The 56,166-nt window shown below is 72.5% G+C and carries 58 protein-coding genes and 1 tRNA gene (2 of these 59 cut by a window edge); 35 read left to right on the top strand and 24 right to left on the bottom strand.

What is annotated here, in order from left to right:
* Positions 1–1,107: the 3' portion of a phosphoglycerate dehydrogenase gene (serA, locus tag FHX39_RS12225; RefSeq protein ID WP_183338797.1), read on the top strand. It extends 96 nt beyond the left edge of the window; 1,107 of the gene's 1,203 nt are visible here — the last part of the coding sequence; its start codon lies off the left edge, out of view; the stop codon is at positions 1,105–1,107.
* Positions 1,108–1,129: 22 nt separating this feature from the next.
* On the opposite strand, the gene FHX39_RS12220 is transcribed toward serA, so the two are convergent.
* Entirely contained in the window at positions 1,130–1,747 is a 618-nt protein-coding gene (locus tag FHX39_RS12220) for a TetR/AcrR family transcriptional regulator (RefSeq protein ID WP_183338795.1), read from the bottom strand.
* Between the two features lie 65 nt (positions 1,748–1,812).
* On the opposite strand from FHX39_RS12220, the gene FHX39_RS12215 reads away from it, so the two are divergent.
* The gene (locus FHX39_RS12215; protein WP_183338793.1) at positions 1,813–3,219 is read left to right on the top strand and encodes a DHA2 family efflux MFS transporter permease subunit; all 1,407 of its coding nucleotides are present in this window, start codon (positions 1,813–1,815) and stop codon (positions 3,217–3,219) included.
* On the opposite strand, the gene FHX39_RS12210 is transcribed toward FHX39_RS12215, so the two are convergent.
* Together FHX39_RS12210 and FHX39_RS12205 are read right to left on the bottom strand one after the other, a co-directional pair.
* Positions 3,119–3,616, bottom strand: a complete 498-nt coding sequence (locus FHX39_RS12210) for an NUDIX hydrolase (RefSeq protein WP_332836801.1) — start codon at positions 3,614–3,616, stop codon at positions 3,119–3,121. The two genes, FHX39_RS12215 and FHX39_RS12210, sit on opposite strands and share 101 nt — an antisense overlap.
* A gap of 32 nt (positions 3,617–3,648) precedes the next feature.
* Positions 3,649–4,473 carry an SRPBCC domain-containing protein gene (locus FHX39_RS12205; RefSeq protein WP_183338789.1) on the bottom strand — a complete coding sequence of 275 codons (825 nt, stop codon included), beginning with the start codon at positions 4,471–4,473 and terminating at the stop codon, positions 3,649–3,651.
* An 89-nt stretch (positions 4,474–4,562) separates the two neighbouring features.
* Here FHX39_RS12205 and FHX39_RS12200 point away from each other — a divergent pair, with 89 nt between their 5' ends.
* From FHX39_RS12200 to FHX39_RS12185, 4 genes are all read left to right on the top strand, one after another.
* Complete coding sequence (locus FHX39_RS12200; RefSeq protein WP_183338787.1) at positions 4,563–5,849, top strand: sigma-54-dependent transcriptional regulator family protein; 1,287 nt, start codon at positions 4,563–4,565, stop codon at positions 5,847–5,849.
* Between the two features lie 105 nt (positions 5,850–5,954).
* On the top strand, positions 5,955–7,478 hold the full coding sequence (adh, locus tag FHX39_RS12195) for an aldehyde dehydrogenase (protein ID WP_183338785.1): 1,524 nt from the start codon (positions 5,955–5,957) through the stop codon (positions 7,476–7,478).
* Entirely contained in the window at positions 7,478–7,903 is a 426-nt protein-coding gene (locus tag FHX39_RS12190) for a DUF779 domain-containing protein (protein ID WP_183338783.1), read from the top strand. The genes adh and FHX39_RS12190 overlap by 1 nt, the downstream gene beginning before the upstream one ends.
* A 196-nt stretch (positions 7,904–8,099) precedes the next feature.
* Positions 8,100–8,672: a sigma-70 family RNA polymerase sigma factor gene (locus FHX39_RS12185; RefSeq protein WP_183338781.1), complete on the top strand. Its 573-nt coding sequence runs from the start codon at positions 8,100–8,102 to the stop codon at positions 8,670–8,672.
* A 16-nt stretch (positions 8,673–8,688) separates the two neighbouring features.
* On the opposite strand, the gene FHX39_RS12180 is transcribed toward FHX39_RS12185, so the two are convergent.
* The 6 genes from FHX39_RS12180 to FHX39_RS12155 all read right to left on the bottom strand — a co-directional run bounded on the left by FHX39_RS12180 (position 8,689) and on the right by FHX39_RS12155 (position 14,894).
* A complete protein-coding gene (locus tag FHX39_RS12180; RefSeq protein WP_183338779.1) occupies positions 8,689–9,852 on the bottom strand; it encodes an XdhC family protein in 1,164 nt (387 codons plus the stop codon).
* Positions 9,853–9,892: 40 nt separating this feature from the next.
* Positions 9,893–10,441 (bottom strand): nucleotidyltransferase family protein, encoded by a 549-nt coding sequence (locus FHX39_RS12175; protein WP_232530621.1) that lies wholly within the window; start codon positions 10,439–10,441, stop codon positions 9,893–9,895.
* 25 nt (positions 10,442–10,466) lie between these two features.
* Positions 10,467–11,291, bottom strand: a complete 825-nt coding sequence (locus FHX39_RS12170) for an inositol monophosphatase family protein (RefSeq protein ID WP_183338777.1) — start codon at positions 11,289–11,291, stop codon at positions 10,467–10,469.
* 10 nt (positions 11,292–11,301) lie between these two features.
* Entirely contained in the window at positions 11,302–12,315 is a 1,014-nt protein-coding gene (gene rsgA / locus FHX39_RS12165; RefSeq protein ID WP_332836800.1) for a ribosome small subunit-dependent GTPase A, read from the bottom strand.
* Positions 12,316–12,322: 7 nt separating this feature from the next.
* A complete protein-coding gene (gene aroA, locus FHX39_RS12160) occupies positions 12,323–13,765 on the bottom strand; it encodes a 3-phosphoshikimate 1-carboxyvinyltransferase (RefSeq protein ID WP_183338775.1) in 1,443 nt (480 codons plus the stop codon).
* 103 nt (positions 13,766–13,868) lie between these two features.
* A complete protein-coding gene (locus FHX39_RS12155; RefSeq protein ID WP_183338773.1) occupies positions 13,869–14,894 on the bottom strand; it encodes a DoxX family protein in 1,026 nt (341 codons plus the stop codon).
* A gap of 43 nt (positions 14,895–14,937) precedes the next feature.
* Between FHX39_RS12155 and FHX39_RS12150 the strand changes: the two genes are divergently transcribed.
* The 4 genes from FHX39_RS12150 (at position 14,938) to rsrA (ending at position 17,524) form a co-directional block, all read left to right on the top strand.
* Positions 14,938–15,759, top strand: a complete 822-nt coding sequence (locus FHX39_RS12150; RefSeq protein WP_183338771.1) for an SOS response-associated peptidase — start codon at positions 14,938–14,940, stop codon at positions 15,757–15,759.
* Positions 15,756–16,469 carry an alpha/beta hydrolase family protein gene (locus FHX39_RS12145; protein ID WP_198423371.1) on the top strand — a complete coding sequence of 238 codons (714 nt, stop codon included), beginning with the start codon at positions 15,756–15,758 and terminating at the stop codon, positions 16,467–16,469. Before FHX39_RS12150 ends, FHX39_RS12145 begins: the two co-directional genes overlap by 4 nt.
* A 78-nt stretch (positions 16,470–16,547) precedes the next feature.
* The gene (locus FHX39_RS12140; protein ID WP_183338769.1) at positions 16,548–17,240 is read left to right on the top strand and encodes a sigma-70 family RNA polymerase sigma factor; all 693 of its coding nucleotides are present in this window, start codon (positions 16,548–16,550) and stop codon (positions 17,238–17,240) included.
* Positions 17,237–17,524 carry a mycothiol system anti-sigma-R factor gene (gene rsrA / locus FHX39_RS12135; protein WP_183338767.1) on the top strand — a complete coding sequence of 96 codons (288 nt, stop codon included), beginning with the start codon at positions 17,237–17,239 and terminating at the stop codon, positions 17,522–17,524. The genes FHX39_RS12140 and rsrA overlap by 4 nt, the downstream gene beginning before the upstream one ends.
* Positions 17,525–17,626: 102 nt before the next feature.
* Here rsrA and FHX39_RS22430 read toward each other — a convergent pair whose 3' ends face one another.
* From FHX39_RS22430 to FHX39_RS12125, 3 genes are all read right to left on the bottom strand, one after another.
* Complete coding sequence (locus FHX39_RS22430; RefSeq protein WP_369797015.1) at positions 17,627–17,701, bottom strand: 50S ribosomal protein bL37; 75 nt, start codon at positions 17,699–17,701, stop codon at positions 17,627–17,629.
* Positions 17,702–17,829: 128 nt separating this feature from the next.
* Positions 17,830–19,464: a monocarboxylate uptake permease MctP gene (gene mctP / locus FHX39_RS12130; RefSeq protein ID WP_183338765.1), complete on the bottom strand. Its 1,635-nt coding sequence runs from the start codon at positions 19,462–19,464 to the stop codon at positions 17,830–17,832.
* Positions 19,461–19,763 (bottom strand): DUF3311 domain-containing protein, encoded by a 303-nt coding sequence (locus tag FHX39_RS12125; RefSeq protein ID WP_183338763.1) that lies wholly within the window; start codon positions 19,761–19,763, stop codon positions 19,461–19,463. Before FHX39_RS12125 ends, mctP begins: the two co-directional genes overlap by 4 nt.
* Positions 19,764–19,981: 218 nt before the next feature.
* Between FHX39_RS12125 and FHX39_RS12120 the strand changes: the two genes are divergently transcribed.
* Together FHX39_RS12120 and FHX39_RS12115 are read left to right on the top strand one after the other, a co-directional pair.
* Positions 19,982–21,436 carry a sensor histidine kinase gene (locus FHX39_RS12120; RefSeq protein WP_183338761.1) on the top strand — a complete coding sequence of 485 codons (1,455 nt, stop codon included), beginning with the start codon at positions 19,982–19,984 and terminating at the stop codon, positions 21,434–21,436.
* 118 nt (positions 21,437–21,554) lie between these two features.
* Entirely contained in the window at positions 21,555–23,129 is a 1,575-nt protein-coding gene (locus FHX39_RS12115) for an alpha-amylase (RefSeq protein WP_183338759.1), read from the top strand.
* Between the two features lie 133 nt (positions 23,130–23,262).
* On the opposite strand, the gene FHX39_RS12110 is transcribed toward FHX39_RS12115, so the two are convergent.
* Positions 23,263–23,514 carry a WhiB family transcriptional regulator gene (locus tag FHX39_RS12110; RefSeq protein WP_091074038.1) on the bottom strand — a complete coding sequence of 84 codons (252 nt, stop codon included), beginning with the start codon at positions 23,512–23,514 and terminating at the stop codon, positions 23,263–23,265.
* A 238-nt stretch (positions 23,515–23,752) separates the two neighbouring features.
* Between FHX39_RS12110 and FHX39_RS12105 the strand changes: the two genes are divergently transcribed.
* The gene (locus FHX39_RS12105; RefSeq protein WP_183338757.1) at positions 23,753–24,154 is read left to right on the top strand and encodes a hypothetical protein; all 402 of its coding nucleotides are present in this window, start codon (positions 23,753–23,755) and stop codon (positions 24,152–24,154) included.
* Here the strand turns inward: FHX39_RS12105 and FHX39_RS12100 are convergent, their stop codons facing one another.
* Positions 24,155–24,694 carry a GNAT family N-acetyltransferase gene (locus FHX39_RS12100; RefSeq protein ID WP_332836799.1) on the bottom strand — a complete coding sequence of 180 codons (540 nt, stop codon included), beginning with the start codon at positions 24,692–24,694 and terminating at the stop codon, positions 24,155–24,157.
* Positions 24,691–25,884 carry a galactokinase gene (gene galK, locus FHX39_RS12095; RefSeq protein ID WP_332836798.1) on the bottom strand — a complete coding sequence of 398 codons (1,194 nt, stop codon included), beginning with the start codon at positions 25,882–25,884 and terminating at the stop codon, positions 24,691–24,693. Before galK ends, FHX39_RS12100 begins: the two co-directional genes overlap by 4 nt.
* 41 nt (positions 25,885–25,925) lie before the next feature.
* Here galK and FHX39_RS12090 point away from each other — a divergent pair, with 41 nt between their 5' ends.
* Together FHX39_RS12090 and FHX39_RS12085 are read left to right on the top strand one after the other, a co-directional pair.
* Positions 25,926–26,981 (top strand): aldo/keto reductase, encoded by a 1,056-nt coding sequence (locus FHX39_RS12090; RefSeq protein ID WP_183338753.1) that lies wholly within the window; start codon positions 25,926–25,928, stop codon positions 26,979–26,981.
* A gap of 31 nt (positions 26,982–27,012) precedes the next feature.
* Positions 27,013–27,489: a GNAT family N-acetyltransferase gene (locus FHX39_RS12085; RefSeq protein WP_183338751.1), complete on the top strand. Its 477-nt coding sequence runs from the start codon at positions 27,013–27,015 to the stop codon at positions 27,487–27,489.
* Positions 27,490–27,634: 145 nt separating this feature from the next.
* On the opposite strand, the gene FHX39_RS12080 is transcribed toward FHX39_RS12085, so the two are convergent.
* The 3 genes from FHX39_RS12080 to FHX39_RS12070 all read right to left on the bottom strand — a co-directional run bounded on the left by FHX39_RS12080 (position 27,635) and on the right by FHX39_RS12070 (position 33,253).
* The gene (locus FHX39_RS12080; RefSeq protein ID WP_183338749.1) at positions 27,635–27,811 is read right to left on the bottom strand and encodes a DUF6104 family protein; all 177 of its coding nucleotides are present in this window, start codon (positions 27,809–27,811) and stop codon (positions 27,635–27,637) included.
* A 23-nt stretch (positions 27,812–27,834) separates the two neighbouring features.
* The gene (locus FHX39_RS12075) at positions 27,835–31,770 is read right to left on the bottom strand and encodes a multifunctional oxoglutarate decarboxylase/oxoglutarate dehydrogenase thiamine pyrophosphate-binding subunit/dihydrolipoyllysine-residue succinyltransferase subunit (protein ID WP_332836947.1); all 3,936 of its coding nucleotides are present in this window, start codon (positions 31,768–31,770) and stop codon (positions 27,835–27,837) included.
* Positions 31,771–31,978: 208 nt separating this feature from the next.
* On the bottom strand, positions 31,979–33,253 hold the full coding sequence (locus FHX39_RS12070; protein WP_183338747.1) for a glycosyltransferase 87 family protein: 1,275 nt from the start codon (positions 33,251–33,253) through the stop codon (positions 31,979–31,981).
* A 79-nt stretch (positions 33,254–33,332) separates the two neighbouring features.
* Between FHX39_RS12070 and FHX39_RS12065 the strand changes: the two genes are divergently transcribed.
* Positions 33,333–34,328 carry an alpha/beta fold hydrolase gene (locus FHX39_RS12065; protein WP_183338745.1) on the top strand — a complete coding sequence of 332 codons (996 nt, stop codon included), beginning with the start codon at positions 33,333–33,335 and terminating at the stop codon, positions 34,326–34,328.
* Entirely contained in the window at positions 34,325–35,140 is an 816-nt protein-coding gene (locus tag FHX39_RS12060; protein ID WP_183338743.1) for an alpha/beta fold hydrolase, read from the top strand. Before FHX39_RS12065 ends, FHX39_RS12060 begins: the two co-directional genes overlap by 4 nt.
* A gap of 12 nt (positions 35,141–35,152) precedes the next feature.
* Here FHX39_RS12060 and FHX39_RS12055 read toward each other — a convergent pair whose 3' ends face one another.
* Complete coding sequence (locus FHX39_RS12055; protein ID WP_183338741.1) at positions 35,153–35,998, bottom strand: SMP-30/gluconolactonase/LRE family protein; 846 nt, start codon at positions 35,996–35,998, stop codon at positions 35,153–35,155.
* A 153-nt stretch (positions 35,999–36,151) separates the two neighbouring features.
* Here FHX39_RS12055 and FHX39_RS12050 point away from each other — a divergent pair, with 153 nt between their 5' ends.
* Positions 36,152–36,409, top strand: coding sequence for a hypothetical protein (locus FHX39_RS12050; RefSeq protein ID WP_183338739.1), 258 nt, complete (start codon positions 36,152–36,154; stop codon positions 36,407–36,409).
* 64 nt (positions 36,410–36,473) lie between these two features.
* On the opposite strand, the gene FHX39_RS12045 is transcribed toward FHX39_RS12050, so the two are convergent.
* Entirely contained in the window at positions 36,474–37,778 is a 1,305-nt protein-coding gene (locus tag FHX39_RS12045) for a neutral/alkaline non-lysosomal ceramidase N-terminal domain-containing protein (protein WP_183338737.1), read from the bottom strand.
* 230 nt (positions 37,779–38,008) lie between these two features.
* Between FHX39_RS12045 and FHX39_RS12040 the strand changes: the two genes are divergently transcribed.
* The 12 genes from FHX39_RS12040 to FHX39_RS11985 all read left to right on the top strand — a co-directional run bounded on the left by FHX39_RS12040 (position 38,009) and on the right by FHX39_RS11985 (position 48,431).
* Positions 38,009–39,148 (top strand): tyrosine-type recombinase/integrase, encoded by a 1,140-nt coding sequence (locus FHX39_RS12040; protein WP_183338735.1) that lies wholly within the window; start codon positions 38,009–38,011, stop codon positions 39,146–39,148.
* 314 nt (positions 39,149–39,462) lie between these two features.
* Positions 39,463–39,678, top strand: a complete 216-nt coding sequence (locus FHX39_RS12035; RefSeq protein WP_198423370.1) for a helix-turn-helix domain-containing protein — start codon at positions 39,463–39,465, stop codon at positions 39,676–39,678.
* On the top strand, positions 39,675–39,899 hold the full coding sequence (locus FHX39_RS12030) for a hypothetical protein (protein WP_183338733.1): 225 nt from the start codon (positions 39,675–39,677) through the stop codon (positions 39,897–39,899). The genes FHX39_RS12035 and FHX39_RS12030 overlap by 4 nt, the downstream gene beginning before the upstream one ends.
* Positions 39,896–40,108: a hypothetical protein gene (locus FHX39_RS12025; protein WP_183338731.1), complete on the top strand. Its 213-nt coding sequence runs from the start codon at positions 39,896–39,898 to the stop codon at positions 40,106–40,108. Before FHX39_RS12030 ends, FHX39_RS12025 begins: the two co-directional genes overlap by 4 nt.
* The gene (locus FHX39_RS12020; protein ID WP_183338729.1) at positions 40,105–42,369 is read left to right on the top strand and encodes a hypothetical protein; all 2,265 of its coding nucleotides are present in this window, start codon (positions 40,105–40,107) and stop codon (positions 42,367–42,369) included. The genes FHX39_RS12025 and FHX39_RS12020 overlap by 4 nt, the downstream gene beginning before the upstream one ends.
* 843 nt (positions 42,370–43,212) lie before the next feature.
* Positions 43,213–43,566, top strand: coding sequence for a helix-turn-helix domain-containing protein (locus FHX39_RS12015; RefSeq protein WP_183338727.1), 354 nt, complete (start codon positions 43,213–43,215; stop codon positions 43,564–43,566).
* 44 nt (positions 43,567–43,610) lie between these two features.
* Positions 43,611–44,345 carry a hypothetical protein gene (locus FHX39_RS12010; protein WP_183338725.1) on the top strand — a complete coding sequence of 245 codons (735 nt, stop codon included), beginning with the start codon at positions 43,611–43,613 and terminating at the stop codon, positions 44,343–44,345.
* 1 nt (position 44,346) lies between these two features.
* The gene (locus FHX39_RS12005; protein ID WP_183338723.1) at positions 44,347–44,631 is read left to right on the top strand and encodes a hypothetical protein; all 285 of its coding nucleotides are present in this window, start codon (positions 44,347–44,349) and stop codon (positions 44,629–44,631) included.
* Positions 44,624–45,700 carry a hypothetical protein gene (locus FHX39_RS12000; RefSeq protein WP_183338721.1) on the top strand — a complete coding sequence of 359 codons (1,077 nt, stop codon included), beginning with the start codon at positions 44,624–44,626 and terminating at the stop codon, positions 45,698–45,700. The genes FHX39_RS12005 and FHX39_RS12000 overlap by 8 nt, the downstream gene beginning before the upstream one ends.
* Positions 45,700–46,002, top strand: coding sequence for a hypothetical protein (locus FHX39_RS11995; RefSeq protein ID WP_183338719.1), 303 nt, complete (start codon positions 45,700–45,702; stop codon positions 46,000–46,002). Before FHX39_RS12000 ends, FHX39_RS11995 begins: the two co-directional genes overlap by 1 nt.
* 507 nt (positions 46,003–46,509) lie before the next feature.
* A complete protein-coding gene (locus FHX39_RS11990; protein WP_183338717.1) occupies positions 46,510–47,418 on the top strand; it encodes an endonuclease/exonuclease/phosphatase family protein in 909 nt (302 codons plus the stop codon).
* A gap of 98 nt (positions 47,419–47,516) precedes the next feature.
* Positions 47,517–48,431 (top strand): hypothetical protein, encoded by a 915-nt coding sequence (locus FHX39_RS11985; RefSeq protein WP_198423369.1) that lies wholly within the window; start codon positions 47,517–47,519, stop codon positions 48,429–48,431.
* A 265-nt stretch (positions 48,432–48,696) separates the two neighbouring features.
* Here the strand turns inward: FHX39_RS11985 and FHX39_RS11980 are convergent, their stop codons facing one another.
* The 4 genes from FHX39_RS11980 to FHX39_RS11965 form a co-directional block, all read right to left on the bottom strand.
* Positions 48,697–49,191: a hypothetical protein gene (locus FHX39_RS11980; RefSeq protein WP_183338713.1), complete on the bottom strand. Its 495-nt coding sequence runs from the start codon at positions 49,189–49,191 to the stop codon at positions 48,697–48,699.
* 74 nt (positions 49,192–49,265) lie between these two features.
* Complete coding sequence (locus FHX39_RS11975; protein WP_183338711.1) at positions 49,266–49,526, bottom strand: hypothetical protein; 261 nt, start codon at positions 49,524–49,526, stop codon at positions 49,266–49,268.
* Positions 49,527–49,576: 50 nt separating this feature from the next.
* On the bottom strand, positions 49,577–50,251 hold the full coding sequence (locus FHX39_RS11970) for a hypothetical protein (RefSeq protein ID WP_183338709.1): 675 nt from the start codon (positions 50,249–50,251) through the stop codon (positions 49,577–49,579).
* A 142-nt stretch (positions 50,252–50,393) separates the two neighbouring features.
* Positions 50,394–50,468, bottom strand: a tRNA-Arg gene (locus FHX39_RS11965).
* Between the two features lie 179 nt (positions 50,469–50,647).
* Between FHX39_RS11965 and lysA the strand changes: the two genes are divergently transcribed.
* The 5 genes from lysA to rho all read left to right on the top strand — a co-directional run.
* Positions 50,648–52,048 carry a diaminopimelate decarboxylase gene (gene lysA, locus FHX39_RS11960; RefSeq protein ID WP_183338707.1) on the top strand — a complete coding sequence of 467 codons (1,401 nt, stop codon included), beginning with the start codon at positions 50,648–50,650 and terminating at the stop codon, positions 52,046–52,048.
* Between the two features lie 224 nt (positions 52,049–52,272).
* Positions 52,273–53,634, top strand: coding sequence for a homoserine dehydrogenase (locus FHX39_RS11955; RefSeq protein ID WP_183341329.1), 1,362 nt, complete (start codon positions 52,273–52,275; stop codon positions 53,632–53,634).
* Positions 53,631–54,749, top strand: a complete 1,119-nt coding sequence (gene thrC, locus FHX39_RS11950; protein ID WP_183338705.1) for a threonine synthase — start codon at positions 53,631–53,633, stop codon at positions 54,747–54,749. The genes FHX39_RS11955 and thrC overlap by 4 nt, the downstream gene beginning before the upstream one ends.
* A 27-nt stretch (positions 54,750–54,776) precedes the next feature.
* Complete coding sequence (thrB, locus tag FHX39_RS11945; RefSeq protein WP_183338703.1) at positions 54,777–55,664, top strand: homoserine kinase; 888 nt, start codon at positions 54,777–54,779, stop codon at positions 55,662–55,664.
* Between the two features lie 286 nt (positions 55,665–55,950).
* Positions 55,951–56,166, top strand: partial view of a transcription termination factor Rho gene (rho, locus tag FHX39_RS11940; RefSeq protein ID WP_232530617.1) — the 5' portion only. It continues 2,028 nt past the right edge of the window; only the first 216 of its 2,244 coding nucleotides appear in the window; its start codon is at positions 55,951–55,953; its stop codon lies off the right edge, out of view.

The following is a 56,166-nucleotide window of genomic DNA, read 5'->3' as shown; positions in this document are numbered from 1 at the left end:
GAGGACGAGCTCGCGTCCCGCATGTCCGGCGTCCAGCTGCTCGGCATCCGTTCGAAGACCCAGGTCACGGACCGCGTGCTCGAGGCCGCGCCCGACCTGCTCGCGGTCGGCGCGTTCTGCATCGGCACCAACCAGATCGACCTCGCCGTCGCCGCCGAGCGCGGGGTCGCCGTCTTCAACGCCCCGTTCTCCAACACCCGCAGCGTCGTCGAGCTGGTCCTCGCCGAGATCATCTCGCTGGCCCGCCACCTCACGGACAAGAACGCGGCCATGCACGCCGGCGTCTGGGACAAGTCGGCCAAGGGCGCGCACGAGGTGCGCGGCCGCACGCTCGGCATCGTCGGCTACGGCAACATCGGCAGCCAGCTCTCCGTCGTCGCCGAGGCGCTGGGCATGAAGGTCTACTTCTACGACGTCGCCGACAAGCTCGCGCTCGGCAACGCCCAGCGCTGCGACAGCATGGACGAGCTGCTCGCGGTGGCCGAGACGGTGAGCCTGCACGTCGACGGCCGGGCGGGCAACGCCGGCCTGTTCGGCGCGGAGCAGTTCGCCAAGATGCGCCCGCGGAGCCTGTTCCTCAACCTGTGCCGCGGCATCGTCGTCGACCACGAGGCCCTGCGCGAGGCCCTGCTGTCGGGCCACGTCGCCGGCGCGGCCCTCGACGTGTTCGAGACCGAGCCCAAGACGACCGGCGACCCGTTCGTCTCGACGCTGCAGAACATCCCGAACGTCATCCTCACCCCGCACGTCGGCGGGTCGACCGAGGAGGCGCAGTCCGACATCGGCCGCTTCGTCGCGCTCAAGCTGGGCGACTATGCCACCGGCGGGGCGACGACCATGTCGGTGAACCTGCCCCAGGTGATCGCCGCGGTCGAGCCCGGCCGCAGCCGCATCCTGCACGTCCACCGGAACGTCCCCGGCGTGCTCGCCCGCGTCAACACCGTGCTGGGCGACGCGGGGGTCAACATCGAGGGCCAGACCCTCTCGACCCGCGGCGAGCTCGGCTACGTCATCACCGACACGGTGGGACCCGTCCGCGCCGACCTGGCCGAGCGGCTGCGCGAGCTGCCCGAGACCGTACGGCTGCGCGTCCTGTCCTGCGACTGACGCGGACGACGAGCGCGGGGGACTAGTCCTCGCGCCTGATCAGCGGCAGCCAGAGGTCGTCGACGATCTCGAGGATGCGTCGGTCGGGCACCCGCGCCAGCGTCATCACGAGGTCGTGCCGGAACAGGTCGAACGGCAACGTGACCAGCCCGGGCGGCCGGACGCGGTCCGGGATCTCCCTGCGCCCCACCGCACGCTCGAGCAGGACCGTGCCGCCCGCCGCCCGTCCGCCGAGCAGGCGTTCCCGGAGGTCCGCCGGCGAGAGCCCGGTGTCCGACGCGATGTTGGCCAGGTAGAGCCCGATGGCGGTGATGAAATCGCCGCGTACCTCGTTGAAGTTCCGCAAGGTGGCGACGACGTCCTCCCGCAGGGAGCCCGTGTCGGGCAGCGGCCGCCGCTCGAACAGCCCGGCGTGCCGCATGGCCGCCACCACGAGGTCGGCCTTGGCCGGCCAGCGGCGGTAGAGCACCGGCTTGCTGGTCCCGGCGCGGGCGGCCACGGCGTCGTACGTCAGCCCCGCGTAGCCGTGGGCCTGCAGCTCCTCCCACGCGGCGTCGAGCAGCGCGCTCTCGAGCTCCTGGCCCCGGCGTCGACGGGGCGGACCGCCGTCAGCGGGCTCGGACTCCTCGAGAAGATCCACTTGCGTATCTTAGCGGACCGGCCTACCGTCGAGAACAAGAAACCTTCTCGTATCTAAGGCTGCTCATGGACCGCTCGCTCCGGAACCTCTCGCTCGCGCTCGTCGTCGGCGCGATGGCCCCGCTCTTCGACTCGACCATCGTGAGCGTGGCGCTGCACAGCCTCGCTGGTGACCTCCACGCCTCCGTCGCCACGATCCAGTGGGTCACCACGGCCTACCTGCTCGCCCTGGGTGTCACCGTGCCGGTGGTCGGCTGGCTCCAGCGTCGGGTCGGCGGCAAGCGGCTGTGGATGGCGGCCCTGGTCGTCTTCCTGGTCGGGTCGGTGCTCTGCAGCCTGGCCTGGAGCGCACCGAGCCTCATCGCGTTCCGGGTGGTGCAGGGGATCGGCGCGGGCGCCATGCTGCCGCTGCTCACAACCCTGCTCATGCAGGCCGCGGGCGGCAAGGACCTGGGCCGGCTGATGGCGGTCGTGTCCCTCCCGACGGCGCTCGGCCCCATCCTGGGGCCGGTCGTCGGCGGGCTGATCCTCGGCGCCGCCAGCTGGCACTGGCTGTTCTGGGTGAACGTCCCGTTCGCCGTCGTGGGGCTCGTGCTCGCGTGGTTCCTGATCCCGGCCGACGGGCCGACCGAGCCTGCCCGGCTGGACGTTGTCGGGCTCCTGCTGCTCTCGCCCGCGGTCGTCGGGCTGCTCTACGGGTTGAGCAGCGTGCACCGGGACGGCGGATTCGCCCGGACGGAGGTCTGGGGCCCGCTGGCCGGCGGGGTCCTGCTGCTGGTCGCGTTCGCCGTCTGGGCGCTGCGCCGCCGCGGTGCGGCGCTGGTCGACGTGCACCTCCTGCGGCACCGCCCGCTCGCCGCGTCGGCGTCGCTGCTGTTCCTCACGGGCGCCTCCCTCTACGGCGCGATGCTGCTGCTGCCGCTCTCGTTCCAGGAGCTCCGCGGGGCGGACGCGCTCGGCGCTGGGTTGCTGCTGGTGCCGCAGGGGATCGGTGCGCTGCTGAGCCGCACGCTGGCCGGTCGGCTCAACGACCGGCTCGGCCCGCGCGTGGTCGCGCTGGTCGGCTTCGCCGTCCTCGGGCTCGCCACGGTGCCGTTCGCGTTCGCGGGTCCGGACACCCCGACGTGGTGGCTGCTCGGGGTGCTGCTGGTGCGCGGGGTGGGGCTCGGCGCGGTGACCATCCCGCTGATGGCGGTGGGGTTCGTCGGGCTCGGGCGCGCGGAGATCCCGCACGCGAGCATCATCACGCGCATCGCGATGCAGGTCGGCGGGGCCGTCGGGGTCGCCGTGCTCGCGGTGGTCCTCCAGGGCGCGGTGGCCGCCGTCGGGCCGGTCGCGGGCTTTCAGCAGGCCTTCGGGTGGGCGACCGGCTTCACGGCGCTGTCGGTGCTGCTGGCCCTGGTGCTGCCGGGTCGTCCGCGGCCGGTGGCCGAGGAGCCGGCGGGGGAGCGGCTGGAGCCCGTCGGCGCCTGAGCTCGGCGCGCGCGAGCATCGGCGGCAGCCACGGCGGGCAGCGCGGGTCGGCCGCCGCCTCCCCGGGCGTCCACCAGCCCAGCGCGGTGAGCTCGGCGGGGTCGGCGACCACCGGTTCCTGGTCCTCCGGCGCCGCCACCAGGAACGACACCGTCACCTGGCCCACCCCGGCGTCGGTGGTGAAGACCTCCGACTCCAGGTAGGTCAGGGCGGCGTCGGCGAGGTCGAGCCCGACCTCCTCGGCCGCCTCCCGGCGCGCGGTCGCCTCGAGCACGCCGGGGCCGCTGTCGCCCTGGTGCTCGAGGTGGCCGCCGACCAGACCGAGCTGACCGGGGGCGTCGTCCACGTCCGCCCCTCGCACGGTCAGGAGCCAGCGGTCGTCGCGCTGCACCAGCACCGTGGCCGTGACCGTCCAGGTCGGCCGCTCGCTCAGCGCCGGGCCCGACGCAGGGCGGAGGCGCCGAGGAAGAGCGCCAGGGCGCCGAGGCCGGCGTACGGCAGGACGCGGCTGGTGGCGAGCTGGCTGAGGGTGCGGGCCACGCTGACGTGCGGCTCGGCGGTGTTGCTGTAGGGCTGGTAGACGTAAGGCCGCGGTGTGCTCGCGCTCGGCGTGCTCGTCCTCGGGGGCCGGGGCGACGGGCCGGGGGAGGGCGACGGCTGCGGCCGGGGGTGCCCGCCGGGCTCGGGCTCGTCGATCGACCCGAGGTCGTCGCCGAGCTCGACCGGGTGGTCGACCACGGCGGCCGCGGTCTGCTCGTCGTCGTGCGCCGACACGGTGCCGGCGGCCGGGGCCCAGGGCAGCCCCTCGGCGACGCGGGCGGCGACGCGGGTGCCGGTCAGGTCGAGCACGCGGTCGACCGCGTCGGCGACCACCCCGTCGCCGAGCCGGCCGGGTCGTCCGCTCCAGGTCATCGACGTCGCGACAGTCACGTCGGTCTCCGCGCGACCGTCGCCGACGCCCGCCAGCGTGATCGTGTGCGTGGCCTCGACGCCGGCGTCGCCCCGGCGGTCGGTCCCGGTCGTCGTCACCACGACGCGGTGGGCGCCCTCGGAGCGCGAGGTGTAGCGGCCGCTGCCCGTCAGCGCGAGCAGGGACGAGCCGAGCTTGATCTTCATCGACCCGGTGAACCCGTCGTCCGCGGCCGTGTCGAGCGTCGTGCCCGGCAGCACGGCCGCGACCCGGGCGGGGTCGTTCACGGTCGCCCAGGCCTCGTCCAGCGGGGCCGGCACGCGTACGCGGTGGGTCAGGTCCATGGCGACATCATCGCGGCTGGCGACCTCGTGCGCGAGGGCACCCGGTCGCCGGTCCAGCACTATCCTTCGACCATGACGAGCGGGTGGTCGTGAGGGGCGTCGACGCCCCGGCCGTACCTCCGGGTTCCGACGCGGCCTCGCTCTCCCGCGCCCTCGCCGGCTTCCACGACGACTTCCTGGCGACCGGTCGCATCGCGCCCACCGTGCGGCCCGTGGTCGCCGACTCCTGGCGCCGCAGCCTCGTTGGCGGGCTCGACCCGGAGACCGGCGGCGTGCCCGCCCCGCTCGGTCGGGACGCGCTCGAGGAGCTCCGCCGCCGCTCGCCGCTGGCCCGGACGATGCCCGTCGTGCGCCGCCTGCTGGTCGAGGCGGCGACCGACGCCGGGCTCGTCGTCGCCGTCACCGACGCCGAGGGCCACATCCTCTGGCTCGAGGGCGACGCCGGGCTGCGGGGCCGGGCCGAGTCGATGCACTTCGTCGCGGGAGCGGACTGGAGCGAGGCGAGGGCAGGGACGAACGCCCCCGGCACCGCGCTGCGGACCGGTCGAGGCGTGCAGATCCTCGGCCCCGAGCACCTGGTCCGGTCGGTCACGCCGTGGAGCTGCACGGCCGTGCCCATCCGGGATCCCGACACCCGCGTCGTCCTCGGCGCCCTCGACATCACGGGCGGTCCAGAGGTCGCCGGGCCGCAGACGCTCGCCCTGGTCCGCGCCACCGTCGCCGCCGCCGAGGCCGAGCTCCGCATCGACCGGCTGCGCGGCCGCCGGTCCGACGGCGGGGCTCGGCGGCCCACGGCGCCGGCCCGGTTCTCCGTGCTCGGCCGTCCGCAGGGCCTGCTCGAGCGGGCCGGACGTAGCACCGTGCTCAGCCTGCGGCACAGCGAGATGCTCCTCCTGCTGTCGGAGCACCGCGGCGGTCTCAGCGGCGGCGAGCTCGAGGCCGCGCTCTCGACGCACGGACTGTCCGCCGTCACCGTCCGGGCCGAGGTCTCCCGGCTCCGCTCGACGCTCGGCGAGGACATGCTCGGCTCGCGCCCGTACGCCCTGCGCGCGCCGCTGCTGTCCGACGTGCGCCGGGTCCGCCGGGCGCTCGAGGCGGGGCGCCTGGCCGAGGCGGTGGGGGCGTACGCGGGTCCGGTGCTGCCGACCTCGGACGCGCCCGGCGTGGTCGAGCTCCGCGAGGACCTCCGCCTGCGGCTGCGCGAGCGGCTGATCGGCTCCGGCGACGCGGACGCGCTGCTCGCGTACGCGCAGGGTGCCGAGGGACGCGACGACCACGAGGTGTGGACGGCCGCGGCCGGGGCGCTGCCCCTGGGTTCGGCGCGGCGGACGTTCGTCGAGCAGCACCTGGTCGAGCTCGACCGCCAGCTGGGGTGAGGGGCCCGCAACGTTGCGGCAACGTCGCTCGTTCTACGGTGCAGACGAGGGCGTAGTCCGCCGCGCGTACGGCACGGCCGCCCGACGACGAAGGAGTCGCATCGCATGACTGTGTACGCCAACCCGGGGACCGACGGCAGCGTCGTCACCTACAAGTCCCGCTACGAGAACTGGATCGGCGGCGAGTGGGTCGCCCCCGTCAAGGGCCGCTACTTCGAGAACCCGTCGCCCGTGAACGGCAAGACGTTCTGCGAGGTCGCCCGCTCCAGCGCCGAGGACATCGAGCTCGCCCTCGACGCCGCGCACGCCGCCGCCCCGGCCTGGGGCAAGACGTCGGTCGCCGAGCGCGCCGTCATCCTCAACAAGATCGCCGACCGCATCGAGCAGAACCTCGAGATGCTCGCCGTGGGGGAGACGTGGGAGAACGGCAAGCCGGTGCGCGAGACCCTCGCCGCCGACATGCCCCTCGTGGTCGACCACTTCCGCTACTTCGCGGGCGCCATCCGGGCCCAGGAGGGCCACAGCAGCCAGATCGACGACGACACGGTGGCCTACCACTTCCAGGAGCCGCTGGGCGTGGTCGGGCAGATCATCCCCTGGAACTTCCCGATCCTGATGGCCACCTGGAAGCTCGCCCCCGCTCTCGCCGCGGGCAACGCGATCGTCCTGAAGCCGGCCGAGCAGACGCCGGCGTCGATCCTGCTCCTCATGGAGCTGATCGCCGACCTGCTCCCGCCCGGCGTGCTCAACGTCGTCAACGGCTTCGGCGTGGAGGCGGGCAAGCCGCTCGCCAGCTCGTCGCGGATCCGCAAGATCGCCTTCACCGGCGAGACCACGACCGGCCGGCTGATCATGCAGTACGCCAGCCAGAACCTCATCCCGGTCACCCTCGAGCTCGGCGGCAAGAGCCCGAACATCTTCTTCGAGGACGTCGCCCGCAGCGAGGACGCGTTCTACGACAAGGCGCTCGAGGGCTTCAGCATGTTCGCGCTCAACCAGGGCGAGGTCTGCACCTGCCCGAGCCGGGCGCTGATCCAGAACTCGATCATCGACGGCTTCCTGCCGGCCGCGACCGACCGGGTCAAGGCGATGGTGCAGGGCAACCCGCTCGACACCGACACGATGGTCGGCGCGCAGGCCAGCAACGACCAGCTCGAGAAGATCCTGTCCTACCTCGAGATCGGGGTCGCCGAGGGCGCCCGGGTCGTCGTCGGCGGCGAGCGGGTCGACCTCGGCGGGGACCTGTCGGGCGGCTACTACGTCGCGCCGACGATCTTCCAGGGCAACAACAAGATGCGCGTGTTCCAGGAGGAGATCTTCGGCCCGGTCGTCTCGGTGACCGGCTTCGAGGACTACGACGAGGCCATCTCGATCGCCAACGACACCCTGTACGGGCTGGGTGCCGGCGTGTGGTCGCGCGACATCAACACCGCCTACCGGGCCGGTCGTGACATCCAGGCCGGTCGCGTCTGGACGAACTGCTACCACCAGTACCCGGCGCACGCGGCGTTCGGTGGCTACAAGTCGTCCGGCATCGGGCGCGAGAACCACCTGATGATGCTGGACCACTACCAGCAGACGAAGAACCTGCTGGTGTCGTACAACCCGAACAAGCTGGGCTTCTTCTGATGGGTGACCCGGAGCAGCAGCCGTCCCGGGTGGCGGTGTCCGACAAGGCGGCGGAGATGATCCGGACGCTGCGCGAGGAGCACGGCCCGCTGATGTTCCACCAGTCGGGTGGCTGCTGCGACGGGTCGTCGCCGATGTGCTTCGCGCAGGGCGACTTCATCACCGGCGACGCCGACGTGCTGCTCGGGCAGCTCGACGCCGGGACGCCGGAGCCGGTCGACGTGTGGATGAGCCGCGAGCAGTTCGCGTACTGGAAGCACACGCACCTCACCATCGACCTGGTCCCGGGTCGCGGGGCGGGCTTCTCGCTCGAGAGCCCGAACGGCGTGCGCTTCCTGATCCGCTCGCGCCTGCTGACCGACGACGAGGACGCCGCCCTCGGTGGCACGGCGGCCGCCGAGGTGGGCGCACAGCTGCGCGCCTGACCCCGACGGAGCGGCCGATCACCCCCAGGGGTGGTCGGCCGCCCCCGTGGGCGACCTGCGGGTGAACTCGTCCTTTCGATCGGGCACCAATTTGACCGAAGGACTACTTCCCGGCAGCGCGACGGCGTCGGATGCGGCACAGTGTGAGGGTCGGCTCGGGGGCCGGAACGACACGACGACGTGCGATCGGCGCCCCGTGACCCTTGACGTCCTCCCCTCCCAGCAGTCGGTGCACGCCGTCCTCCTGGAGGGGGTGCAGCGCGGCGAGGAGGCCGCGTTCCGCGACCTCTACGACCTGACCCGCGCGCGCGTCCACCAGGTCGTGCTGGCCACGACCAGATCCCCCGAGCACGCCGCCGAGGTCGTGCAGGAGGTCTACCTCTACGTCTGGCTGCACGCGACGACGTTCGACGCCGACCGGGGCTCCGTGCTCGGCTGGATCCTGATGCTCGCGCGACGTCGCGCCGTCGACCGGGTGCGGCACGTCGTCCGGACCAACCGCCGTGAGCAGCGTGACGCCGCGTCGACCGCGCTGACCGTGCCCGACGTGGCCGACCTCGGTCTCGCCCGCCACGAGGCCGCCCGCCTCCGCGGGGCGCTGCAGCACCTCTCCGAGCTCCAGCGCGACGCTGTCGTGCTGACGTTCCTCGGCGGCTACACCCACGAGCAGGCGGCCGTGCTCCTCGGCGTCCCGCTCGGCACGCTCAAGACCCGCGTCCGCGCCGGGGTGATGCGGCTGCGGCACCGCCTGGAGGCGCCCGCCGCCTGAGCGGTCACCAGCGAAGTCAGCCGGCGCTGGTCGCGCCGGCCTGCTCCGGCTCCCCGTGGATCGGGCCGTCGACCAGGTGGAGCGGCCGCGCCTCGCGACCGTGCCGGGCCGCGATGATCTCGGCCGCGACCGACACCGCGGTCTCCTCCGGCGTCCGGGCGCCGAGGTCCAGGCCGATGGGGGAGGAGAGCCGGGCGAGCTCGGGCTCGCCCACGCCGGCGGACCGTAGCGCGGCCCGGGTGTGCTCGCTCGTCCGGCGCGAGCCCATGGCCCCGACGTAGCCCAGCCGCGGGAGCCGCAGGGCGACCTCGAGGACCGGGACGTCGAACTTGGGGTCGTGGCTGAGGACGCAGACGACCGTCCGCTCGTCCAGCAGGTCCTGCTCGGCCTGCGCGCGCAGGTAGCGGTGCGGCCAGTCGACGACGACCTCGTCGGCCCCCGGGAAGCGGCTCGCGGTGGCGAAGACCGGGCGGGCGTCGCACACCGTCACGCAATACCCCAGGAACGTCCCCGTCGCGGCCACCGCGGCCGCGTGGTCGGTCGCGCCGAAGACGAGCATCCGGGCGCGGGGGGCGTACGCGGCGACGAACACCTCGAGGCCCTGCCCGCGACGCTGACCGTCCGGGCCGTACGTGAGCAGGCCCGTCCGCCCGGCCCCCAGCAGGCCGCGGGCGTCGTCGACCACGGCGTCGTCGCGCCGCGGGCTGCCGAGCGTTCCGCGGGACCCCCCGTCGGGACGGACGACCAGGCGGCGACCGACCAGGGCCGGGTCGGGGTGCCGGACGACGGTCGCGACGGCCACGGGGCGCCCGGCCGCCACGTCGTCGGCCAGCAGCTCCAGATCGAGGTCCTGGTCGTCGGGCGCCACCCGCTCCACGAAGACGTCGATCGTGCCGCCGCAGGTGAGGCCGACCTCGGCCGCCTCCGCGTCGCCGACCCCGTAGCGCCGGTGGGTCGCCCGGCCGTCGGCGAGAACCTGCTCGGCCACCGCGTAGACGTCGCCCTCGACGCACCCGCCCGACAGCGACCCGACCACGCTGCCGTCCGGCCCGACCAGCATCGACGCGCCGGGCTGGCGCGGGGCGGAGGACCAGGTGCCGACCACGGTGGCCAGCGCGCACGCCTGCCCGGCGCGCCACCAGCCGAGCAGCGCGGGCAGGACGTCGCGGGAGGCGGTCACCGCGCACCTCGGGCCATGGGGAGTTCCTACCAGTCCCGTGTCACGGCGTCGTTGCGGACGTGGGGCCGTCGTCGTCCCGGCCGGTCGCCAGGTCGCCGCACTCGACGGCCCGCACGCCGTGGCGGTCGAGGTACGCCCGGCCTCCCCGGTCGCCGCCCAGCGAGGCCAGGAGCGGTTCGACGTGGTCCGCGCCCACGAGCACCGGGTGCCCGGGGCGGCCCCCGTACGCCGCCCGCGCGAGCGCGTCGCGCCCGCGACCGCCCTGCTCCAGGAGGCGTCGCACCACCGCGGCGCCGACGTCGGGCAGGTCGACGAGGTGGACCACGACCGCATCGGCTGACGTCGCGCGCAGACCCGTCCGCAGGGAGGCGCTCATGCCGTCCGCCCAGTCCGGGCAGGGGACCACCGTCGTCCCCGGGTCGAGCAGGGCGGCGACCTCGTCCCCGGCGGCGCCGACGACGACCAGCACGCGGTCGCACCCGCCGTCGGTCAGGACGTCGGCGGCCCGGCGGACCCACGCCACCCCGGCACCGTCCCGGCGCAGCCCCTTCGGACCACCCGCGCGACGTCCGGCGCCCGCGGCGAGCAAGACCCCGTCGACCCGCGCCGTCAGCTCACTCGTCGTCGTCGGACGGCCGCAGCTGGGCCAGGACGGCCTCGTGCAGCAGCCCGTTCGTCGCGTACGCACCGGCGCCGAGCGGCCCGGGCTTGCCGTCGAGGTCGGTGAACGCCCCGCCGGCCTCGGTGACGACGATCGAGCAGGCCGCCATGTCGTAGACCTCCAGGTCGGGCTCGCACGCGATGTCGACGGCGCCCTCGGCGAGCAGGACGTAGGACCAGAAGTCCCCGTACGCCCGGGTGCGCCAGCAGCTGCGGAGCAGGTCGACGAACTCCTGGCCCTGCCCGGCGTCGACCCACTCGCCGATCTCGGCGTAGCTGAGCGAGGCGTCCTCGATCGCGGCGACCTGCGACACGTGGCACTCGACGGGCGACATCAGCGACTTGCCCGCGTACGCGCCGCCGCCGAGGCTGGCCCACCAGCGGCGCCCGAGGGCGGGCGCGCTGACCACGCCGACGGCCACCTCGTCGTTGATCATCAGCGAGATCAGCGTGGCCCAGACGGGGACGCCGCGCACGAAGTTCTTGGTGCCGTCGATCGGGTCGATGACCCAGCGCCGGGGGCCCCAGCCGGTGTCGGACATCTCCTCGCCGTGCACCGCGTCGCGCGGCCGGGCCCGCCCGAGCGTGCGCCGCACCGACTCCTCCACGGCGGTGTCGGCGTCCGTCACCGGCGTCAGGTCGGGCTTGGCGCTGACCTGGAGGTCGAGGGCCTTGAAGCGGCTCATGGTGATCGAGTCGGCGTCGTCGGCCAGCAGGTGCGCGAGCCGCAGGTCGTCGGTCAGGCCACGGAGGAGCGGGTCGTCGACGCGGGCAGGCATGAGGCGGACACTATCGGCCGGAGTCGAGCATCCGGCGGAACGACTCCAGCCGCGCGCGGGACAGCTCGCCCCGCTCCACCGCCAGGTCGAGCGCGCAGTCCTGCGCCCCCGTCTCGTGGCTGCAGCTCCGCGGGCACCCCTCGGTGATCACGTCGAGGTCGCTGAACGCGGCGACGATGTTCTCCCGCGTCACGTGGCTCAGCCCGAACGACCGGACGCCGGGGGTGTCGATGACCCAGCCGGGCTCGAGGTCGACGCCGTCGATCTGGTGGGCGGGGAGCTCCAGCACGATCGCCGAGGTCGACGTCTGGCGGCCGCGCCCGGTCACGTCGTTGACGACGCCGATCGTGCGGCCGGCCCCGGGGATGAGCGCGTTGACCAGCGTCGACTTGCCGACGCCCGAGTGGCCGATGAAGACCGTCCGGTGGCCGGCCAGCCACGCCCGGAGGTCGTCGAGGTCGTCGCCGGGCTTCGTGGCCAGGACCTCGATGTCGAGCGGGGCGTACGCGGCCGCGAGCGCGTCCGGCGAGGCCAGGTCGGCCTTGGTCAGCAGGAGCAGCGGCTCGATCCGCGCGTCGAAGGCGGCGACCATGATCCGGTCGATCATCCCGACGCGGGGCGGCGGGTCGGCCAGCGCGGTCACGATGACGAGCTGGTCGGCGTTGGCCACGATCGCCCGCTCGTACGGGTCGTCGTCGTCCGCCGTCCGGCGCAGCACGGTGTCGCGGTCGAGCACCTCGACGACGCGGGCCAGCGTCCCCTCCTCGCCGGTCACGTCGCCGTGCAGGCGGACGCGGTCGCCGACGATGACGCCCATCCGGCCCAGCGAGCGGGCCTTGGCGGCGTTGATCTGGCGGCCCTCGTCGGGTCCGGTCAGCACCACCCGGTAGCGGCCGCGGTCGATGGTCATGACCATCCCGACCGGGTCCTTCGAGTAGTCCGGGCGGTCCTTGGTGCGCGGACGGGTCCGACGGGGCCGGTCGAAGCCGGCGTGGTCGTCGAAGCCGACGCCCCGCTGGCTCACGAGGTGCTCACGGACGGCTGCGGCTCTCGTCGGAGGAGACCGGGATCAGCCCGTCGAAGATGCTGGGCCGCTCGTCCACCTCGGGGTCGACGTCGGCCTCGACGGCGAGCTCGGTGTCGCTGGCCGCCACGGAGTCGGCGAGCATCTGCTCCCACAGCGCGACGAAGGTCGGCATCGTCTTCGACGTGCACTCCACGTCGTCGAGCACGACGTCGGGCACGACGAGGCCGAGCAGCGCGCCGGCCTGCGCCATCCGGTGGTCGGCGTAGGTCTGGAACGTCCCGCCCGCCATCAGGCGCGGGTGGATCGTCAGCCCGTCGTGGGTCTCGTGGACCCGGCCGCCCATGGCGTCGAGCTCCGTGCGGAGCGCCGCGAGCCGGTCGGTCTCGTGCCCGCGCACGTGCGCGACGCCGTGGATGTGGCTGGTGTCGCGGGCCAGGGCGGCCAGGGCGGCGACGACGGGCGTCAGCTCGCTCGCCGCGGCGAGGTCGAGGTCGGAGCCGAGGAGCTGGTCGGTCCCGGTCACGGTGAGGCCGGCCTCGGTGAGCGTGACCTCGGCCCCGAAGACGGAGAGGATGTCGCGCAGCTGGTCGCCTGGCTGCAGGGTGTCGGTGGGCCAGTGAGGCACGGTGACCGTCCCGCCCGTGACCGCGGCGGCGGCCAGGAACGGCGCCGCGTTGGAGAGGTCGGGCTCGACGACGACGTCGCGCGGCGCGATCGGGCCGGGGGACACCGCCCAGCGGTCGGCCTGGCTGTCGTCGACCTCGACGCCCCGCTCGCGGAGCATCGCGACGGTCATGGCGATGTGGGGGAGCGAGGGCACCGGCGGTCCCTCGTGCCGGAGCTCGAGCCCGCCGGCCAGGCGGGCGCCGACCAGCAGCAGGGCGCTGACGAACTGCGAGGACGTGGAGGCGTCGACGGTCACGGTGCCCCCGGCGGCGTCCGGGCGACCGACCACGGTGAAGGGGAGGCCGTCGCCGCTCCCGCCCGCGTCGACCTGCGCACCCAGGTCGCGGAGCGCGTCGAGCAGCGGGCGCATGGGGCGGCCGTACGCCTGCTCATCGCCGTCGAAGGCGACCGGACCGTCGGCCAGCACGGCCAGCGGCGGGACGAACCGCATCACCGTGCCGGCGAGGCCGCAGTCCACGGTGCCGCCGCCGCTGAAGCCGGCCGGCGGGGTGACGCGCCAGGTGCCCGAGCCGTCGGTCGACTCGTCGATCGTCACGCCGAGGAAGCGCAGCGCGTCGCGCATCAGCTGCGTGTCGCGGGCGTCGAGGCCGTTGGTGATCGTGGAGGGCCCGCTGGCCAGGGCGGCGAGCACGAGCGCCCGGTTGGTCTCGGACTTCGAGCCGGGCACGGACACGGTCGCCGTGACCGGGACCGGGGCCTGCGGGGCGGGCCAGGGCTGCGGGGCGGGGTCGGGGGTCGGCGTCGCGTCGAGGTCAGGCACCCGGTGAGTCTAGAAGGACCGACCGGGGGTGGAACGCGACGGACCGCCCGTCCCCTGAGGGGCGGGCGGTCCGGGGTGGTGCGGGGGAGGTGCGTCCCTCGGGTCAGTTCTCGCCGAGGTTGATGTGCTTGCCGACCTCGTCGGCCTTCTTCGCGAGCTTCTTCGAGGTCTGACGACCCTGCTTGCGCGCGTCCTTCTTGGCCTGCTTCGCCGCGGCCTGGGCCGCCTCGCGGGCGTCCTCGGCGCGGGCCGCGGCGATCTTCTTCGCCTCGCCGGCCTGCTTGACGGCGATCTTCTTGGCCTCGGCACCCTGCTTGACCGCGGCCTTCTTGGCCTCCGCCGCCTGGGCGACGGCGACCTTCTGGGCCTCCCGCGCCTGCTCGGCGAGGTGCTTCCCGGTGATCTTGGCCTGCTTGGCCGCGGCCTCCTGGGCGACCTTGAACTGCTTGCGCGCCTTCTTGCGGGTGCCGCGGGTGGCGACCTCCGCAGCGCCCAGCAGGGCCACACCACCGGCGACGGCCGCACCGGCGAGGTCGGACGTCTTGCCGGCCACGTCGCTCGCGACGTCGCTGACGGCGTCGCCGATCTCGCCGGCCTGCTTGGCGAGCTTGTCGCCCGTCCCGCTGTGCGTGAGCTTCTTCGTCGCCCGGCTGGTGCTCTTGGCGATCGCGTGGCCGCCGGCCTGCGCGCGCCAGGCGATGCCGGGCTTGCCCTCGGTGTCGCGGGACGCGAGGAGCACGCCGCCGAGGAGGCTGACGTTCTTGGCGAAGTGGCTGCGCGACGCGGCCGCCTCCTCGCCGCTCTGGCTCCAGAAGGGGTACTTGGCCAGCGTGCTCGGGATCAGCGACCCGGCCAGCAGGAGCGCGCCGACCCGACGGCCACGACCCGTGGCGAGCGCGAGCCCGCCGGCGATCTGCAGCGCGCCGTTCAGGCGGACGAGCGTCTTGGGGTCCTCCGGCACGAAGCCGGCGACCTCGTCGGGGGCGTACTTCTTCACGAAGGGCACGAGCTTGTCGGCGATCGGCTCGGCGAGGGGGGCCAGCGGCGCCGGGTTGCGGACCGCCTTCACCCCGGACGAGATGAAGTAGGAGGCCAACATCGTGCGGTAGGCCGCGCGTAACAACGTCATGGGTCTCATTCTTACCGATCCGGGGCCGAGTAGCGTCCCCCGGGTGTGCGGACGATACGCGGTCTCGGCCCGACCCGAGCGCCTGGCCGACCAGTTCGACGTGCTCGACATCTTCGACGGGCTGCCGGAGCCCGACTACAACGTGGCCCCCACCGTGAGCGTCCCCGCGATCCTCGAGCGCACGGTCAAAGCCGCCGACGGCAAGGACACGGCGACGTCGGGCGACGTCCGGCGCCGGCTCGCCCCACTCACCTGGGGCCTGGTGCCGTCGTGGGCCAAGGACCGCTCCATCGGCTCGCGCCTCATCAACGCCCGCGTCGAGTCGGTGGCGGAGAAGCCCGCGTTCCGCAAGGCGTTCGCCGCCCGGCGCTGCCTGCTGCCGGCCGACGGCTACTACGAGTGGTACACCCCCGACGGCGGCGAGTCCGACACCCCGCGGGGGAAGGTCAAGAAGCAGCCGTTCTTCCTGCACCGGCGCGACGGCGGCCTGCTCGTCATGGCCGGGCTGTACGAGATCTGGCGCGACCCGGCGCTCGACCGCGAGGACGACGCGGCCTGGCTGCGCACCTGCACGGTGATCACGACGGAGGCGACGGACGCCGCCGGCCACATCCACGACCGGATGCCGATGGTCGTCCGGCCCGAGGTCGTCGACGCGTGGCTCGACCCGACGCTCACCGACCCGGCCCGGGTGCTCGCGCTGCTGGACACCGACGCGTCCGAGCTGGAGGCGTACGCGGTCTCCACCGAGGTGAACAGCGTCAAGAACAACGGCCCCGAGCTGCTGCGCCCGTTGCCGGAGTCGCCGCCGTCATCGTCTGGACCCGAGCCGACGGCCCCGCCGGAGCAGGAACCGCTGGTGTGAGCCCCGGCCCGACGGTGGCGCTGGTCGAGGTCGCGACGACCCAGGGGCCGGGCCGCTTCCACGTCAGCGAGTCCTCCGCGCCGGTCGCCCTGCTCGTCCTCGGCCACGGGGCCGGCGGAGGGGTGGACGCGGCCGACCTGACCGCGCTGGCCCACGCGCTGCCCGACCGCGGCGTCACCGTCCTGCGCTTCGAGCAGCCCTGGCGGGTGGCGGGGCGCAAGGTCGCCTCCCGGCCGCCGCTGCTCGACGAGGCCTGGCTCGCCGGTCTGGGGGCCGTCCTCGACGCGGTGGGCGCGGGTCTGCCGCTCGTCCTCGGCGGACGTAGCGCCGGGGCGCGGGTGGCCTGCCGCACCGCCACCGCGCTCGGGGCCGTCGGGGTGGTCTGCCTCAGCTTTCCGCTGCACCCGCCCGGACGCCCGGAACGGTCCCGGCTGGCGGAGCTGCTGACGCCGACGGTGCCGCGACTCGTGCTGCAGGGCACGCGCGACACCTTCGGCGGCGCCGCGGAGCTGACGACGGACCTGGTCGGCCAGGACGGCGCGGCGGGCGTCCGGGTCGTGGCCCTCGACGGTGCCGACCACGGCGGCCGGGTGCCCGCGAAGGCGTCGCCGACGGCCGTCGAGCTGCGCGAGCGGGTGGTGGCGGCGACCTCGGCGTTCGTCGACGAGCTCGTCCGGGGCGGGGGAATACCCGACCCGGGGACGCGTTGAAGCACCATGCCGATGTTCGTGACCCCGTTGCCACGGGACGCAGCGCGGACGAACGGGTCGCCGGTACTCTCGTACGTGATGAGCATCCCCGCGACGCACCCGTCTGCCCCCGCCTCCAGCGACCTCGAGAGCCAGGCCGACCAGCTGCTGCTGGCCAGCGCTGAGCCGGCCCCCGTCGACCTCGCCACCGAGACGCCGGCCGAGCGCGACGCGCGCTTCGAGGCGGACGCCCTGCAGTACCTCGACCAGCTCTACGCCGCCGCCCTGCGCATGACGCGCAACCCGAGCGACGCCGAGGACGTGGTCCAGGAGACGTACGCGAAGGCGTACTCCTCCTTCCACCAGTTCACGCCGGGGACGAACCTCAAGGCGTGGCTCTACCGGATCCTCACGAACACCTACATCAACACGTACCGCAAGAAGCAGCGCCAGCCGCAGCTCTCCGACGGCGAGAACGTCGAGGACTGGCAGATCGCACGGGCCGCGTCGCACACCTCGAGCGGGCTCAAGTCGGCGGAGACGGTCGCGCTGGAGAACCTCCCGGACTCCGACGTCAAGGACGCCCTGCAGCAGCTGAGCCCGGACTTCCGGCTGGCCGTGTTCCTGGCCGACGTCGAGGGGTTCGCCTACAAGGAGATCGCCGAGATCATGGGCACCCCGATCGGGACCGTGATGTCGCGCCTCAACCGGGGACGCACGCAGCTGCGCCGCCTCCTGTCGGACTACGCACGGGACCGCGGCATGCGGGTCAAGGAGGACGTCAAGGCATGACCACCGACGCCACCACGCCCTTCGTGGACGCCAGCGACCCGACCAAGGCCGAGTGCCAGCACGTGCTGGACCGGGTCCACGCGTTCCTCGACCACGAGGTCGACACCGCCACCGGCGACGAGATCCGGGCCCACCTCAGCGAGTGCGAGCCCTGCCTCGACCGCTTCGACGTCGAGCAGGCCGTCAAGTCGCTGGTCAAGCGGTGCTGCGGCAACGACAAGGCGCCCGACCGTCTCCGGGTCAGCATCATGACCACGATCTCGGTGACGCACCGCTCCCTCTGAGCGCCTCGAGCACGGACGAGAAGGACCCCGCAGCCTGAGGCTGCGGGGTCCTTCTCACGTCAGGCCCGGCGTACGGACCCGGACGTCCTGAGCTCAGAGGGCTCAGGCGTTGGGGCGCTTGCCGTGGTTCGCGCCCTTCTTGCGACGCGCACGACGCTTGCGGCCGGTCTTGCCCATGATGATCTCCTTGCGACGACGTCCGATGTCGGCTCACGCCGGCACGGCCTCCCAGTGTTCCACACCCTCGACCCGCCGACGCCCACCCCGGCCGGCGCCGACGACGCCGGCCCGGGCGGGCGTCTGGCTCAGTGCATCGGCTTGACGTCGCTGAGGACGGGGTCGACGTCCGGGTCGCCCAGGTCGGCGAAGTAGTCCGACTGCGAGGTGATGTCCGTGCCGTTGGAGACGCGGGCCGCGTTGAGGACCGCGGACAGCACGACCGCGACGACGACGTTCAGCGCCAGGGCGGTGATGCCGATGTAGCCGGCGTCGCCGAGCCCGGGGACCAGTGCCAGCGAGTTGCCGAACGGTCGCGTCGAGCAGGCCGTGCAGCCGCCGTACGCGACCACGGTCCCGTAGATCATCCCGACGGCCCAGCCGGCGAGCAGCGCCCAGCGGTGGAACCACCGGGTGAACAGGCCGAACACGATCGCCGGGAGCGTCTGCAGGATCCACAGGCCGCCGAGCAGCTGGAAGTTCAGCGCGTTCTGCTTGTCCAGGGTCAGGACGAAGATCAGCGCGCCGACCTTGGTCAGCAGCGAGACGAGCTTGGAGACCTTGGCCTCCTGCGCGTTCGTCGCGTCGGGCTTGAAGTACGCCTTGTAGATGTTGCGGGTGAAGAGGTTCGCGGCGGCGATCGACATGATCGCGGCCGGCACCAGGGCGCCGATGGCGATCGCGCCGAAGGCGACGCCCGCGAACCAGCTCGGGAACTGGTCCTCGAAGAGCTGGGGGATGACCAGCTGCGGGTTGATCTTGCCGTCCAGCCCGATCGGCTTGGTCCCCGCCTTGATGGCGACGTAGCCGAGCAGGGCGAGCAGGCCGAGCAGCAGCGAGTAGGCCGGCAGGATCGCCGCGTTGCGGCGCCCGGTGCTGCGCGTCTTCGACGACAGCGTCGCCGTCACCGAGTGCGGGTACATGAACAGCGCGAGCGCCGAGCCCAGGGCGAGCGACGCGTACGCCCACTGCTGGGCCGCGGCGGGGACGAAGACACCGGTCGGCACCTTCGGGTTGGCCGCCGACGGCGTCGCCATCTTGGTCTGCGCCGCGTCGAAGATGCTGTGCCAGCCGCCGAGCTTCATCGGCAGGTAGACCACCGCGACGATGATCACGATGTAGATCAGGATGTCCTTGACGAACGCGATCATCGCCGGTGCGCGCAGCCCGGAGGAGTACGTGTACGCCGCCAGCACCGCGAAGGCGATCAGGAGCGGCAGGTCGCGGGCGAGCAGGCTGCTGCCGCCCAGGCCGACGACCTCGAGCACCGCCTGGATGCCGACGAGCTGGAGCGCGATGTACGGCATCGTCGCGAGGATGCCGGTGACCGCGACGGCGAGGCTGAGCGAGCGGGTGCCGTAGCGGCCCTGGACGATGTCGGCGGTCGTCACGTAGCCGTGGCGGTGCGCGACCGACCACATGCGGCCCAGGAAGTAGAAGATCACCGGGTACAGCACGATCGTGTACGGGACGGCGAAGAAGCCCGACACCGCCCCGGTCGCCCACATGGCCGCGGGGACCGCGATGAACGTGTACGCCGTGTAGAGGTCGCCGCCGAGCAGGAACCAGGTGGTCCAGGTGCCGAAGCTCTTGCCGCCCAGGCCCCACTCGTGCAGCGAGTCCATGTCGGCGGCCCGGCGCCAGCGGGCGGCCTGGAAGCCCATGATCGTGACGAGGGCGAACAGGACGATCAGGACGATCAGCGCGACCCAGTCGATGTTCATCGGGTGCCCCCCTCGGAACGGTCGGTGGCCGCGTCGCGGTCGCGGGCGAACGCCGCCTTCTCGCGGCGCAGCAGCATGTAGGACGCGAAGCACAGGCCGGCGGCGATGAAGACCCACAGCAGCTGGTACCAGTAGAAGAAGGGGAACCCGAACAACCGGGGCTCGACCTTCGCGTAGGTGGGGACCAGCAGCGGGACGACGATGCCCACGAGCAGGATCAGACCCACGGCGACCTTGGTCGGGCTGAGCCTCCAGCGCGGGTCGGTGCCGCCCGTCCGCGGCGAGGGGTGGTTCGACATCAGGCTCCTCCGGCCACGTCGGCGTGACTCACCAGACCGGAGGGGGCCGGTCCGCTGACCAGGAGTACGCCCGGTGCCTCCCGCTGGTCAAGCACCCCGCGCGGCGCGCCGCGCGCGCGTACGCCCGGCGGGGGCGGAAAGTTCCCGTCCGTATCTCGTCCCGGACCCGGGCCGGGCGACGGCCCGAGGCGTTCGGTGCGCGCGATTAGAGTGCGCGCATGCCGTCGATGTCCGAGATCGTCGCCGAGCACACCGATCTCGACGACGCGGAGCAGCGCTGGCTCAAGCTGCTGGTCTCGGAGTGGCAGCTGCTCGCCGACCTCAGCTTCTCCGACCTGGTCCTGTGGGTGCCGGACCACGACCCCAACGTCTACTGGGCCGCGGCCCAGGTGCGCCCGACGACCGGGGCGACGTCGCTCTTCGACGACGTGGTCGGCGACCTCATCGCCTACTCGCCCGAGCACCTCGTGTCCGACGCCTTCGTCAGCGGCGGCATGACGCGGACCAGCGAGGGCAAGCTCCAGGCCGGCATGCCCGTGGACACCCGCGCCATCCCGGTCAAGCTCGGCGACCGCGTGATCGCCGTCGTCGAGCAGCACACCAGCGTGCTGGGCATCCGGGCCCCCAGCGTCCTCGAGCAGGCGTACATCGACACCGGCGCCCAGCTCGCGCGGATGGTCTCGACGGGCGCGTTCCCGACGCCGGGGGAGACCAACCTGGCCATGAACCCCCGCGTCGGCGACGGCTTCATCAAGGTCAACGCGGACGGCGACGTCGAGTACGCCAGCCCGAACGCCCTGAGCGCCTACCGCCGGCTCGGCCTCATCGGCGACCTCGTGGACGAGCACCTCCCGACGCTGACGGCCGGCTTCTTCCCGACGTCCGAGGGGCCCGTGGACGACTCGGTGCGCTCGATCCTGGCGGGTCGCACGTCCCGCCGGGGTGAGCTCGTGTCCGGGGACGCCCACCTGATGCTGCGGGTCATCCCGCTCCTCGAGGGCACCGGCCGGGTCGGCGCGATCGTGCTGTGCCGGGACGTGAGCGACCTGCGCAGCAAGGAGCGCCAGCTCGTCACCAAGGACGCGACGATCCGCGAGATCCACCACCGGGTCAAGAACAACCTCCAGACGGTCGCCGCGCTGCTGCGCATGCAGGCCCGGCGGATGACGTCCGACGAGGCGCGGGTCGCGCTCGAGGACGCCACGTCGCGGGTCGCGTCCATCGCGATCGTGCACGAGACGCTGTCGCAGGCCTTCGACGAGATCGTCGACTTCGACCGGGTCGCCGACGGCCTGCTGCGGATGGTCGGCGACGTGTCCGCCAGCTGGGGCGGTGTGTCCGCGCGGCGCGACGGCAGCTTCGGCGCCGTGTCGGCCGACGTCGCCACGAGCCTCGCCATGGTCGTCACCGAGCTGTGCCAGAACGCCGTGGAGCACGGGCTCGCCGACTCCTCCGGCGAGGTCCGGGTCGTGCCGTCGACGACCGGCGGGCACCTGCACATCGAGATCAGCGACGACGGCCGGGGCCTCCCGCCCGACTTCGACGCGCGGCAGTCGCGCAGCCTCGGGCTCTCCATCGTCAGCACCCTGGTCGCGGAGATGAAGGGCACCTTCACCCTGGCCAACCGGACCGACGGGCCGGGGACGCTGGCCGTGGTGGACATCCCGCGCTGACGACCCCCCCGGGGACGCCCTTTCGTGAGGGGCTGCTAAGAACTCTTCAGGCGCAGCTGCTGGCGCGCGCCTCCGCCGGTCGTCCGGCGTGCCCCCGTCATCGCCCAAAGGAGGGCTCATGGCTTCGTCCCGCATGCTCCGCACGTCCGTCGTCGGTCTGGCCTCGTTGGCCGCCGCGCTCGCCGCGGCCCTCTCCGGCACGGCGCAGGCCGCGCCCACCGCACCGCAGCTGGCCCCCCAGGCCGCCCCCGCGGCGGTCGGGGCGAAGGCGTCGGGCTCGATGCAGGAGCCGGGGGTGACGGCGAGCCTGTGGGAGTGGAGCTGGCCGTCGATCGCCTCCGAGTGCCCGCGGCTCGGCGCCATCGGCTACGACGGCGTGCAGGTCGCCCCGCCTCAGGACTCGGTGAAGCGGACCTCGACCGGCAACGGCTCGGACGCCTACCTCCACCCGTGGTGGGAGGTCTACCAGGTCGTCGACTACGGGCTGACCAGCCGGATGGGCGACGAGCAGCAGTTCCGCGACATGGTCGCCGACTGCCGCAAGGCCGGGGTCAAGGTCTACGTCGACGCGGTCATCAACCACACCACCGGCCAGGGGAACGTCTCCTACGGCGGGAAGACCTTCACCCCGTACACCTACCCCGACGCCGGCTACGTGCCCGACGACTTCCACTACACCGTCGGCGCCTGCCCGTCCGCCGACGGCGGGATCGCCGACTTCAACAACAAGACGCAGGTGTGGAACTGCAACCTGGTCGGGCTCGAGGACCTCCGTACGGAGACCCCCAAGGTGCAGGCCCGGCTGGCCGCCTACCTCAACAAGCTCCTCCGCTACGGCGTCTCGGGCTTCCGCGTCGACGCGGGCAAGCACATGGCGCCGGCCGACCTGGACGCGATCTACGACCGGCTCGACCGCACGAAGGACGGGAAGCGGCCCTACTGGGCGCTCGAGGTCGGACCGGGCAGCCCCGGGGTCCTCAGCCCCGAGGCGTACACCGAGCACGGCGACGTCCTGGGCCTGGACGGGGTCAAGCAGATCTACGGCGCCTTCACGAGCTACTCCGACCACCAGGGCGACATCTCCGGCCTGGCCACCTTCGGCAGCGGCTCCGGCCTGACCCGGTCGAGCCGGACGATGTCGTTCATCACCAACCACGACACCAACCACGACCAGGCCAACGCGCTCACGTACAAGGAGGGCCCGCAGTACCTCCTGGCGACGGAGTGGCTGCTGGCCGACGGGTACGGATCCCCGCAGGTCTTCTCGAGCTTCACCTTCGGGGCGGACACCAACCAGGGCCCGCCGTCGGACGACCAGGGGCTCATCGACCGCGCGAGCTGCGCGGACGGGCGCTGGACCTGCGACCACGCCAAGACCGGCGTCGTCGGCATGGTCAAGTTCCACCAGTACGTGGGCAAGGCCGCCAAGAAGCACGTCTACGCCGACCAGCAGAACGTGCTGGCGTTCAGCCGCGGCACCAAGGGCTGGGCCGGCTTCAACAACGGCACGAGCGCGAAGACGATCACGGTCAAGACCGGGCTGAAGAAGGGCACCTACTGCGACGCCGTCACGGGCGGCAAGGTCAAGGGTGCGTGCGCCGGCACGACGGTCACGGTGTCCGGGAGCGGCCGGGCGACCGTCGAGCTCCCCGCCCGTGCGGCGGTCGCGTTCACGAAGCAGACCCGCCTCTGATCTCCTGCGGACCGACGACGGCCCGCACCCCTGAAGGGTGCGGGCCGTCTGCCCGTCCGGCCCTGAACAGGCCGTCCGGGCAAGCAAAACGCCGGGACTCGCGTCCCGGCGTTCGATGCTCGTGCTGCTGGGGTCAGGCGGTCCGGATGCGTGCGCGCGCGGCGCGACGCTTGAGCGCACGGCGCTCGTCCTCGCTGAGCCCGCCCCACACCCCGTGGTCCTGGCCCGCCTCGAGAGCCCACTGCAGGCAGGCGTCCCGTACGTCGCAGCGTCGGCAGACCTGCTTGGCCTCCTCGATCTGGAGAAGGGCCGGTCCGGTGTTCCCGATGGGGAAGAACAGCTCCGGGTCCTCGTCCAGACAAGCGGCCTTGTGGCGCCAATCCATGGCTTGCACTCTCCTCGATCGTCGGCACCGGTACCCGAGGGATACCCGGTGTGCGGGTGGAATCAACGCGTCTTACACTGCAACTTCCACCGGGGATCAGCCTTTCAACTAACGCCCACCTGCACAAGGGGACCGGGCGTAGGTTCGCTCACATTTCGGACTTGTTACGGCCCACTTGCACGCTGGTCTGGTCCTCGACACCCGGATGTGACCCGGTCCGGGACCCTAAAATGGATCCGTGGCCGACCCCGTACGTCCGACCCGGCCGCCGCAGCTGCTGGCCGCTGCCGTGCTGGCCGTCCTCGAGGGCCTGGTGGCCCTGGGCTTCGGGGTCGCCGAGATCTTCCAGATCCGCCTGTTCCGGGCCGTCGTCGGCGTCGGGGTCGCGTTCTTCATGATCGCCTTCTCGGTGCTGCTCGGCGTGGCGGCCCGGGGTCTGCTGCGGCTGCGCCGGTGGGCTCGCGCCCCCGTCGTCGTCGTGCAGCTGATCCTGCTCCCGGTCGGCTGGAGCTTTCGGGGCGGCACGACGAACGGGGTCTTCGTGGCGATGGTCGTCGTCGCGCTGCTGACCCTGGTGCTGGTCCTGCACCCGCGCTCGACGCGGGCCCTGGTCGTCGAGGACGAGACCGCCGCCTCCTGATCAGGAGGGTTCGGGCGGTGCGTCGTCCGTTTCGGCGGGATCGGGGCCCAGGCTGCACCGGAGCAGCGCCACGTCGTGCCAGCGACCGTTCTTCCACCCGACGCGGCTGAGCACGCCGACGGGTCGGAAGCCCAGAGCCTCGTGCAGCCGTGCGCTGGCCGTGTTGGGCAGCGTCATGCTGGCGATGACGGTGCGGAAGCCGCGCACGGTGAGGCGGGCGAGGAGCGCGTCGTACAGCGTCCGGCCGACGCCGCCGCCGCGCCGGCCGTCCGCGACGTAGACGCTGGTCTCGCAGGTCCAGCGGTAGGCGGGCCGCGACTTCCAGTCCGTCCCGTACGCGTAGCCGAGCACCGCGCCGTCCCGCTCCGCGACCAGCCACGCGTGGTGCTGCTGGGCTACGGCGATGCGCCGGGCGACCTCCGCGGGCGTCGGCGGGTCGGTCTCGAAGGACGCCGCGGTCCCCGCCACGTACGGGGCGTAGATCTCGGCGCAGGTCTGCGCGTCCGCCGAGGTCGCGTCGCGGACCAGCAGGCTGGTCACGACAGGCGGCGCGCACCCGCCGACGGCACGCCCACGAACCATGCCGGTGCCCCGTACCCGGCCTCGGCGAACGCGGCCGCGACCGCCTGGCCCACGGTGTCGGAGCCACCCTCCGGCACCAGCGCGATGATGCAGCCGCCGAAGCCGCCGCCGGTCATCCGGGCCCCGTGGGCGCCGGCGGCCCGGGCCGTCTCCACGGCGAGGTCGACGGTGGGCACGGTGATCTCGAAGTCGTCGCGCATCGACGTGTGGGACGCGTCGAGCAGCGGGGCGAGGTCGGCGGGCCGGCCCTCGTCGGCGATCGCCACCGCCTCGAGCACGCGCGCGTCCTCGGTCACCACATGGCGCACGCGTCGGCGCATCACGTCGTCGGGGAGCCGGGCGAGCGCGTCGTCGAGGCCCTCGAGCGTGACGTCGCGGAGCGCGGGGACGCCGAGGATCCTCGCGGCCTCCTCGCAGGCGTGGCGCCGGTCGCCGTACTCGCCGGTCAGGTGGGAGTGGGGGGTCTTGGTGTCGAGGACGAGCAGCTCGAGCCCCGCGGCGCCGAGGTCGAGCGGGACCTGGCGGTGGTTGGCGGAGCGGCAGTCCAGGAACAGCGCGTTGTCGGCCTCGCACAGGGTGGAGGCGGCCTGGTCGAGCAGGCCGGTGGGGGCGCCGACGTACTCGTTCTCGCACCGGCGGGCGAGCCGTGCGCGGTCCAGCGGCGCGACGTGGAGGTCGGACAGGTCGACCAGGGCCGTGAGCACCGCGCACTCGAGGGCGGCGGAGGAGGACAGCCCGGCACCCGCCGGGACGTCGGACGTCAGGACGAGGTCGGCACCACGGACGTCGTGGCCCGCCTCGGTCAGCGCCCAGACGACGCCCGCCACGTACGCGGCCCAGCCGTCGACCCCACCCGGGACGAGCTCGTCGGGGCCGAAGGAGACGGTCTGGCGACGGGTCAGCGACCGGACGCGCCAGGTGCCGTCGTCGCGGGGCCCGGCGGCGACGACCACCCACTCGGCCAGGGCGAAGGGCAGCACGAAGCCGTCGTTGTAGTCGGTGTGCTCCCCGATGAGGTTGACGCGGCCGGGAGCCGCCCAGACGCCGGCGGGGTCGTGCCCGACCTCGGTCACGAAGGCCGACGTCACCGTCTCCGCGGTCGCCGCCTCCGCCGTGCCCGACCGGTCCCTCGCGCTGTTCCTCACCACCCGGACACCCTAGTGCTGGGGGTGTTCCTAGGCTGAGGTCCATGGACTACCGCAGCCTCGGACGCACCGGCATGATGGTCAGCCCCCTCTGCCTGGGGGCCATGATGTTCGGGCCGTGGGGCGAGCCCGACCACGCCCGCAGCACCGAGATCATCCACCGCGCGCTGGACGCGGGGATCAACTTCATCGACACCGCCGACGTCTACTCGGCCGGGGAGTCGGAGGAGATCGTCGGCGAGGCCCTGGCCGGCGGCCGGCGCGACGACGTGATCCTGGCGACCAAGTTCCACGGGCCGATGGACGTCGCCATGGGTCAGCCGGGCGGCGACCCGAACCGGCGCGGCAACTCGCGGCGCTGGATCGTGACCGAGGTCGAGGCGAGCCTGCGGCGGCTCAAGACGGACTGGATCGACCTCTACCAGGTGCACCGCCCGGAGCGCGAGACCGACGTCGAGGAGACGCTGTCCGCGCTGACCGACCTGCAGCGGCAGGGCAAGATCCGGGCGTTCGGCTCGTCGACCTACCCCGCGCACGAGACGGTCGAGGCGCAGTGGGTCGCGGAACGTCGTGGTCTCGGCCGCTTCGTCACCGAGCAGCCGCCGTACTCGATCCTCGTCCGCGGCATCGAGGCCGACCTGCTGCCGGTCACCGAGAAGTACGGCATGGGTGTCATCCCCTGGAGCCCGCTGGCCGGCGGGTGGCTGAGCGGGAGGTTCCGCGTCGGTCAGGACGTGCCCGACAGCAACCGGGCCAAGCGGATGCCCGCCCGCTACGACCTGGCCCTGCCGGGCAACCAGGCCAAGCTCGAGGCGGCGGACGCGCTCGCGGTGCTGGCCGAGGAGGCCGGGCTGAGCCTGGTCCACCTGGCGATCGCCTTCGTCCTGGCGCACCCCGCGGTCACCGCCCCGATCATCGGGCCGCGGACCATGGAGCAGCTCGAGACCCAGCTCGGCGCCGCGGACGTCGTGCTGAGCACCGACGTGCTCGACCGGATCGACGAGATCGTCCCGCCCGGCGTCACGCTGTCGCGCGCGGACCTCGGCTACGTCCCGCCGGCCCTGGCCGACCCGTTCCTGCGGCGCCGCCGGACCGCCTGACGTGGGCAGGTCGCCCGGTGCGACGGTCGTCGTGCGCACGCCGGGGCCCGCCGACCTCGAGGCGCTGGGCCGCTGCCACCTCGAGTGCTGGCGGGAGGCGTACGGCGACCTCGTCGACCCGGCGCGGCTGGCGCCGTTCCTGGGCGACGTCGACGAGTTCGTGGGCCGCTGGCGACGGGCGCTGCTGACCGGGGCGGGTCACGTCCGGGTGGCCGACGACGGCGGGGAGCTGGTCGGCTTCAGCTCCGTGCTACCGGCCGACGGCGAGGTCCCCGCGCACCTGCAGTCGCTGTACGTCCGGCGCTCGCACTGGAGCACCGGGCTGGGCCAGCGCCTCCTCGACGCCGTCCTCGGCGACGCGCCGGCGACCCTCGAGGTGCTCCGCGACAACGTGCGCGCCCGCCGCTTCTACGCCCGCAACGGCTTCGTCCCGGACGGTATCGAGACCGAGGAGCCCCGTCTCGGCGCGATCGAGATCGGCATGGTCCGTCCCGCCCCGGCGGGCTGACACCGCTCCGGCACGGGGCCATTGGCGCCAGTCGACACGGGACACGCCGCGTACGTGTGCCCGTTGGCGCCACTCGTCACCGGCGACGCGCGAGTACCCGCTCCCCGCTGCTGCGGCTCGGCCCGTGGATCCCCGTGAGGAGGGGTCAGTCGTCCTCGTCGTCGAGACGGGCAAGCCAGGTGGCGAGGCGTTCGACGGGGACCTCGAACTCGGGGTTCAGGTCGACGAACGCCTGGAGCTGCTCGGCCAGCCACGCCAGGGTGACGTTGTCGTCCCCCCGGCGGGCGGCCAGCTCCTCGATGCCGCGGTCGGTGAAGTACACCGTGCTTCCTCAGGCCTCTCGACTCAGGCGAACGCGGCGTCGAGCATGGCCTTCTGCTGCTGCTCGCTGACCTTGGCCGAGCCGACCGAGGGCGCCGAGGACGCCGGGCGGGTGACCGACAGCAGCTCCCAACGGCGGCCGGGGACCGCCTCACGCAGGGCGGCCGGCAGGTTGAGGGCCATGAACGGCCACGCTCCCTGGTTCGTCGGCTCGTCCTGCACCCAGGTGACCTCGGTGACCTGGTCGAAGCGCGCCAGCTGGTCGGCGATCTCCTGCGCCGGCAGCGGGTAGAGCCGCTCGACGGGGATGATCGCGACCTTGCCGTCCTGCCCGTTCTGTTTGCGCCGGGTGACGAGGTCCCAGCGCACCTTGCCCGAGCAGAGCAGGACCTTCTCGACGGCCGACGGGTCGGTGATCGTCGGGTCGGCGAGCACCGGCTGCCACGAGCCGGACGTGAACTCGTCCGGCATCGAGACGGCCTGCTTGTTGCGCAGCATCGACTTCGGCGTCGCCACGATCACCGGGCGGTGCCGCTCGTTGAGGGCGTGACGGCGCAGGAGGTGGAAGTAGCTGGCCGGCGTCGACGGCTGGGCGACGACGAACGCCTCCTCGGCCGCGAGCAGCAGGAACCGCTCGATCCGCGCCGACGAGTGGTCCGGGCCCTGGCCCTCGAGGCCGTGGGGGAGGAGCAGCACGACGCCCGACTTCTGCGTCCACTTGGCCTCGCCCGAGGCGATGTACTCGTCGATGATCGTCTGCGCCCCGTTGGCGAAGTCGCCGAACTGGGCCTCCCAGAGCACCAGCGCGTCGGGCCGGGCCACGGAGTAGCCGTACTCGAAGCCCATCGCCGCGTACTCGCTCAGCAGCGTGTCGAAGACGTGGAACTTGGCCTGCTCGTCGTCCAGGTGCTTCAGCGGCACCCACGACTCGCCGGTCTTGCGGTCGACGATGGCGGCGAAGCGCTGGGCGAACGTGCCGCGCCGGGTGTCCTGACCGGTCAGCCGGACCGTACGGCCCTCGAGCAGCAGGGAGCCCAGCGCGAGGATCTCGCCGGTGGCCCAGTCGATCGGGCCCTGGGCGATCGCCGTCGCGCGACGCTGCAGCTGCGGCATGACTTTCGGATGCACGCTGAAGCCCTCGGGGAACGTTGTGTGGGCGTCCGCGATCTTCTTCATGTCCTCGAGCGTGATCGCCGAGGTGCCGCGCGTGTGGAGCTTGTCGGGGTAGACCGGGACCGAGCGCACCGTCGCGTCGCGCGGCGGCAGCTCGGGGTCGCGCACCTCGCGGAACACGCTCTCGAGCCGCTCCTGGAAGCGGGTCAGCACGCCCTCGGCGTCCTCGACGGAGATGTCGCCGCGCCCGATCAGGGCCTCGGTGTAGAGCTTGCGCGTCGACCGCTTCTTCTCGATGAGGTCGTACATCCGCGGCTGGGTGAAGCTGGGGTCGTCGCCCTCGTTGTGACCACGCCGGCGGTAGCAGACGATGTCGATGACGACGTCCTTGTTGAACTCCTGCCGGTAGGCGAAGGCCAGGCGGGCCACGCGGATGCAGGCCTCCGGGTCGTCGCCGTTCACGTGGAAGATCGGCGCCGCGACCATCCGCGCGACGTCGGTGCAGTAGACCGAGGAGCGCGACTCGGTCGGCGAGGTGGTGAAGCCGACCTGGTTGTTGACGATGATGTGGATCGTGCCGCCGGTGCGGTAGCCGCGCAGCTGCGACAGGTTGAGGGTCTCCGCGACCACGCCCTGCCCCGCGAACGCCGCGTCGCCGTGCATGAGCACGGGCAGGACGGGGAAGTCCTGGCCCTGGTCGAGGATGTCCTGCTTGGCCCGGGTGATGCCCTCCAGGACCGGGTCGACGGCCTCGAGGTGGCTCGGGTTGGCCGCGACGGAGGCCTTGATCGTGTTACCGCTGAGGGCGGTGAACTCGCCCTCCGAGCCCAGGTGGTACTTGACGTCGCCGGAGCCCTGGACGGTGCGGGGGTCGATGTTGCCCTCGAACTCGCGGAAGATCTGCGCGTACGACTTGCCGACGACGTTGGCGAGGACGTTCAGCCGGCCGCGGTGCGGCATGCCGATGCAGACCTCGACCAGACCGGCGTCGGCCGCCTGCTCGCAGACCTCGTCGAGCACGGCGATGGCGGACTCGCCGCCCTCGAGGCTGAAGCGCTTCTGGCCGACGAACTTCGTCTGCAGGAACGTCTCGAAGACCTCGGACTCGTTCAGCTTGTCGAGGATGCGCAGGTGCTGCTCGCGCGGCAGCGACTCGTGCGGCCGCTCCACCCGGTCCTGGATCCAGCGCCGCTGCACCGGGTCCGAGATGTGCATGTACTCGACGCCGGTCGTGCGGCAGTAGGAGTCGCGCAGGATCCCGAGGATCTTGCGCATCTTCATCCGGCCCTGGCCGCCGCCGAAGGAGCCCGTCGCGAACTCGCGGTCGAGGTCCCACAGCGTCAGGCCGTGGCTCTGGACGTCGAGGTCGTGGTGGCGGCGCTGGCGGTACTCGAGCGGGTCGGTGTCCGCCATCAGGTGACCGCGCACCCGGTAGGCGTTGATCAGCTCCATGATCCGCGCCTGCTTGGGGATCTGGTCCTCGTGGTCGGTGCTGACGTCCTGCGCCCAGCGGATCGGCTCGTACGGGATCCGCAGCGCCGCGAAGACGTCGTCGTAGAAACCCTCCTCGCCGAGCAGCAGCGCGTGGAGACGACGCAGGTACTCGCCGGACTGGGCACCCTGGATGACGCGGTGGTCGTAGGTCGAGGTGAGCGTGAGGATCTTGCTCACCGCCGCCTCGGCCAGGCGGTCCGGGCTGGAGCCCTGGAACTCGGCCGGGTAGTCCATCGACCCGACGCCGATGATCGTGCCCTGGCCCTCGACCAGGCGGGGCACCGAGTGGTTGGTGCCGATGGTGCCCGGGTTGGTCAGCGTGATCGTCGTGCCGGCGAAGTCGGTGACGGCCAGCTCGCCCTTGCGCGCCTTGGCGACCATCGTCTCGTACGCCGCCCAGAACTGGGCGAAGTCGAGCGTCTCGCAGCTCTTGATGCTGGGCACGAGCAGCTGGCGGGTGCCGTCGGGCCGCGGGAGGTCGATGGCGAGCCCGAGGTTGATGTGGGCCGGCTCGACCATCGTCGGCTTGCCGTTGACGACCGCGTAGCTGTTGTTCATGGCCGGGACGCTCTTCAGCGCCTGGACCATGGCGAACCCGATCAGGTGGGTGAAGGAGACCTTGCCGCCGCGGCTGCGCCGCAGGTGGTTGTTGATGACGACGCGCTCGTCGATCAGCAGCTTGACCGGCAGCGAGCGGACGCTCGTCGCGGTCGGGATGCTGAGCGAGGCGTCCATGTTCTTGGCCGTGCGGGCCGGGGCGCCGCGCAGCGTGGTCATGGTGGGCTGCTCGTTGCCGACCTCTGGCCGGTCGGACGGGTTCGGCGGGTCGGCGGGCACGGCACCGCGGGCGCCGGGCGCGCTCGGGCGGCCCTCCTTGGCCGGGGTGGTCGTCTCGACCGTGGGCTGCCGCTTGCCGGCCGGGGCCGGCTGGTCCGGCGTCTGCTCGCGCACGGCGCGCGGACGGTCGGTGACCGGGTCGTCGGCCGGGGCTCCGGCCCCCGAGCTGGAGGTCGGGGTCGCGGCGGGGTCGCGGGGCACGGTCGTCGCCGCGGAGGCGCCGTTCTTCGCCGGTCCGCCGTTGGTCTTCGGGGCCGCCGTCGGCGCCGGAGCGGCCGCGGCGGGCTTGGCGGGAGCGGCCGGGGCCGCCTTCGCCGTGGCGGGCGTCGCCGGGGTGATGTCGCCGGGGGCGCCGTGGGCGCCGAAGTACTCGGCCCAGCTGGCGTCGACCGAGGACGGGTCGGCGGTGAAGCGCTCGTACATCTCCTCCAGCAGCCAGTCGTTGGCCCCGAAGTCGCTCTCGACCCCGGTGTCGGCTGCTCCGCTCGACGCGGTGGTGGATGTGCCTGGCGCGATGGCCACTGTCGCCTTCTTCCGTTGCTTCGACTCACCGTGCGTCCGACGGGGTCTGACCGCGACCGCGGCGCGACCTGAGGGAGGTCGTACGGCGGACCGGCGGCATCCGGACGGGCCGGGCGCAACGGTGCTCCACGATACCCACACCTTGTCCCGACATGAGGGAGTCGGGGGGCCGGGTCGCCCCGCGGAGGCGGGGAGCCCGAGGTCAGGCCGGGTCCGGGTCCTGCTCCACCGCTCCCGGCTCCACCGCACTGTCCCGGGCGAGCGCCAGCCAGGCGTAGCGGCAGACCTCGACGGTCAGGACCAGGAGGGAGAGGTTCCGCAGGGCGGTGACCACGGTGGAGACGACGGCGAGGGCCGGGGCGCGGCCGAGGAGGCCGTTGTAGAGGAGGGGATAGGTGAGCTGGGTGAGCAGGGCCAGCACGAGGAGCTGGACCGCGAGGCGGCCGAGCACCCGGTGCCAGCGCGGACCCTCGCTGCGTCGTGACAGCAGCAGGGCCGCGGCGGGTCCGCCCAGCCACAGCAGGTACTGCGGGCTCAGCGTCTTGTTGGTGATCGTCGTGATGGCGATCGTGGCGAGGACCAGCAGCCCCAGCCCGACCGCCGTGACCCCCGGGTTGCGGTAGCCGCGCACGAACAGGGCCACGGTGACGAGCAGGCCAAGGACCGTGGCCGCGGTGCTGACGACGAGCAGGGCCGAGACGCCGGGCCCGAACACCTCGTACGCCTGGAAGGTCGAGTAGCGCACGGTCCAGCGGGCCGGGTCGAAGGCCCGGGCGACCATCAGCGGCGTGGCCCAGACCGACTCGATCTGCAGGCCCCGGCCCGACTGCCAGGTGAGCGGGGAGAACAGCCGGCTCGCCCCGCCGGTCACCAGGCTCAGGGCGGCCAGGCCGAAGCCGACGACGACGAAGGCGCAGAGCATCTGGCCCCGGCCGGCGCGGCGGGCCGCGAAGGCCCCGGCCAGCAGCGCGGGCCACAGCTTGATCGCCGCGCCCAGCCCGGTGAGGGCCCCGGTGAGCCAGGGACGACGGCGGGCGGCGAGCAGCGCGCCGCCGGCCAGCACCGCCGGGACCATGTCGAAGCGGGTGTAGCAGAGCGGGCCGACCAGGAAGACGTACGCGATCCAGAAGTCGATCGCCCGGTCGCGGCGCCGCCCGGCGCCGCGCCAGAGCGCGTAGGTCAGCACGGCGTCGAGCGCCAGCATCAGCACGACGAAGGCGATGAGGTAGCCGGTCCGCGAGCCGCCGCCGAGCTGGGGGATGGACAGGAACCAGACGACCGGGGTGGGGTACTCGCGCAGCGTGCCGGGCAGACCGGCCTCGGCGAGCGCGCTCACCTTGCGCCAGTAGTAGAAGACGTCGCCGACGACGAGACGTTCCGCGGTGGCCAGGATCACCATGGACAGCGCTCGGGTCAGCACCCAGAGCCCGATGACCGCCGGAGCGCCGCCCCGGCGGGGCTGCGGGTCGTCGACCACCGCGTTCCTCCAGCCTCCGCCAGGCTCACCGCAGCCAGGTCGGCGCGACCGTATCACCGGCGACGGCGAGACTGGACCCGTGACGCGCGCTCGAGGAACGGCCCGGACGAGGCCCCGGGGACGTCACCGGCTGCGGTCGGTCCTGCTCGTGCTGCTCGCCGCGGCGGGGGTCGTCACCGCCGCGAGCGTCGTCTACAACGCGGCCACCCGCACCCCGCCGGCGCCGCCGGAGGGCCTCGCGTTCGTGCAGGCGGGCGACGTCTCGACGCGGTTCCTCACCTGGGGCGACCACGGACCGACGGTGGTCCTCGTGCCGGGCGCCTTCGAGACCGCGGACGCCTGGCACGCCCTCGGCGAGGTCCTCGGACGCGACCACCGCGTCTTCGCCCTCGACCTCACCGGTCAGGGCTGGAGCGAGGCCGTGGCGCCGTTCGACGTCGGCCACGACGTACGCCAGACGCTCGCCTTCGCCCGCGCGCTGGGACTGGTGGGCGTGGACGCCCCGGTCCTGGTCGGGCACTCGTCCGGGGCCGCGATCGTCGGGCTGGCCGCCCTGGAGGCGCCCGACGAGGTCGCGGGGGTCGTGTTCCTGGACGGCGACGCGCTGCCGCTCGACGTGCCGACCTGGGGGCCGCGGCTGCTGGTCGAGCCCTACCGCACGAGCCTCGTCCGGCTGGCGCTGCGCTCGGACCGGCTGGTCTCGCGCCTGTACGCCAGCCAGTGCGGCCCGACCTGCGCGCCGCTTGACGCGGCCGGGGTCGACCTCTGGCGCCGCCCGCTGCAGCAGCGCGGGACCGAGCGGGCCCTGCTGGACAACGCGACCCGGGGCGTCATCCCCGCGATGACCGCCGAGCAGCTCGACGCGCTGCGCCGCTCGGCCACACCGCGGCTCGTGGTCTGGGGACGCGACGACGTCGACGGGGCCTACACGCCCGACTCGCCGGGCTCGACAGCCACGGCGATCGGGGCGCCGCCGCCCGTCGTCGTGCCCGGACGGCACCTGACGATGATCTCCTCGCCGGACGAGGTGGCCGCGGCCGTCCGTCGGCTCACGTCCGCGGGGGCCGGGCGGTGAGGCGGCGCTCGGAGGGCCAGCCGACCCGGCGTCGTCGCGACCGCGTCCACGACGTCGAGGTCGCCTCGATCGTCGCCGGCCCGGACGACGGCGACGCCGCCACGAGGGGCGGCGCCCCGGTGCTCGACGTCGTCCTCGTCCACGGCCTCGGCGTCTCCAACCGCTACCTCGTGCCGTCCCTGCGCGCCTTCGCCCGCGACCACCGCGTCTTCGCCCCCGACCTGCCCGGGGTGGGCCGCAGCAGCAAGCCGTCGCGCGACCTGTCGATGGTCGAGCTCGCCGACGGCCTGCGGGACTGGATGGATGTCGTCGGCGTCGGGCCGGCCGTCCTCGTCGGGCACTCGCTCGGCTGCCAGGTCGTCGCGCAGCTGGCCGCCCGGCACCCGGAACGGGTCCTCGGGGTGGTGCTGACCTGCCCGGCCCCCGACCCCGGCCGCGGGTCGGCGCTCGAGCAGGGGTGGCGGCTGCTGCGCGACGGCTTCCGGGAACGTCCCGCCATGGCCCTCATCGCCGCGACCGACTACCCCCGCGTGGGGGTGGGCGGGATGCTCCGCGGCCTGCGCGCCGCGGCCCGTCGTCGCGACCAGCCCAACCTGCAGGCGGTCGACCAGCCCACCCTCCTGATCCACGGCGGTCGCGACCCGCTGGTGTCGGCGAGCTGGGTCGAGGCGCTGGCGGGCCGGTTCCCGGACGCGTCGGTCGTGACGCTGCCCGACGCCCCGCACGGGGTCCCGCTGTCGGCGGTCGAGCCGTTCGTGGCGACGGTCCACGCCTTCGTGGACGAGGTGGGACGGGCGCAGCGCCCCGTGTGACCGGGCTCGCGCTCAGCCCGCGAAGGGCCGGACCGGCCGGCCGCGGACCCCGACGTCGGCGACGAACAGGGAGCCGGCCAGCTGGTCCTCGTCGGTGTCCACGTCCTCCTGGGACGTGGTGATGAAGAGCCGGTCGAGGTCGTCCCCGCCGAACGTGCAGGCGGTCACCTTCGCCGTCGGGACCTCGATGCGGTCCTCGAGCACGCCCGCCGCGCTGTAGTGCAGGACCGCGCCGCCGTCGTACACGGCGGTCCAGACGCCGCCGTCGGCGTCGACCGTCAGGCCGTCGGGCTTGCCCGGCCCCGGCACGGAGGCGAAGGTGCGCCGGTTCGTCAGGCCTGCGTCGCGGCTGTAGTCGAAGACCGCGATCTCGCCGGTCGGAGTGTCGTTGTAGTAGGCGAGGGTGCCGTCGGGGCTCCACTCGAGCCCGTTCGAGACGGTCACGCGCTCCAGGACCACCGAGACCGACCCGTCGGGGTCGAGGCGGTAGACGCTGGCCGCACCCTCGGCCTGGTCGTACGCCATCGAGCCGGCGTAGAAGCGGCCGTCGGGGTCGCAGCCGCCCTCGTTCATCCGGACGCCGGTTTCGGCCCAGACCGCCGGCAGGGTCCGGATCGTTCCGTCGGCGTCCTCGAGGGCGAACCCTCGCTCGACCGCGATCACGGCACCACCGCCCGTACGGGGGCGGACGACCGCGGCGACCGTCCCGACGTGGAGCCGGTCGAGCGTGCCGTCCGACCGCAGGGTCATCACGTCACCGGCGAGCATGTCGACGAACCGGAGGCCGCCCCAGGTCGGGGACCACACCGGTCCCTCCCCGTGGAACACGGCCGGTCCGGTCACCTGCTGTGCGCGCATCTTGCTCCTTCGTCCGAACCGTCGCCGGCAGCCGTCGGCCGGGAACAGGCTTGCACCGTACGGCTCCGCCGGGAATGGTGCGTGGGCATGGGTGACGACGCCGTACCACGGGTCGTGCGGCGGGGATGGTGCGTCTACGACGGCTGCGTCGAGTTGCCCGTAGACGTCCTCGGGCTCACGTACGACTTCTGGTTCCGTCTGGCGGAGGCCGACGACAACCTCGAGGCCGGTGAGCTCCCCACGGAGCCCGATGCCGACGGTCTCCTCTACTACGTCCGCTTCCGTCGCGCGGGTGACACGGCGACGCCGACCTGGCCGGACTCCGGTGGGACCGCTGACATCGAGGTGGCGGTGCGTGCCGCGGAGGCGCTCGCTCCCTCGCCGATCCGTTGGGAGCCCCCGGCGCAATGAGAGAGAACGTGGCGGCCCGAGGACCAGCGGAAGTCACCTGGTGGGTGCGGAGCGCGACGCCGACCTACACCGTCGCGGACCAGAGGTCGACAAGCTTCTCGGTGATCAACGTCTCGGCGTGACCGGGCTGCAGCCGGCTGGAGAGCACCTCGAAGGTGTGGAACCCGCCCGCCGCGTCGCTGGCGACGTAGCCCGCGGGGGAGCGGCCGTTGCACAGCGTGACGATCAGGCTGTGCTCCGCGGGTGACTCCCGGCGGAACCGCTGGCCGATCTCGGTGAACAGCTCGGCGTCGACCGAGCCGACCGCGACGTCGCCGAGCCGCAGCATCCCGACGCGGAGCGGGACCGGGGCGTCCTCGACGTACGTGCCCGGGCGGCCCGCGCGACCGCTGTCCGTCCGCCGCCGGCCGGGGGCATGGACCACGCGCTGCACCGACGCCAGCCTCACGGACGTCCGCGGCGTGTCGGTGCGGTCACGGAGGACGGCGAGCACCTCCTCGGCGAGGACGACCCCGAGCGAGGGCGCGATCGCGCGCTGCTGGGCCATCAGCCGTGCCACGACCGGGTCGGCGCGGTCCAACCCGTCCCCTCCGGCCGGCATCTCGTTGCTGATGTCGACGCCCCGGGCGGCGTGCTGGGCGATCCGCAGCGCCCGCAGGTCGAAGGTCTGCTGGTAGAACGCCGGGTTCTGGTCGCCGGCGCAGCCGCTGGCCCACAGCGCCACCGCGTCGTTCCCGAGCGCCTCCTCGAGGTACTCCGAGGCCGCGCCGGGGACGTCCGCGCTGATCAGGTCGAGCAGCCCGGTGACGACCGCGTGCACCGCGTAGTGGAAGAGGACCGCGATCGGGCGCCCGTCGGCGTCGGCGAGGTGGAGGACGGTGACGGTCTTGTCGGAGGGGCCCTCGTCGTTGCGGCCCTCGCGCCAGCGGTGCGTCACCGGGTCGAGGAGGTTGCGGTTGACGTTGACGTGGCACGCGCCGGACCCGACGGCCAGCGTCGCGGGCCGCAGCGCGGCGAACGCTTCCTGCACCGCCGCCACGATCGCGTCGACGAAGCCCGAGCCGAGCTCAGCGGGGACGCTGTGGGTGTGGGAGGCGAAGAGGAGCAGCCGGTCGGCCGTGATCCCGGTCGCCGCCTCCACCCGTCCCGCGATCTCGCCCCGCAGGGCGGTCTCGATCCCGATGACGTCGACCGAGACGAGCGCCACGCGCGTCCGGCCGTCGTCGAGGACGAGCGCGCGGACGTGGATCGGGTCGAGCACGCCGAGGAACCGTTCCGGGAGCTGGTCGGGTCCCGGGGTGACGTCGACCTTCGCCGCTCCGGCCCGCAGAGGTGTGGCGTCGTCGTCGCCGCGAAGTTCGCTGGTCACGGGTGGTCCCTCCGTCGGCCGACGCCGGGACGTTCTCCTCGTCCCGGCGATCTGGCGCCCCCGGCAGGATTCGAACCTGTCTGAAGGCTTCGCAGACACCATAGCCCCCGCTAGGCGAAACGCCCCCTGACCAGCAGTTTTGTCACCTCAAGCTCGTCGTCAGACCCGGACAGGCATGGACATTCCGGTACTCTCGTATTGCACGGTGTTGCACGACGAGAGGATCGACAGTGCCGAAAACTGCCAGGGCGAGGAAGCAGCGCGAGCCCTTCGGGCGCATCCGCAAGCTGCCCTCGGGTCGGTACCAAGCGGCCTACACCGGACCCGACCTCAACCTGCACCGACCATCGGGCACGTTCGGCACGCTGCTCGACGCTCGCGGGTGGCTTGCGACAGAGCGCAAGCTCATCGACGGCGGCGACTGGCTCGCGCCGACCGTCCGGAACCGCGCGCAGCCGACCACCCTCGCCGCCTACTCGGCGCAGTGGCTCGACCGGACGGACGGTCGACGTCAGCCGCTCAAGCCGCGGACCCGCGACCTCTACAAGCGGCTGCTCGAGCAGAAGATCACCCCGACGCTCGGTGACCTGCCGCTCAAGGCGATCACGCCGTTCGTCGTGCGCGAGTGGTACGCGACCCTCGACCCGGCTCTGCCAACCCGCAGAGCGCACGCCTACGCCCTGCTACGCACCATCCTCGGGTGGGCCGTCTCCGACGAGCTCATCGCCGTCAACCCCTGCAACATCCGCAACGCCGGCAGCCACACGAAGCGGGTGCACAAGATCAAGCCGGCCACGCTCGGCGAGCTCGAGGCCATCGTCGCCGCGCTGCCCGACCGCTACGGCGTGATGGTGCTGCTCGCGTCGTGGTGTGCGCTCAGGTTCGGCGAGCTGACCGAGCTGCGCCGCAGCGACGTCGACCTCAAGGCCGGCAAGGTGATGGTGCGCCGCGCCGTCACGTGGGTCGACGGTGAGCCCATCGTTGGGGCGCCCAAGTCCGACGCCGGCGTGCGTGACGTCGCGATCCCTCCGCACTTGCTGCCCGTGGTCCGTCAGCACCTCGCCGATCACGCTGCGTGGGGGCGTGACGGGCTGCTCTTCCCCGCACCGATGAGCGAGAAGCAGCTCGGGCACGGCACGTTCTTCAAGACGTGGGACAAGGCCAGGACGGGGGCAGGGAGGCCCGACCTTCGGTTCCACGACCTGCGGCACACCGGCGCCACCCTTGCGGCTCAGACGGGTGCCACGCTCGCCGAGCTGATGAGCCGGCTCGGGCACTCGACCACGGCGGCAGCGATGCTCTACCAACACGCTGCGACCGACCGTGACACTGAGATTGCCCGGCTGCTGTCGCGGATGGTCGAGGTTTGACGCCGGTCAAAACTGGCGTTCAATCCTCAAGAGGTGTCCCCGCTTGTCCGGTAAAGTTGACCCTGTCAGCAAGTTGATGCCGCTGACCGCGCCGGAGAAACCACCCGCAGACGCAGCGGGCAGGTCAACGGCTAGGGACCTGGGGTCGGGTTCTCACGGCGACCATTCGCTAGGGGAACAGGCCAGTAGGACGGGTGACAACCCGTGTCCCGAATCCTCCTTCCTTGCTCTTCAGGTCAGGCGGCTGACCTCGCGACGGTAGCGGCTTGTCCCCGCGGACCTTCTCCCACAGCTCGAGTGAGAGACGGTCCGAAGTGACTCGTTCACCCGCACCCACCGCGCCCAAGCGGCGCCTGACCGACATCGCGACAGGCGCCAGCGCCCTCGGTGTCGACCCCCGCACCATCCGCCGGTGGATCGCCGATGGCCGGCTGCCGGGCTACCGCGTCGGCGGCAAGCTGCTCCGCGTCGACATGGCCGACATCGACGCCCTGGTAACCCCCGTGACGAGCACGAAGGTCGCGTCGTGAGCCGGCGTGAGCGTCCGTGGCCCTGCCCTGAGTGCGGCAAGCCGACGCGCAACAAGCAGCACGAGGACGGGTCAGCCTGCGTCGTCACCTGCCCGCGCTGCGGCGCTGAGGTGGTCTACAACATCGGAGGCGACTGCCTCGACCACCCGACCAGCGCGAGCTGGGAAGCCTGCCGCGACGTCGTCGACGGGCCGGGCATCTTCGCGCAGGTGGCGCCATGAGCCCCGGAGACGCCAATCGCCGCCCCCGGGCAGGAAGCGGCGACCAGACGAAGACAGCGGGCACGCGGTCTGGTCTCATCGTATCGCTCGGCATCCTCGCGAGGCTCTTGAAGCGGTGGCTCTACGGGGCCGACCAGGGCGAAATCCTCGAGCGGCTCGACCGCATTGAGAGCGTCTTCGCTGCGATCCGTGCGGAGGGGCTCCGATGAGCGCCGACCAGCTCACGCGGCTACTGGCGGCGCTGGCAGTCGGCGACAGCGAGCGAGTCTCGGTGTGCCACGACTTCGGCGGGACGTTTACACCGACGCTCGGCACCGCAGCGACGGCCCCGGCTCGGGCACAGCCGTTCCTTGAGGGCCGGGCGAACGTCTGGTTCGGCGTCAACCCGCTGAGCCCCGACGCGACGGGGCGCGGCGCTGCCAGCGACGTCACCCGGGTTGTTGCCCTGTGGGCCGACCTCGATGTCAAGGCGGGCGGCATGCCCGACCGGGACGCGTGCGACCGGGTCGTCTCCGACCTCTCGGGGATGCTGCGCGCGCAGCCGGTCGCTGTCGTCGACTCCGGTCACGGCGTGCAGCCGTACTGGCGGCTCGAGGCAGGCGACGTCCACGTCGCCGCTCGGCTAGTCGCTCGCTTTCGGTGGCTGGTCGAGCTCGTGGCCGGGGAGAACGGCGGGACGGTCGACAACGTCTTCGACGTCTCGCGCATCCTCCGCGTGCCCGGCTCAGTCAACGTCAAGGACCCGGGCAGCCCGGTCTCGGCGGTGCTCGACCACCTGGACACCGACGCCGAGGTTGTCACCCTCGACGGTCTGAGTGACGTGCTGCTGAGCTACGGCATCCGGGACGTGCCGGCGACGCCGGACGCTGGTCCGGGTGCGACCCTCGTCGACTACTCCGGGCCGACGTACGGGGCGCTCGAGCCCGGCGTGCGGTCCCGCGTCGACGCTTGGGCCGATGCGCCGCTCCGGGAGCACCTCGCTGCACTCGACGCGTGCCGCGAGGCGAAGGTTGACGGGTGGCGTCCTGGGATGCCCGGGCCGGCGTGGAACGACACCCTGTGGCGCGCGTGCTGCCGGCTCGCTGAGGTTGCCGTCGCACCGTGGTCCGGGCTCGGCCTCGAAGACGTCGGGCGGCTCGTGCTTGAGCACGCACCGCGTGACGCGAGGTTCACGGACGCGTTCGTGCGCACGACGTGGCTGCGGGCGGTCGAGCACGTCGCGGCCAAGCCGGTCATCGCTGCGCCGTTGGAACTCGAGCCCGGCGGGGCGCTCGTCGAGGTCGACTTCTGGCAGGAGCGGGAGTCTTTGCGGACGATCCACGGGTGGGCGCGAGCTCGGATGGCGTCGCCGTGGGCCGTGCTCGGCGTGGCGCTCGCCCGAGTCATCACGACCGTTCCGCCGCACGTCGTGCTGCCGCCGACCATCGGCTCGCAGGCCTCGCTCAACCTGTTCTTCGCGCTCGTCGCGGCGTCGGGTGGCGGCAAGGGGGCGGCAACGGGCGCAGCTCGCGACGCCGTCGTCGTGTCGGGCGAGGTCTACGAGCGCGAGGCCGGCTCGGGTGAGGGGCTGGTCAAGCAGTACGCGACCCGGACCAAGGGGGGCGTCGAGCGGCTGCGTGACGCGGTGCTGTTCGACATCTCCGAGGTGGACACCCTCGCCTCGATGTCGGCGCGGCAGGGCTCCAACCTGCTGCCGGTGATGCGGAAGGCGTGGTCGGGCGAGCGGCTCGGCTTCGCGTACGCCGACCCGACGAAGGACATCCCGCTCGACCCGCACACCTACCGGCTGTGCGCAGTCGTGGGGGTGCAGCCTGAGCGGGCCGGGGGGCTGTTCGCAGAGGCGGATGGGGGGACGCCTCAGCGGTTCGTGTGGCTGTCGGCGGTCGACCCGACCATTCCCGACGCGGAGCCTGACGCGCCCGAACCGTGGGTCGTGTCCGAGCAGCGCTGGCCGAGCGACTTCGGCGGTCGGCACGAGCTGGTGGTGCCTCAGGTTGCGGTCGACACCATCAAGGCGGCGCACCGTGCTCGGCAGCGCGGCGAGGCGAAGGCGCTCGACGGTCACGCGCTGCTCTGCCGGGCGAAGGTCATGGTCGCGTTGACGCTGCTCGACGGTCGGCGCGTGCCCACGGAGGACGACTGGCGGCTCTCGGGAGTCGTCATGGACGAGTCCGACCGCTGCCGGACCGGGATCGAAGAGGCGCTGTCGAAGGTGGCCGAGCGGTCGGTCGTCTCCCGTGGACGAAGCGACGGCGTGCGGGCTGCGGTCGCCGAGGACGCGCAGCACGAGGCGCGGTTGAAGCGGGTCAAGGACGCGGTCCTGTCCAAGCTGCTGCCCGAGTGGCAGCCGGTCGGGAAGGTCCGCAAGACGCTGGCCTCGCGTGACCGGGCTGCCTTCGACGACGCCCTCGCCCTGCTCGTCAACGCTCTCGACGCCGAGGTCAACGACGGCAAGGTCAGGAACCGGTGAGGGGGGTGGACAGGGGGACATGTCCACCCCCCGCCCGGGGTGGAAAATCCTCGCCCACCAGTGGCTACGCCTGATCTAAGAGGTGTTAGGGGGGTTATCCACAGGCTGAGCCCAAATCTCAGAGGACTCGGGGGTGGACATGTCGACCCTGTCCACCCCCCCCGGTCGGCACGCAGCACAACCCCCTCACGCCTCGTGAGGGGAGCACCGCAACCTCAACAGGAAGACCAGGAACATGCTTCGTCTCGCACACCCCGTTCACCCCACCGAGGGCTACTCGGTCGACCTCGGTTGCCCCGTCATCGTCTGCGACGTCTGCTCTGAGCTCATTGACTCGGCGCGCCCGGGGCTGCTCGCCTGGTCGGCTGCTGTCGCGCCCCTGCACGTCCATCAGGGTCGATGTGTCCGGGCTGCCGAGCACCGTCACGGCCACCTCTCGTCACGCCCGCTCGGCTTGTGGCTCGAGCAGCTCGCGCGCAACTACGCCTCGCCCCTGATCGGTGCCGAGGTCGAGGTCGCCGGCGAGAAGGTCACGGTCGCCGGCGTGCGGCTGCCTCTGGCGCGCTCGTGATCGATCCGTCGGCCTCGCGCGCACGTGCGCGAGAGCACCGCTCTCTCGAAGGCAGGTCAGCGCCGCCCGGCGGCTGGTTGGCAGGCTTTGGACCTGCCCGCCGCAAGGCTCTGACTACGGGAGACGCTCGACTGAGCCCCTGGCGTGCAACATGCGTGCAAGATCGGCGCTGCTGCGGCACCCTTTGCCCTTGTCAGCGGCACCCGACGACCCCGAGGAAATCCCCGTTCAATCCTCTGAGGCGCTCGGAAAATCGGTGTCAGGCTTCTCTCATGACCAAACCAGGGGAGCGCGCCGCGCAGCGCGAACGGGAAGCCGAAGTGCTCGACCTCTTCGCCGATGGCTTCTCGGTCGTGGCTATCTCCCGCCGGCTCGCCATCACGCCGCAGCAGGCAGCACGTCGCCTCTCGGCGGCGCTGGCCGAGCTGCCCGAGCAGCCGGTCGAAGACCTCCGGGCCGGCGTCGAGGTCCGCCTCGACCGGGCAGCCGCCGGGCTCGCCGTGCTCGCGGCACGCACCGACGACGACCGGGTGCTGCTGCAAGCCCTGACCGCTCTCGCCCGCATCGAGAGCGACCGCACCCGACTTCTCGGGCTGGCGCAGAAGCCGCCACCCGAGGACGCATGACCAGCACGACCAACCCCCCGAAGCACCAAGAGACAGGGCACGACATGAGCAACACGACCACCATCAGCAAGCCCGACACCATCGCGAAGGCCGAGCGGGACGTCCGCAAGGCCGAGGTGTCCGTCAGCGAGGCGCGGTCCGAGCTGGTCAGCGCGACGACCGCCCACGCCGGCGCTGCCGCTGCCGACGCCGCCGCCTTCGAGCAGGCCACCGAGCCCAAGACGTTGCCAAGCGCCGCGCTCAAGACGCGGCTCGACGTGGCGACGGCACGGCTCACCGCCCGTCAGTCGAAGGTGACCGAGGCGAAGGCGAGCCTCGACGACGCCTACCGCGCCGCCGACGAGTGGCGTACCGCTGAGCTGGCCGTCGCCGACCAGGACGAGGCCGACTTCCTCGCGCTGCTCGACGACGCCGCCGCTGCCCTCGACCGGGCGAAGGCGTCGCGCGCCCTGGCCGGCTGGGTGGCGACGACCAGCGCCGGCACCCCCGCGCCCTTCGCCGGGGTCGGCGGCTCGGCTGGATCGAGCGGGGACAAGCTTCTCGCCGAGCTGGCCGGGCGGCAGGACGCGGCGCTCCGCAGCAGCATCAGTGCCGGCGTGCGCGCCGCCACGCAGGCGGCGGCGGCGTCCTACGCGGCTGCCGACGCTGCGGCTGCTGCTGCCGCCGAGCGACGTCAGGCTCGGCGCGACGAGCAGCAGGCCAGCGAGACGCGCAGCCGTCAGCGCCACGTGGACAGCATCAACGCCCTCGCCGCCAGGGTCGCCGGAAAGGTCGGCTGACGTGCCCCGGCTGACGACGAAGCGGCAGACCGCCGTCGAGTGCGTCGCTCACGGCCAGCGGTGCGCGCTCTTCGCTGGTCGGGGCTACCGCAGCAGCCGGTGCGAGCCGGCTGAGGCGCAGCCCCGGCAGCTCACCGAGCTCTTCGCGCTCATGGGCGTCGACCCGGTCGAGCAGCAGCGTCGGGACACGCGCCCGCTGGCCGAGCAGGACGCCGACTACTGGCGGGCGCTCGAGCAGGCGAAGGCCGGCAACGCCGAGCGTGAGGCGGCGCTCAGCCGTGGCTGAGCTGCTCGGGCGGGTGCTCTCGGTCGACACCCGCAACGCCGCCGAGAACACCGTCAGTGACGCCGCTGTCGGCGCGAGCGTGCTCTACGTGAACGACGCGGCACCCTTCGCCGGCGGCAGCGGTGCCTTCCTCGTCGACGGCACCGCCTACGCCTACGTCAGCGCCGACCTCGACGCCGACACGCTGCTGCTGGCGTCGCCGCTGACCACGGCGCTACCTGCCGACTCTCGGTGCGAGGTGTTCCCGCCGTCGCCCGAGAAGCTCGCGACCGTCGAGGTGGGCGGCGGGGGAGAGTCGACGGAGGTGCTCGTCCCGCACGCGCTCGTCGAGCTGCTGCCGGACGGCATCCGCGACCCGCTCGACCAGGAGACGGTGACCATCGAGACTGGCGGCGACGCGCTCATCATCACCGACGTGCGCGGCATGCCGCTCGCTCAGGGCGTGGTCGCTCAGTGGCGGCTCGACCCGCAGCTTGTCGCGCTCATCACGATGCGCTTCGACGACGCCGCGAGCCGTGACGCCCTGATCCCGGTGCCGCTCGAGGGGATGAGCGCCTACCTCGCCGACACGGGGTTGCAGTACGCCTACTCCGGCGGGCAGTGGGTGCCTCAGCTCGTCTACGTCAAGAAGGCCGCGAACACCTCCGTCGCGAGCAGCACGACCCTCATCGACGACCCGCACCTCTTCGTCGACCTCGTGCCCGGCACCTACCGGGTCGAGCTCTTCGTGCACGGCACCGGGGCGAACTCCGGCGGCGACATCAAGGCGGCGTGGTCCTACTCGGGCGGTGCCATCGTGACCGGCAACAGGACCGCGCGAGGCATGGCTGTGGCCGGCACGGACGGCACCGGGGCACTCGCCCGGTCGTCCGGTCACTTCGTCGACACGGCGGTCGCGTACGGGCTCGAGGCTGCCGCGACCGACGCCTTCAGCGAGGACATCCTGCTCAGGGTCGCCACGTCGGGCAGGTTCCAGATGCGGTGGGCGCAGAACGTCGCCGACAGCACGCCGACGACCGTCACCGCAGCGTCGCGCATCTACATCACGCGGCTCGCCGACCGGACGTGATGACCGAGGCGCAGCTCGAGGGCGCTGCCAGTAGGGCGCACGCGATGAGGGTGCGGGCCGTGCAGCGGCTCGGCGAGGGTCCTCTGCCTGAGCTCGGTGCGGCGCTTGCGGGGCTGGTCAGGGTCGAGGCTGCGCTCGTCGCCAACCTGCGCGGGATGCGTCAGGCTGCCGAGCGAGAGGCGCTGGCACGCCGCAGCCGTGGCCTGCCGGGGCTGGGACCGTCGGGGGAGGGCTACCGGGCAGCCCGGCAGTTGCTCGCTGCCGTCACGAACGCACGCGACGAGCTGTCAACCCAGGGTTAACAGCAGCGCCCTACGCGCCGCCGCCGCCCAGTCGTCGTGTGCTCGCCGAGCAGCGACTCGCACACCGTCGCTCGACTCTCACCTCGACGGGGCCGGGAGCGGCCCTCGGACGAGAGCGGATAGCCGTCCGGACGACAGGACCGCCGCAGTATCGGCAGGTTTCGGGTTCCATGCCGGCAGGCTAGAGCCGACTTCCGACAAGAACGGTCGACTCGACGCCGCGCCAGTCGCCCGACGGGGGCCGTCGAGGGCCATCCGAACAATCCTCGCGCAGACGGCTCAGCCGTTCGGCAGAATTGATCTTGCTCGACACCCGTCGAAGAAACCACCGCACGACAGCGGCAGGTCAACGACTAGGGACCTGGGGTCGCTCCTGATGCGGCCAGTACGACGGGTGACAACCCGTGTCCCGAATCCTCCTTCCACGCTCTTCGAGTCAGGCGGCTGACTCCGCGAAGGTAGCGGCTTGTCCCCGCGGACCTCTCATCTCCACCGAGAGGTCCCGTCGTGGCACACCCGCGCGTCCCCACCCCCCGACTGCCCGCCGTCCTCGCCCTGGTCGGCGCCCTGCTCTTCACGCTGCTGCCGGCAGCGCCGGCCAGCGCCGCGACCACCTACGCGACGACGTACGCCGAGCTGAACTGCAACTGGCAGGGCTACACCGCCGGCGAGAGCGTCGACGGCGTCGACCTGACGTGGGCGAAGGGCAGCGGCTCGTCGCGCCGCTACATCCGCGCTCAGCGCCTTGCGGACCTGCTGCGTGGTCAGGTCAAGGCGTCGCTCTACGCGCTGACCGAGTGCGACACGCAGATGCTCGACGACCTCGTTCACCTGATGGGCTCGCAGTGGGAGCACATCGGCGGCGACAACACCTCGCAGAACCGCACCGGGTGGCTCTACGACTCCGGCAAGTGGTCACCCGGCAAGCTCTCGACGACCACGCTGCCCGGCGACCCTGACGGCGGCTACACCGGTCGCCGGCTGCTACAGGTCGGCTTCTCCCGCAAGGTGACCGGCACCGACCCGATGCTCAGCGTCGCGATGACGCACCTCTCGAGCGGCAACCCTGAGGCGCGTGACCTACAGATGCGGGCGGCGCTCGCCAAGATGGACGGCAAGGTGCGGCTGCTCGCGGGCGACCTCAACGCTTCGACGCCGCCCGGCGAGACGCCGTGCGACGAGCCCGGCCCGCGCTCGCAGCTCGCCTGCGCCGGGTGGGACGAGTACGGGTCGGACGTGCCGTCGTGGCACGACTACGGGCGCAACCTGCCCGGTCTAGCGCTCGACGTCGTCGCGGTCAGCCCTGCCGCTCAGGCAGCCGGACGCATCACCCTGACCAGCCGGCGCACCGTCGACACCGCGCCGACGTACGCGAGCGATCACCGGGTGCTCGTGGTCGGGGTCGCGTTCTCCTGATCCGGTCGGTTCGCCGCCTCGTCGGTCGTGGCGCAGACAGCGTTTCGTCAGTCCGCCGTTGTAGGTTCTCCGCCATGGCAACGGAGCCGGCAGCCGGCGTGGTCGACACCCTGACCCTGCGATTTGAGGGGGAGGACGAGGACGGCACCAAGCTGCACGAGCTCCGTGCCTCCCACGTCGCCGAGGTGCTCCAAGGTCTCGTGGGGCTGACCGGCGACTTCGTCAAGGCCGGTGCGTTCGGCGACGGGCCGGCAGGGTCCGAGGTGCTCGTGCGGCCCGCTCAGGAGGGCTCGTTCCTCATCGAGGTCGTGCGGTTCGTGCACGACAACCAGGACGGCATCAAGACATCGCTCGAGTACGCAGGGGTGCCCACGGTCAGCCAGATCATCTACTGGTCGTCGAAGTCGGCGCGGGCCACCGTCAAGGCCGTGGATCACAGCCTCGACAACGGGAAGGTCGGCCTGTCTTGGTCGGACGACACCTACGAAGAGGTCCCGGAGGCGGTCTGGGAAGAGCTGAACAAGCGCAAGCGCCGACGCAAGAAGCAGCTCAGGCAGATCATGGCTCCGCTGAGCGACTCCCGGGTGACACAGGTGCAGGTGCAGAGCCCGCCGCCGGTCGCCGCCATCGAGGCCGACGCCGAGACGGAGACGGATGAGGGCGAGGACGCCGACGACTTCACGCTGACCAGGCCCGACTACGACGCGGCGCGCCCGGAGGACGAGGTCGAAGAAACGGAGAACGTCTTCGAGACCGAGGCTCAGATGTCGGCCATCGACTTCGACCGCCCAGACAACTGGCGGGTCAAGACAGCCGAGGTGAAGCGGAACGCTACCGTTGAGGACGCAGACTTCCTGGCCCTCGTGGCCGGCGGTCTGGCGATCCGCAAGACAGACATCTTCAACTTGCGTGTCCGCGAGAACGCGACTGAGAAGAACGGTCGGACCACGCGGACGTGGACCGTGCTCGAGGTCTTAGAACACAGGAGGGCAGCTCATGACAATGACGCATAGCCCCCGTCCGCACCGCCCTGCACCCGAGCAGCGTCCGCAGCGCCGCCTCGACGTGGCAGGTCTGGCGCTCCTGCTGATCGGGCTCACGTTCGGAGTCCTGTCCTACCTGGCGATTTCCGACCGTGGGCTGAGCGCCCTCCTGATCGTGCCGTCCGTCGTCGCAGCAACGACCGGCGCACTGCACATCACCAAGCTCGAAGTACCTCGACGGTAGGTTCTGCCTCGAGCTAGCGCAAAGGCGTCGGCGCTGTCTTTGTCCCCCCGCTCAGCGGCTGAGGTCTCCCACGAGCTCCTTGAGCAGACGCTCGGTGTCGTCAGCGGAAGCCGAACCCATCGGGAACGTGACGGAAGCGGTGCCTTCGTACTCAGCGGTGAGCGTGGCGCCCCCGTCGAGCGACCAGGGACGTACCTGCCCTTGTGTACCCACCCACGGGGTGCCTGAGGCAGAGCTGATGCTCAGGTCTTGGAGAGCAGACCTTCTCTTCACGGTGAGCTCGTACGCGCCCGCGTCAGGGTCGGTGGTCGGCTTCGCGTCCTTCCACTGGCCGATGAGCGCGAGAGCTTTCGTCAGGACGAAGTAGGAACCGCTCGTCTTGGTGTGGTCGCCGTGCTCAACCTTCGTGTCGGCGGTGACGATGGGCGCCATCTCGGTAGTGGCAAGCACCTGGTTGAGCGCCGCGACCGGCACCATCTCGGAGTCAGCACCGAGTGCCGCTCGCAGCTCCCTGATGGCTGTCTTGTACTCCTCTGTCACGTTCACGACGGTGTCCTCTCGGGGGAAGGGGAGGTCAGGCTAGCCCCGGCGACGCCGATCTTGCGACGGAGGTAGCCCTTTCAGCGGGTGCGGCGCTGCGACGACGCCCGGCTCTGCATGTTCAGCCCCCGCTTGCCGACGCTGAAGACACTGAGGTTGCCGCCCATCAGGAAGGCGACCACGATCACGAGACCGATGAGCACCGGCAGTAGCGGCCCGCCGAGGAACAGCCCGACGACGATCATGACGAGGCCGGCGACGCCAAGCACCAGGATGAGGACGCCCTCTGCGGTGTCGGGCCAGAACGATGGCTTGGGCGGCGGCGGGGTGCTGCTAGGCATGCTCGAGCATCCCACTGCTCAGCGCTTCGACAGCGCCGACACCGCATCGGCTACTCGGACTCCCGCAGCACGTCTTCCCCGAAGGCGACGGGTACCCAGAGCCCGTGTGCCAGCACCATCATGTTCGGCGAGCGCTCCGTGACGACCCAGATGTAGGTGACGTCCCCGACCTCGTCGCGCGTCAACGTCGAGCGGAGCGGTTCGAGAGCGTGCCCCGCCTGGTGCTCCCAGACGTCGATCAGCTCGACTGCGGGGACCACGCTGTGAGTTTCGATCACGAGGTGCGACTCGTCGAGCGAGACGTCGGGGTCGCTGTGCCAGGCCGTCAGCCGCCGGATGTGCTTGGCGACCGCCGGCGAAGCGAGCACCTTTCGAAAGTCCCCGTCAGGATCCCAGGCGGCGGCGTGGCGCATCATGAACGCTGCCTGCTCAGGCGCCTCGTTTGTGTTGGGGTCGGTGTAGAGCACGTGGTCACCGAGCCCTCTGCGACCGTCCGGGTAGGTCAGCTCGAAGTCCCACGGACTGCCGTTGCCCGTCGTCGTGCCCTGGCCGGTGTGTCGCCCCTCGGCTTCCATGATCCCCGCCACGAGCAGCATGTAGGCCGTCTCGGCGTCCTTGAGTGCTTCGGCGTCACGGTGCTGGGGGTTCGGCGTGCGACCAACGCCGAGGGCGATGATCGTCGCCGGGGTCCCGTCCGCATTCGGGGTGATGTCGAACTCGACCACGTGGAACAGCTCGTCGTCTTCAGGCGACATGTGCGGGACCAGCCAGGAGGCCAGGCTCAACGTGGAGAGCGAGGATGTTGCACGTGTGTTGCACGGCTTGGGCCTCCCCATGCGCCAAACGGCACCTGACTAGGTGTGACGCTGGCGCCCCCGGCAGGATTCGAACCTGCGCCACCGCCTCCGGAGGGCGGTGCTCTATCCCCTGAGCTACGGGGGCTCGGGTCGCGCGTCTCGTGCTGCTGCCAGCTGCGCGTCCCGGCCTGGGACCAGAGAAGAATGTACCAGTGCGGCCGACCTGGTCGCGTTCCGTGATCATCCGTGATCACCCGTGATCACCCGTGATCGACTGCGGACGACCCGCGCCCGCCGCCCGAGCCCCCGAGGAACCGCGATCCCATGACCCACACCCACGTCGCCGGCTCGATCCACGCCGACGCCGCCTCTCGGGCGCCCGGCTGGCTCGGCGTGCCCGAGGACGTCAACGCGCTGCTGCCCGGCCTCTGGAGCGCGGGGGTCGGCAAGGACCACGACGGCGTGCTGACCGCGGCCGGGCTCGACGTCGCCGAGATCGCCGAGCAGGTGGGGACGCCGGCGTACGTGATCGACGAGGCCGACCTGCGGGCGCGGGCCCGCGCCTTCGCCCAGGCGTTCGAGGGCTGGAACGTCTACTACGCGGCCAAGTCGTTCCTGTGCACCGCGGTCGCGCGCTGGGTGACCGAGGAGGGCCTCGGGCTGGACACCTGCACCGGCGGGGAGCTGTCGGTCGCGCAGCGGGCCGGGGTCGACCTCACCCGCGTCGGGCTGCACGGCAACAACAAGAGCGTCGACGAGCTCCGGCAGGGGCTCGAGGCCGGCGTCGGGCGGATCATCGTCGACTCGTTCGACGAGATCGGGCGGCTGGGGCACCTGGCCGGCGAGCTCGGGGTGCGACCGCGCGTGATGGTGCGGGTCACCACCGGCGTCGAGGCCCACACCCACGAGTACATCTCCACCGCGCACGAGGACCAGAAGTTCGGGTTCTCCATCGCCGGCGGGGCCGCGGCCGAGGCGCTCGAGCTCTGCCACCTCGACCCGCGCCTGGACCTCGTGGGCGTGCACTCCCACATCGGTTCGCAGATCTTCGACGCCGAGGGGTTCGAGGTGGCGGCGCGGCGGACGCTGCGGCTGCACGCCGACTTCGCGGCGGCGTACGGTCTCGAGCTGCCCGAGCTCGACCTCGGCGGGGGCTTCGGCATCGCGTACACCAGCCAGGACACGCCGGCCACCCCTGCGCACCTGGCCGCGGCGCTGAACCGGATCGTCCGCACCGAGTGCGACGCGCTCGGCATCGCGGTCCCGCAGCTCTCGATCGAGCCCGGCCGCGCGATCAGCGGCCCGGCCGGCTTCGCGCTCTACACCGTCGGCACGGTCAAGCGCGTGCAGCTCGACGGGGGAGCGAGCCGGCTCTACGTCGCCGTCGACGGCGGGATGAGCGACAACATCCGGACGGCCCTGTACGCCGCCGAGTACTCCGCCACCCTCGCCTCACGGCGCTCGGACGCGCCGCCGACGCTGGCCCGCGTGGTGGGCAAGCACTGCGAGGGCGGCGACATCCTCGTCCGCGACGAGTTCCTGCCCGCCGACGTCGCGCCCGGTGACCTGATCGCCGTGCCGGCGGCTGGCGCGTACAGCCGGAGCATGGCGAGCAACTACAACCACGTCCCGCGCCCGCCCGTCGTCTCCGTCCGCGACGGCGTGATCAGCACCCTCGTCCGGCGCGAGACGCTCGACGACCTCCTGGCCCTCGACGTCGGCTAGCCCGGGGGCTTCGTTCCCGCACCGGAAAAGTGGTCGGTCCGGGCCCGGATCCGGCGAAGAAAGCGGCCCGGACCGACCACTTTCCGCGAGAAGGACCCGCCGCAGGACTGCTCGTCCCCGCCGGACTGTGGAACAAGGGATGTGGGCAGGGCCCCGATGCGGAACAATTGCTGCGCCGCGACCCTCGGGCGGCGCCAACCCGGTGCAGGAGATCCTCGGTGACAGTGACGGACGTACGACCCTCGGCGGAGCCCCGCTCCAGCGAGGCCCCGGCGCTCGACGCCGGCCGTCCGCTCAAGGTGGCGCTGCTGGGCTGCGGAACCGTCGGTTCCGAGGTCGCGCGGCTCATCGTGGAGCAGGCCGACGACCTCCGCGCGCGGGTCGGCCGGCCGCTCGAGCTGGTCGGCATCGCCGTACGGCGGGCCAACCGTGAGCGCCCGGGCCTCGACCCCGCGCTGTTCACCACCGACGCGCACGCGCTGGTGAGCCGGCCCGACGTCGACCTCGTCATCGAGGTCATCGGCGGCATCGAGCCGGCCCGCGCGCTGATCCTGGAGGCCCTGGCGAACGGGGCCTCGGTCGTCACCGCCAACAAGGCGCTGCTCGCCGAGGACGGTGCGACGCTGTACGCCGCCGCCGAGCGTCACCGCGTCGACCTCTACTTCGAGGCCGCGGTCGCCGGGGCGATCCCGATCATCCGGCCGCTGCGCGAGTCGCTGGTCGGCGACGAGATCACCGCGGTGACCGGCATCGTCAACGGCACGACGAACTTCATCCTCGACAAGATGGACACCGATGGCGCGGGATTCGCCGAGACCCTCGCCGAGGCGCAGGAGCTGGGGTACGCCGAGGCCGACCCGACCGCCGACGTCGAGGGCTTCGACGCCGCCGCCAAGGCCGCGATCCTGGCGAGCCTCGCCTTCCACACCCGCGTGACGGCCGCCGACGTCTACCGCGAGGGCATCACCGACGTGTCGTCCTCGGACATCGCCTCGGCCCGCGAGATCGGCTGCGTCGTCAAGCTCGTCGCGCTGTGCCAGCTCTCGGACGAGGCCGCGGACGGCTCGGGCCGCAGCGTCTCCGTCCGCGTGCACCCGGCGATGATCCCGCGCACGCACCCGCTGGCGGCCGTCGGCGGCGCGTACAACGCCGTGTTCGTGGAGTCGCGCTCGGCCGGGCGGCTGATGTTCTACGGCCCCGGCGCGGGCGGCTCGCCGACCGCGAGCGCGGTCCTCGGCGACCTCGTGACGGTCGCGCGCAACCGGGTCCGCGGGGCGCTCGGGCCGGGGGAGTCCAGCTACGCCGCACGGCGCGTGTCGCCGATCGGCGAGGTGACCACCCGCTACCACCTGTCCCTCGAGGTGGCCGACGTCGCGGGCGTGCTCGCCTCGGTCGCCCAGGTCTTCGCCGAGCACGACGTCTCCATCCAGACCGTGCGGCAGAACGGGCGCGGCGCCGACGCGCAGCTCGTCGTCGTCACCCACCGCGCCCGCGACTCCGCGTTGAGTGCGACCGTGGAGGCCTTGCGCGACCTGCCGTCCGTCCGGGACGTGACCAGCGTGATGCGTGTGGAGGGAGAGGCATGACCGACACCGTGGCCGACGTCGCGGCCGGGCCGGAGCAGGCTCCGATCGCCCTCCGCGCCACCGCCGGGGTGATCTCGCGCTACCGCGCCTGGCTCCCGCTGGCCGACACCGACCCGGTGATCACGCTGGGCGAGGGCAGCACGCCCCTGGTCCTGGCCGAACGGCTCTCCGACGAGCTCGGGTGCGAGACCTGGGTCAAGGTCGAGGGCGCCAACCCGACGGGCTCCTTCAAGGACCGCGGGATGACGCTCGCCCTGTCCGCGGCCGCGGGCAGCGGCGCCAAGGCCGTCGTCTGCGCCTCGACCGGGAACACCTCCGCCTCGGCCTCGGCGTACGCGTCGAAGGCCGGTCTCGAGACGATCGTGCTGCTCCCGGCGGGCCGGATCGCGACCGGCAAGCTCGCCCAGGCGATCGTGCACGGGGCCCGGGTCGTCCAGGTCGACGGCAACTTCGACGACTGCCTCGAGCTGGCCCGCAAGCTGTCCCACGACTACCCGGTCGCGCTGGTCAACTCGGTCAACCCGATCCGGATCGAGGGGCAGAAGACCGCAGCCTTCGAGATCGTCGACGTCCTCGGCGACGCGCCCGACCTGCACGTCCTGCCGGTCGGCAACGCCGGCAACATCACCGCCTACTGGCGCGGCTACACGCAGTACCACGCGGCCGGGATCGCCTCCCGGACGCCGCGGATGTGGGGCTTCCAGGCCGCCGGGGCCGCGCCGCTGGTGCTCGGCCACCCGGTGCTGGACCCCGAGACGGTCGCGACCGCGATCCGGATCGGCAACCCGGCGTCGGCCGCCCAGGCCATCGCCGCGCGCGACGAGTCGGGCGGGCTGATCGACATGGTCACCGACGAGCAGATCCTGGCCGCGCAGTCCTTCCTCGCCGCGCGCGAGGGCATCTTCGTCGAGCCGGCGTCGGCCGCGGGTGTCGCCGGGCTGCTGGCCAAGCGGCGTACGGGGGAGCTCGAGCCCGGTCAGCAGATCACCGTCACGGTCACCGGCCACGGGCTGAAGGACATCGACACCGCGCTCGCCGGCCGGGGCCCGGTCCGGGCCGAGGTCGTCTCGCCCGACCTGACGGCCGTCGCCGCGGTGTGCGGCCTGCTCGCGTGAGGCGGGCCGCGTGAGCCGGGGCGGCCGGTGAGGACGCTCGAGCCGGGCACGCGCGTCACCGTCGAGGCGCCCGCGACGAGCGCCAACCTGGGTCCCGGCTTCGACTGCTTCGGCCTCGCGCTCGACTGGCGCGAGACCGTCGAGATCGAGGTCGTCGAGTCCGGTGTCACGGTCGACGTGACCGGCGAGGGCAGCGACGTCCTGCCGCGCGACGAGACCCACCTGGTCGTGCGCTGCGTGACCGAGGGTCTCGACGACCTCGGCTTCCGGGCCCCGGGTCTCGCGCTGCGCGGCCACAACACGATCCCGCACGGCCGGGGGCTGGGGTCGTCCTCCGCCGCGATCGTGGCCGGGCTGGTGGCGGCCCGGGCGCTGGCGGGGCGGGCGGAGGACCGCGCCTGGGTGCTGCGGCACGCGAACCGGGTCGAGGGCCACCCCGACAACGTCGCCGCCGCGATCCATGGCGGCTTCGTGCTCGCGTACGGGCACGGCGAGCACGTCGCGGTGGTGCAGGGCCGGGTCCACGACGATCTGCGGGCGGCGGTCGTCGTGCCGGAGGTCGCGGTGGAGACGCGGGCGGCGCGCCGGCTGCTGCCGACGACGGTGCCGCACGCGGACGCCGCGGCCGACGCGGGACGGGCCGCCCTGCTGGTCCACGCCGTCGCCGAGGCCCCGCACCTGCTGCACGCCGGCACGCAGGACTGGCTGCACCAGCGCTACCGCGAGCCGGCCATGCCGGAGGCCTACGCCCTGATGGCCCGGCTCCGCGCGGCCGGCTTCGCCGCGGCGATCAGCGGCGCGGGTCCGTCGGTCGTCGTCCTCGGGACCGAGGCCGACCTGCGGGGTCTGGAGGTTGCCGAGCCGGGCACCCGCTTCCGACGCCTGGGAATCGGACGACCCGCGCACGCGTTGTGAGGTGCGACGTGATCGGGCCACGACAGTGCTAGCCTGAACGTGTTCGACACAGCCGGTGCATCTCCGGTCTGGCCGAGGTCAGATCCAGCGCACCCGTAGTACTGGTCGTGCGGCGCCCCCGATGGCGCGACGCCAACCGTGTCAAGCACTGCGTCACTTCCCACAGCCACAACGCGCCCCCGACGGGCAGCCGGTTGAGGGAGGGCCTCACACACCACCGGCCGAGGTGATCACACCCGGCCCGGGACTGGGACGCCACGAGCGGCCCGCTCCGAAAGGACACACTTTGACCGACACCTTGATCAGCGAAGCCTCCGCGGCTGCTGGCGACGGCCCCGCCGAGGGCGGCGCCCGCAAGCGTCGTGGGAGCGGGCTGGACTCGATGGTGCTGCCCGAGCTCAAGCAGCTCGCCAGCTCGCTGGGCCTCAAGGGCACCGGCGCCATGCGCAAGGGCCAGCTGATCTCCGCCATCCAGGGCGCGCAGACGGGCGGCTCCTCCAAC

This window comes from Microlunatus antarcticus (assembly GCF_014193425.1).
Lineage (GTDB): Bacteria > Actinomycetota > Actinomycetes > Propionibacteriales > Propionibacteriaceae > Microlunatus > Microlunatus antarcticus.
This window is presented reverse-complemented; position numbering and strand designations above follow the sequence as displayed.

Bases quoted from the DNA above. Each gene is read 5' to 3' on its own strand.
- FHX39_RS12215 (WP_183338793.1), top strand. From the start codon at position 1,813: ATGGACCGCTCGCTCCGGAACCTCTCGCTCGCGCTCGTCGTCGGCGCG.
- FHX39_RS12205 (WP_183338789.1), bottom strand. From the start codon at position 4,473: ATGGACCTGACCCACCGCGTACGCGTGCCGGCCCCGCTGGACGAGGCC.
- adh (WP_183338785.1), top strand. From the start codon at position 5,955: ATGACTGTGTACGCCAACCCGGGGACCGACGGCAGCGTCGTCACCTAC.
- FHX39_RS12190 (WP_183338783.1), top strand. From the start codon at position 7,478: ATGGGTGACCCGGAGCAGCAGCCGTCCCGGGTGGCGGTGTCCGACAAG.
- FHX39_RS12170 (WP_183338777.1), bottom strand. From the start codon at position 11,291: ATGCCTGCCCGCGTCGACGACCCGCTCCTCCGTGGCCTGACCGACGAC.
- FHX39_RS12155 (WP_183338773.1), bottom strand. From the start codon at position 14,894: ATGACGTTGTTACGCGCGGCCTACCGCACGATGTTGGCCTCCTACTTC.
- FHX39_RS12140 (WP_183338769.1), top strand. From the start codon at position 16,548: ATGAGCATCCCCGCGACGCACCCGTCTGCCCCCGCCTCCAGCGACCTC.
- rsrA (WP_183338767.1), top strand. From the start codon at position 17,237: ATGACCACCGACGCCACCACGCCCTTCGTGGACGCCAGCGACCCGACC.
- mctP (WP_183338765.1), bottom strand. From the start codon at position 19,464: ATGAACATCGACTGGGTCGCGCTGATCGTCCTGATCGTCCTGTTCGCC.
- FHX39_RS12125 (WP_183338763.1), bottom strand. From the start codon at position 19,763: ATGTCGAACCACCCCTCGCCGCGGACGGGCGGCACCGACCCGCGCTGG.
- FHX39_RS12120 (WP_183338761.1), top strand. From the start codon at position 19,982: ATGCCGTCGATGTCCGAGATCGTCGCCGAGCACACCGATCTCGACGAC.
- FHX39_RS12115 (WP_183338759.1), top strand. From the start codon at position 21,555: ATGGCTTCGTCCCGCATGCTCCGCACGTCCGTCGTCGGTCTGGCCTCG.
- FHX39_RS12110 (WP_091074038.1), bottom strand. From the start codon at position 23,514: ATGGATTGGCGCCACAAGGCCGCTTGTCTGGACGAGGACCCGGAGCTG.
- FHX39_RS12090 (WP_183338753.1), top strand. From the start codon at position 25,926: ATGGACTACCGCAGCCTCGGACGCACCGGCATGATGGTCAGCCCCCTC.
- FHX39_RS12055 (WP_183338741.1), bottom strand. From the start codon at position 35,998: ATGCGCGCACAGCAGGTGACCGGACCGGCCGTGTTCCACGGGGAGGGA.
- FHX39_RS12025 (WP_183338731.1), top strand. From the start codon at position 39,896: ATGAGCCCCGGAGACGCCAATCGCCGCCCCCGGGCAGGAAGCGGCGAC.
- FHX39_RS12020 (WP_183338729.1), top strand. From the start codon at position 40,105: ATGAGCGCCGACCAGCTCACGCGGCTACTGGCGGCGCTGGCAGTCGGC.
- FHX39_RS12015 (WP_183338727.1), top strand. From the start codon at position 43,213: ATGACCAAACCAGGGGAGCGCGCCGCGCAGCGCGAACGGGAAGCCGAA.
- FHX39_RS12010 (WP_183338725.1), top strand. From the start codon at position 43,611: ATGAGCAACACGACCACCATCAGCAAGCCCGACACCATCGCGAAGGCC.
- FHX39_RS11995 (WP_183338719.1), top strand. From the start codon at position 45,700: ATGACCGAGGCGCAGCTCGAGGGCGCTGCCAGTAGGGCGCACGCGATG.
- FHX39_RS11975 (WP_183338711.1), bottom strand. From the start codon at position 49,526: ATGCCTAGCAGCACCCCGCCGCCGCCCAAGCCATCGTTCTGGCCCGAC.
- lysA (WP_183338707.1), top strand. From the start codon at position 50,648: ATGACCCACACCCACGTCGCCGGCTCGATCCACGCCGACGCCGCCTCT.
- thrC (WP_183338705.1), top strand. From the start codon at position 53,631: ATGACCGACACCGTGGCCGACGTCGCGGCCGGGCCGGAGCAGGCTCCG.